Source organism: Caballeronia calidae (assembly GCF_900044055.2).
Classification (GTDB): domain Bacteria; phylum Pseudomonadota; class Gammaproteobacteria; order Burkholderiales; family Burkholderiaceae; genus Caballeronia; species Caballeronia calidae.
Genome location: NZ_FCOX02000008.1, coordinates 1 through 56,204, shown reverse-complemented (window position 1 = coordinate 56,204; position 56,204 = coordinate 1). Strand labels below are relative to the sequence as shown.

The following is a 56,204-nucleotide window of genomic DNA, read 5'->3' as shown; positions in this document are numbered from 1 at the left end:
CGTTTTCCACAAGGCTTCAGCGTGTGGCGGGCGAGCGGGCAGTGGCGCGCCGCCGACGGCTCGGTCGTGCGCGAGGCATCGTATGTGCTGCAAGTCGCGCATCCCGATGACGAAGCCAGCGACCGCGCCATCGGGGACATTCGCGAGCGCTATCGGACGCGCTTCGAGCAGGAATCGACGATGCGGCTCAGGCAGCGCGCGTGCGCATCGTTCTAGGGAACGGGTCCTGCGCCCGCCTGCTTACGCGCCGTGGCTCGCGAGCCGTCGCAGCATCCGCACGCGCGGCGCAACCGCCGCCTGCAGCGCCGGCTCGGGCTCGGGCGCGAGCTGCCACGCAAGGCCGCGCGCGCGGACCCGGCGCGTCGGCTTGACGTTCTGACGGCGACGCACCAGCGTGCGCACGGCGCGGGCGAGCGCGAGGTCGATGGCGCCGCGCCAGTCGCGCGCGATCGAGGTCGCCACGACCTTGTTCTCCCGGTTCACCTGCACCTCGACCTGACAGCGCTTGTCGACGCCGCCACGCGGCCCGTTGATGTCGGACAGGCTCACGGTCGCCTTCGAGATGAGCCACGCGAGGCGGCGAAAGACGAATTCGCTGCGCACCTGCGCCAGCTCGTGCATCGCAATGGCTTCGGGGTCGCGGGACTTGAACAGGACTTTCATTGACGCCTCCTCGTTGAACATGGAGTCAGCGTAAGGCGTCCGCCCACTGCGAAAAAGCAGAACCAACGAGACACGAACTTCGTAAAAACCGAAGCTATGGCGCGGCACTCGCGAGTACGTGTTGCGTCAACGGATGATGCCGACCGCGCCGCGACACGATGGCGTGCACTTCCTCTTTCACATCCGGTGAACGGCCGAGCCGGCGCAGGCCGCGCAACAGCGGCGCATCGCCGGCGCCGAATTCCGCGAGCGGAAACACGCCGAGCCCGCGCGCACCGAACACGGCCATCAGCGCGCTGTCCTCGAATTCGCCGACGATGCGCGCCGCGATGCCCTGCGCCTCCAGCCAGCGGTCGAGCCGGGCGCGCAGCGACGAATGGCCGGTCGGCAGCAGAATCGGCAGCGCGGCGAGACACTGCGGGAACTGATCGACGGCGCTCTTGCGCACGAGCGAAGCGGGCCCGTACCAGTCGACGGGCGATGCGACCAGCCGCTCGCTCGTCAGGCGCAGATTCTGGTTGTGCGGCGCCGCATGGCTCGCGAGCACGAGATCGAGCCGATGCAGCGCGAGCTCGCCGAGCAGTTCGTCGGTCTCGCCTTCATGGCAGAGCAGACGCAGCGACGGATTGCCGAGCACCGGCGCGAGCAGCGCATGCGCCGCGAGCTTGGAGATGCCATCCGAGAGACCGACGGCGAGACGCGCGAGCGTGCCGCTCGCCGCTTCGCGCACTTCGTCCTGGATCAGCTGGCCGATCTGAAAGATTTCCTCGGCGCGCGCAAAGGCGGCCTGTCCCGCTTCGGTCATCGTGATGCCGCGTCCAGCGGGCTTGAGCAACTGATGGCCGAGCGATTTCTCCAGCTCGCGCACCTGTGCGCTGATGGTCTGCACGGCCATGTCGAGCCGTTCCGCCGCGCGCGCGAAACCGCCTTCCTTCACGACGACCCAGAAGTAGTGCAGATGACGATAGTTCAGCATGCGCGCCTGTCCTCGCTGTTTCGCCGGTTCGGCTGATCCTTCGAAAAAACCGAAGTTTGCTTTCGATTATCGCTGATTTTTACGAGTGCCCGATGCGCCGATCATGACGCGATACTCACGGCCAATCGAACGCGTCCCCCATGGAATATCTACTTTCGCTTGCAGCCGATCCCGCCGTCTGGGCGGCGCTCGTCACGCTGATCGTGATGGAAGTCGTGCTCGGCATCGACAATCTCGTCTTCATCTCGATTCTCAGCAACAAGCTGCCCGCCGCGCAACGCGCGCGCACGCAGCGCATCGGCATCATGCTCGCGCTCGTGATGCGGCTCGCGCTGCTCGGCACCGTCGCGTGGATCGCGCGTCTGACCGAGCCGGTGTTCGCCGTGTTCGATCACGTGTTCTCGTGGCGCGACATCATTCTGCTGGCGGGCGGCCTGTTTCTCGTCTGGAAGGCGACCAAGGAGATGCACCATCACGTCAGAAGGGATGCCGACGAGACGCCGGGCGTCGCATCGAGCGTGGGCAGCATCACGGCGTCGTCCGCGATCGGCCAGATCCTGCTGCTCGATCTCGTGTTTTCCGTCGACAGCATCATCACCGCGGTCGGCATGACCGAGCATCTGCCGATCATGTTCATTGCGGTCATCTTCGCGGTCGCGACGATGCTGTTCGCCGCGCAACCGCTGTCGCGCTTCATCGAACGCAATCCGACGGTCGTGACGCTCGCGCTTTCGTTCCTGCTCGTCATCGCGATGACGCTGATCGCGGAAGGTTTCGGCACGCACGTTCCGAAGGGTTATATCTATGCGGCGATGGCCTTTGCGGGGTTCGTCGAAGGGTTGAATTTGCTTGCGCGGCGCAGGAAGAGTAGCGGGGAGGCGCGGGACCGCGCGCGGTTCGATGGCGTGTCGGGTGAGGGAACATGAATCGAGGCAGCGGATGAAAACGACGCGATTCGAACGCAAGGCCCGCGAGACACGCGATCAGCGCGGTGAACCGAATGTAGTCGCAGGCAATAGATGACGTCGGGTTATTGCCTTGAAAGCATTTGAGCGTTTTCGTCGGTCGATCGTCGACCGCACACCTCTGCCGCGCGCGCTATCGACGCACAGCGCATGAAGAATCCCGCCCCGTCCTCATACGAAATGACCATTCGTCCGTCTGGTCCTCCCCGCGCTCCACGCCCGTGCGAGAGCGGGAATTCGCCTTGCTTCTCCTCCGGCAAGTCGCTACGTTATGCAATATCCATCGCCTCATTCGTTTCGGTTCCCGAAATATTACGATGAAGGAAGGCGCATGCCGTAGTCGCTCCGATCAATCATCGTCGGAAATAGCGTGATCGGTCAGGCGCAAAGGCCGCGGTCCCCGCTCCCTCGGAACGCAGGCAACAGGAGGGAAAATGAGCCCGCACTGGGAGATCCGCACGGCGAGCGACGGCTTCGGACCCATCGCGCCGCAAGCGCTCGCTTCCGTCACACGGGTCGATCCGTATAGCGTGTGGGCCAACGCGACGCACTATCGCGATCTGGGCGGCATGCCGCGCGGCCGCATTCCGATCGCGATCGAGATGAAGCCGGGCGGCGAGACCGCCAGACAATTCGCGCAGACGATCGAGCGCAACGGATGGCACGACTGGATCCGGATGCCCGCGCTGTATCGCAATCCGCCGCCCGCGCTCGATGCGACGCGCTTCTGCACCGCCCAGATCACGTGCGAGTTCTACGCGCGCCTCGGCACCGATCTCGCGGGCCGGTTCGAGCGCTTCACGGAAACCCTGGCGGTCGCGCCGCATGCCGATGCTCCCGTGAACCCGCTGCCGCTCGCGCCCGCGCCGATGCGCGCGGAGCCCGGCAACGCGATCGTCGGCGTGATCGACGAGGATCTCGCGTTCGCGCATCCGCGATTTTCCGAAGTCGAATCCGCGGCGCGCACACGCTTTGAATGCTTCTGGAACCAGAACGATGCAACCGATTCCGCTGCCGGTCTCGGCTATGGAAGCGAGCTGTTCAAACATCAGATGGACGCGCTTGTGCACGACGCGCGTCGGTCGGCCGAAGCGTCGCAGGCGGCCGGCGGCGCGCGCGTGTATCCCTTTGACTATCCGTCTCCCACGCCGCAACATGGCGACGACCTGGACGCGCCCTTGCCGATGATCGGCGTGCAGATCAAAAAGCGCAGCCGCACGATGCGCGACGTGTTCGGCCCTTCGCCCGACGCCACCATGCTCGATGCCGTGCGCTATATCGTGCAACGCGCGCAGGACATCGGCGGTGCGGCGTGCCATGCGCTCGTCAGCATGAGTGCGGGCAATGCGGCATGGCAGCCAGACGGCAGCTCGCTCATCGAAGGCGCGCTCGATGAACTGATGGACACCGGTGCCTGCTCCGTCGTGCTGCCGTCCGGCAACGCGGAACTGTCGCGCTGCCGCAGCGTGCTGACGCTCGCGGAGCACGCGCTGGCCGAATTGCGGTGGCCGGTGCGTGCGCATGCTTCATCGCCGAGTGTCGCGGAAATCTGGCTCGCCAGCGACGGCGGCGCACCCGGCATCGACGTGCAGATCGTGCCGCCCGGCGGGATCGCGAGCCCGTGGCTCACGCTCGGCGAAATCGGCACGTACACGCGCGGCATCGACGCGATCTGCACCGTCGTGCATCTGGGCCGAGGCGCGCGCGGCAACGGGCACATGATCCTGATCGCGCTCGCGCCGACATCGACGCGCAGCGGCATGCGCCGCGCGACGGCGGGCGAGTGGCTCGTTCGCCTGCGGAACAACGGACGCGCGAGCGCGACCGCCAGCGCGTGGATGCAGTACGACGCCGACGCCGACGCTGATAGCTGAGGCGCGACCGGCCTGGTTCAGCCGCGCGAATGCAGCGCGATGATCTCCTGAAGATCGAGATCGTGCTCCAGCGAATGCAACAGCTCGTCGTGGATCTCGCCGGCGCGATGCATGCGCAGCAACTCCGCGCGTCCGGCCGCGATCGCGGCCAGCACGACGTCGTAATGCGCGTGCCGCGCGTCCGTCGGAAATTCCTCCATGTCCTCGAAGCGCTTCGTCAACCCCGCGCGATACGAGTACTGCTCGAGCAGGCGCGGATGGATCACCTTGCCTTCGGCGTCGTGCACGAGCGGCTGAATCGCGGCCAGTTGCGCGGCTTCCATGCGCGCCCACGCCTGCGGCTCGGCGAGATGCCGCGACGAGCGCTCGTGGCCGCGCGTCAGCGAAAGCCATGCGATCAGCGGGCCGATCGTCGCGCCCTGCAGCAGCACCGTGACGAGAATCACCGCGAAACCCGCGAACACGATGAGATCGCGGCCGGGCATCGCCTCGGGGATGGACAGCGCGACCGCGAGCGTCACCACGCCGCGCATGCCGGCCCAGCTGACGACGGTCGCCGCGCGCCAGTCGGGGACGGCGGCTTCATCGCCGCGTTCGCGCTTGCGGCCGGTGACGCTCCACGCGACCGATTTCACGGCTTCGACGCCGAACACCCACACGAAGCGCGACAGGATCACGACGACGATCACCGCGGCCGTCGCGGGGCCGAGCAGCGAGAACGCGTCGCCGACGCCGCCGAGCCGCACCGCGATGCCGCGCAGCGACAGCCCGATCAGCACGAACACGAGCGCCTCCAGCACGAATACGACGACCTGCCAGAACGCCGTGCCGCGCATGCGCTGCGCGGCGGTGAAGACTTCGTGCTGATGCCAGCCGACCACCATGCCGCACGTGACGGTCGCGATGACGCTCGACACGCCGAGCTCCTCGCCCGCGACGTAACTGACCCAGGAGGCGAGCATCGACGTGGTGATGACGAGGTAATCGTCCTCCAGCGCGCGCAGCAGCTTCACCGTGATGAAGCCCGCGACGATCCCGACGACGATGCCGCCGATCGCGAGGCCCGCGAAGCTCGCGACGGCGCGCGGCGCGCTGAACACGCCGCTCATCGCGGCCACGAGCGCGAAGCGAAAGAGCACGAGGCCCGCCGCATCGTTGAGCAGGCTTTCGCCTTCGAGCAGCACCATGAGACGGCGCGGCAGCGCGACGCGCTCGAGCACCGCTTTCGCGGCGACGGCGTCGGGCGGCGAGACGACCGCGCCGAGCGCGAAGCACGCGGCCCACGGCAACGCGGGCACGACGAGATGCACCGCGACGCCGACGACGAGCGTCGTGAACGCCACCGCGCCGATCGCGAGCAGCAGGATGCCGCTCAGGTTGCGCTTGAAATCGTCCCAGACGAAGAAGTACGCGCCGTACATCAGGAGCGGCGGCAGGAACACGACGAGCACGAGCTCCGGGTTCAGTTCGAATGGCGGCAGTCCCGGCACGAAGGCCATCGCGACACCGCCGACGAGCAGCGCGGCGGCGGGCGGCAGCCGCAGGCGCTTGGCGAGCACTTCGAGCGCGATGATGGCGATCAGCGAGACGAGCACCAGATTGAATGCCGTTGCGGCGTGCATGAATTGTCCTCGGGTTGGGTGATTTCTTGTGATGCAATGCGCGGCGCGACACGCAGGCGGGCTCCGTCGTGCTGCTACCATCGACGCGGGGCCGGGCCGCGAGCCGGGGTCATCGTATCCGAAAGGGAGGGAAGATGAGACGAAAGTCGTCGGGCGTGGCGGTGGCGGCGGTGCTGGTGGGCGTCGCCGTCGCGGCCGTGGTGTACATCGCGAGCTTCGGCAGTTCGCGTCACGCGGATGCGCCGGTGCCGACGCCATCCGCGCTTGCCTCACAGGACGGCGCCGCGAGCGCGGCGGCTTTCGGCATCGCGCCGAAAGTGCCCGAAGCGGCGCAGGGCGAGCAGACAGCCGCGCGATAAAACGCGGCCAGCGGCGACGCGGTATCCTTTCCGTTCACTCTGCAAGCGAACGGAGGATCGGCGCATGAACGGCAAGACGGTCATGGCGTGCATCGACGCGGCGCGCGCATCGCTCGAAGCGCATGCCGACGAAATCGCCTCGCTCGATCAGGCGATCGGCGACGGCGATCACATCATCAATCTGTTGCGCGGCATGGATGCGCTCGCCGCCCTGCGCGCACAGATCGAAGCCGAAGCCTTCGCGCCCGCGCTCAAGCTCGCGGCGGCGAAGGTGCTCTCTACAGTCGGCGGCTCGTCCGGCCCGCTCTTCTTTTCGATGCTGACCGGCATCGCGAAAGCCTCGTCCGGCGATGCGGACGATGCCGGCGTGGCGGCGTTCGCCCGCGCGTTCGCGGCGGGCGTCGAGGCCGTCGGCCAGCGTGGCAAGACGGGCACCGGCAGCAAGACGATGATGGACGTGCTCATTCCCGTCGCGGGACGCTTCACCGCGATGGCCGATGCGGGCGCGTCGAAGAAGGAAGTCCTGGACGAACTGCCGCGCGTCGCCGAAGAGAACATGCTCGCGACGCGCGACATGCTCGCGACGAAAGGGCGCGCATCGTTTCTCGGCGAGCGCTCGCGCGGTCATATCGATCCGGGCGCGCGGTCGAGCCAGCTCATGATCGCGGCCGTCTGCGCGCAGATCGCCCGCGACGATGCCTGAACACAACGAGGAGCAGGGGACATGAAGAAGTTCATCAATCGCGTGGATGACTATCTGAGCGAGAGCCTCGCGGGCTTCGCCGCCGCGCATGCGGATCTCGTCACAGTCAGCGTCGATCCGCTCTACATCGTGCGCAAGACGCTCAAGCCGGGCAAGGTCGCGATCATCTCGGGCGGCGGTTCGGGCCACGAGCCTTTGCACGGCGGCTTCGTCGGTCACGGCATGCTCGATGCCGCGTGTCCCGGCCAGGTCTTCACGTCGCCGACACCCGATCAGATGGTGGCCGCGGCGCAGGCGGCGGACACCGGCGCGGGCGTGCTGTTCATCGTGAAGAACTATTCGGGCGATCTGATGAACTTCGAGATGGCCTCGGAGCTTTGCGAGATGCCGAACGCATCGGTGCTCGTCAACGACGATGTCGCCGTCGAGAACTCCAGCTTCACCACGGGCCGGCGTGGCGTCGCGGGCACGGTCATCGTCGAGAAGCTCGTGGGCAGCTTCGCGGAAACCGGCGCCGATCTGCAGGCGTGCAGGGCGTTCGGTGAACGCGTGGCGGCGCGCATCGCGTCGATGGGCGTCGCGTTTTCGAGCTGCACGGTGCCCGCCGCGGGCAAGCCGACCTTCACGCTCGCCGACGATGAAATCGAAATCGGCGTGGGCATTCACGGCGAGCCGGGGCGCAGGCGCGCGAAGTTCGAGACGGCGAACGCCATCGCGGACGAGCTGCTTGCGGCCATCGTCGAGGACTTGAAGCCCGCGGCCGATGCGCGCCTGCTTCTCTTCGTCAACGGGCTGGGCGGCACGCCGCTGTCGGAGCTCTATCTGCTCTATCACGCGGCGCGCACATGGCTCGACGGACGCGGCCTGAGCGTCGCGCGCTCGCAAGTGGGCGCGCTGACGACATCGCTCGAAATGGCGGGCGCGTCGATCACGCTCTGCGCGCTCGACGACGAAATGGCGCGCCACTGGGATAGTCCCGTGCATACGGCGGGATTGCGCCGGGGGATGTGAAGACCGCGGTGAAGAACGCGGTGAAGCCCGCGCATCACCGGCGGCTCTCGTGCTTCGAGGATTCGAGGTATTGCTCCGCCGTGCTCAAGAGCCAGTCTTCGAATGTCTTGAGCAGCGGCGAGTTCTGCTTGCGCTCCGGATAGACGAGGTAATAGCCCTTGTCGCTCGGCAGGGAGAGATCGAAAGGTCTCACCAGTTCGCCCGAGCGAAGCTCGTGCGCGACCAGGAATCTCGGCACCAGCGCGAGTCCGAGCCCGGCCTTCGCGGCCTCGACCAGCATCGAAAACAGTTCGTATCGCTGGCCCTTCATGCTGTCGACGTCATGCACGGCCGCCTGCGCGAGCCACTGGCGCCATGCGTCCGGCCGCGCCGACTGATGCAGCAGGGTGAAGCCGGCGACGTCGCGCGGCGCGAGCTTCGCTTTCCTGCCAAGCAATCGCGGACTGCAGACGGCGGTGATTTCCTCGCCGAACAGATACCTGGCCACCGAGCCGGGCCAGACCGGATCGCCGAAGTGAATCGCGGCATCGAAGGGCGTGTCCTTGAACAGGAACGGCGCGGCGCGCGTCGTCAGATTGACGACGATGTCGCCGTGGGCCGCGTAGAACGCCGGCAGCCTCGGGATCAGCCAGCGCGTGGCGAACGTCGGGATGACCGCGAGCTCCAGGATGCCGCCCGCGTTGCGATGCGCCATCGCGGCGAGCGTGTCGCGCTCCAGCCGCTCCAGGTTCTCGCGCACCCGCTTCGCGTAGATTTCGCCGGCTTCCGTGAGGCTGATGCGCCGCTTGAAGCGGTTGAAGAGCGGCGTCCCGAGATACTCCTCCAGGCTCGCGACCTGACGGCCCACCGCGCTCTGGGTGAGCGACAGCTCTTCGGCCGTGCGGGTGAAGCTCAGATGCCGGGCGGCGGCCTCGAACGCGACGAGCGCGTCGATGCTGGGTATTTTGCGTCTCACACATCCTTCCTGTTACGCACAACGTTGATTGTTTATATCGTTTGCCGACGTTTATCGGCGCCATGAGAATGATCCGGACATTTCGTTATCCCGGTGGCGATGCCATCGGATCCTCAATCGACCGCTCCGGACCAGAACATGAACTACTTCACCGACGACGACACATTGTCATTCCAGGCCATCGTTCAAGGCAACCTTTCGACGACGAAGCGCGTCGCCGGCAAGCCGGGCAGCTCGTCGTACTCGAAGCTGCTGGAAGGGCCCGTTTCCGTCATGGCCTGCAACGTGCCCGAGCGTTCGGACGCGAATTCGGCCGCCATCCTGGGCTACAACTGAACCGGAGGGCTGCGGATGCATCGCATCGTCATTGTGGGGGGCGGGGCCGGCGGACTGGAACTGGCCACCCGTCTGGGAAACCGCCTGGGCAAGAGCGGGCGGGCGCGCGTGACGCTCGTCGATCGCTGCGCGGTGCACGTGTGGAAGCCGCTTCTGCATGAAGTCGCGACGGGCAGCCTCGATACCCACGCGCATGAAATTGCCTACGCGGCGCACTCGCACTGGAATCACTTCACGTTCGTTCATGGAGAGATGACGGGCCTCGACCGCGAACGCCGCTGCGTCAGGCTCGGCCCGATGCTCGAAGCGGAAGACGGCGGCGACGAAGTGCTTCCGTCGCGCGACCTCGAATACGACACGCTGGTGCTCGCTCTCGGCAGCCGCACGCATTTCTTCGGCGTGCCGGGCGCGCAGGAGCACGCGATCGCGCTCGACACCTTGCAGCAGGCCGAGCGGCTGCGCAAACGGCTGCTGCAGGTCTGCCAGAGAAAGCGCGCGCTGGGCGCGACCGAAGCGCATGAGGCCGTCGATGTGGCGATCATCGGCGGCGGCGCGACGGGCGTCGAACTCGCGGCGGAACTGCGCCGGATGGAGAGCACGTTGAGGCAGTTCAGGCTGCTTTCGGAAAGCCCGCGCGCCGCAATGCGCATCACGCTTCTGGAACGAGGCGACCGTGTGCTGCCGGCGCTGCCGCAAAGGGTGTCCGACACCACGCAGACGACGCTCGAAAAAATGGGCATCGCCGTGAAGGTGCAGACTTCCGTCACGCGTGTGGGACCCGAGCACGTCGAAGTGGACGGCGGGGCGTCGATCGCGGCGGACATCACGATCTGGGCGGCGGGCATCAAGGCGCCGGGCGTGCTGGCATCGCTCGATGGCGTTGCCGTGAATCACATCAACCAGGTGAAGGTGACGAGCTCGCTGCAAAGCGAAACCGATGCGAACATCTTCGCGCTGGGCGATTGCGCGAGCTGTTCATGGACGGCCGGCGTCATGGTGCCGCCACGGGCGCAGGCCGCGCATCAACAGGCGATGTTCCTGTTCAAGGCGCTGAGCGCGCGCGTGAAGGGCGGACGGGTCGGTGAATTCAGGTACGTCGATCACGGCTCGCTCGTGTCATTGGGCTCGCCGACGGCAGTGGGCAGCGTCGCGGGCATCAACAGCTCAGGCCGGTTCTTCGTGGAAGGATTCGTCGCGAAGCTGATGTACGCGGCGTTGTATCGAAAGCATCTGGTGGCTGTGTCGGGATTGCGCCGGACTGTTTTCGCGATCGCGGCGCAAGGGCTCGGGCGTTTGCTTGCGCCGAGGGTCAAGCTGCATTGATGCGGCTGCGGGGCGCGCTCCGCTGCCGTGGACGCGCTCCCGATCCCTGCCGGCGCAGGGCCGCGTCAAGGCACATTGGTCCGCACGGTCGCCGGGTTCGCGATGGTGATCACGCCGCCCCACATGCACATGCATTGCGAGAGATTGTCGAGCGCCGGCATGTTGCCGATCGGCACCGTCACCGCGCCGGGCACCCACGGCGAGACGGTCGCGGGAATGCACGGCATTGGCGTGAGCACGCCCAACGCGGCCGCGGTCGCGCTCGCCACGGCGGGATTCGCGATCGACATGCACGCGCCGAACGAGCCGATGTTCACGAGCGGCACATGATCCTGGATGTTCGCGGCGGGCGCGCCCTCCGCATTCACGCGATTGACGGGCAGCACGCTGAGCGTGGCGGGCGCCATGCCGAAGGTGCACTGGAGCATGGCTCCCATTTTGACTTGCTGTGCCATGGCCGGACTCCTTCGGGGTTCGTCATTGCGTGACCCAGCCGAGCGGCCCGCAATGCGCGAGCATCGAGTCGCGCGTGGGCAGCTCGCCGTGGGCGGCGAAGCGGTTGTAATCGGCCTGCAGCACGGGACGCACGGCGGCCGTGCTCGGCTCGGGATCGGTCTGTTTCAGCACGCGCGCGAGCGTCCACGCGTTGAACTTCGTCATGTGCCGGATCACGCTGCGATATTCCGTCACGCTCGCATCCATCGTGGCGACGCTCGCGCCGATACGCTTCGCGAACAGATCGGACGTGCCGGACAGCCCCTCGGCGTCCGCGATGCGCTTGAACCGCGTGTTGTTGACGACGTTCTGCTGCTCCCGGCAAAAAAGATTGAAGTCGTGCGAAGTCGTCCGCACGGCGTCGTTGATGAGCGGAATGTCGCGGATCATCGACAGGCCGGCGTAGATGCCCGCGGCCACCAGTACGCTCGCCGCCACCATGTAGTACTTCCAGATGCCTCTGCGCTGATACGCCTCGATCGCCCGGATGAACTGCCTGCAGCCCTGATAGCGGTCCACCGGGCTTTTCTGCAGCGCGCGCTTCACCATGTCCGCGACACGGCGCCGGATCTTCGGATTGGCGGCGCGCGGATCGGGCACGGGGCTCGTCAACTGCTGCGCCTGCACCGTCTGGAACGACTCGCCCTGAAACGGCAGCTTGCCTGCGAGCATCTCGAAGAGGATCACGCCCGCCGAATAGACATCCGAGCGATGGTCGATCGCGCCGCTGTCGCGCAATTGCTCCGGGCTCATGTATTCCGGCGTGCCGATGACGCGGCCTTCCGGCGTGCGGGCGAGACCCGCCGCCCGCATCGCGATGCCGAAGTCGGTCAGGCGCGCGCGGCCTTCCTGGTCCACGAGCACGTTCGACGACTTGACATCGCGATGCACGATCGCGCGCTGATGCGCGAAGTCGAGCCCGGCCAGCACGCCGACGATGATCGACAGCGCCTGCTTCTCGGGCAACCCGCGCCCGCCCTTGCTGTCGACGAGATCGGAGAGCGCCTGGCCGTCGACGTATTCGAGGATCAGGAAATAGTCGTCGTCGATATGAAAATAGTCGAGCATCCGCACGATGTTCGGATGATCGAGCTCGGCCTGATGGCACGCTTCCTCGTAGAACCGCTGGGTGAAGCTCGGATCGCGCGTGAGTTCGGGCCTGAGCACCTTGACGGCGTACTTGCGGTCCGGAATCTCGATGTTGTGCGCGAGGTAGACGCACCCCATGCCGCCTTCGCCGAGCTTCTTCTCGATGAAGAGGTTCGAGCGAATGGTTCTGCCGATCAAACTGTCGTCGTCGTCTCGCATGAATCACTCCGTCGAAGGGGTGGCGTTCGCAAACGCGGCCGTGCCCGCGCCGGGCGCGAGCGCTTTCATCGGCGTGAGACCGCGGCCGTTGAACGCGAGGCCCCGGGGCGCGGTGAGATAGCCCGTGGTCAGGATCAGCGCGGAGCCGTCGGCGAGCTCGAAGATGTCCTGCCGGCTGCCTTTGCCGGCGCTCGGCATGCCGATCGAGACGCCGCGCCCGTTGCCGGTGAGCGCGGCGATGAACACTTCCGCCGCGCTCGCGGTGGCTTCGTCCTGCCACAGGTACGGCGTGCGTGCGGGCGGCGTCCTGTCGAGCGTGCTCGCATAGAGGCGCGCGCCTTCGCGGCCGGTCACCGTCACGATCGGCGCGCCCTTGTCGAGAAAGAGCATCGCGGTATCGACGGCGGCGTAGAAGTCGCCGCCGCCGCAGCCGCGCAGGTCGAACACGACCGGGCGCCTGGCATCCCAGCCCGCCAGCAAGGCGGCGACCTCCGAACGCGTATTCGGCGCGAACCGCGCGATCCGGATGACCTGGAGCGAGCCTGCCGTGTCGCGCGTGAGCGTGGGTGCGTCGATGTGCGCGCGCGTGACGCTCACGGGCCGCGTCGCGCCCTTCGCGTCGGCGATCTGCAGCACCACCTGCGTGCCCGCCGCGCCGGTCGCGAGCGCGGCGAGCACCGGCAGCGGCTTGCCCGCGACCGGCGTGCCGTCGATCGATACGAGCCGTTCGCCCGCCGCGATGCCCGCGCGTTCGGCGGGGCCGTGCGCGTACGGATAGCAGATCGTCTCGCCGGAGTGGCGCCGTTCGAGGTCCATGGCGATGCCGCCGTAAGAACCTTTCGCGAGCGCACGATATGCCGCGTATTCGTCGCGGGTCATGAAACCCGAGTACGGATCTTCGGCGCCGAGGTAATCGCTCAGCATCCGCGCGACGATCTGCCTGCTGTCGGCGGGCGCGAACGCCGCCTTCCGCGCGATCACCGCGAGCGCGTCGGCAAGCAGGCGCGCTGCGGCGGCGGCGTGGTCCGCCTGGCGCGCGCCGCTGTCGCCGGCACGCTGGCCGCACGCGCAGGCGAGAAGCGCCGCCGCGAGCGCCGCCAGCGCACGGCGCGCCGTGGTCGACGTGATCCTGAGCGGGCGCGAGGAACGGTTCACCGTGCTACTTCATCTGCGCGAGCAGTTCCAGCCGCTTCTTGATGTCGGCCTTCAATTGATCGATCTTCCGCTGCTGCTCGAAGGGGTCCATCGTCGTGTTCTGCGAGAGCGCCGCGAGCGCCGCGCGGTCCTGCGTCAGTTCCGCATCGAGCTTGCGCTTGCGCGCGCGCTGCGCGTCGTTGTCGGTGGCCGCCTGCTGGTTGGCGGCCTGCAGCTTCGCGAGACGCCGTTCGAGATCCTTGTTGCTCATCTGCTTCTGGTGCAGATCGGTGCTGATCGACTGCATCTGCTGCTGGAGCGCGGCCTGTTCCTGCTCGGCCTGCGTGAGTTGCACGGTCTTCGTGTCGATGCGCCCCTGCGTGGCATCGATTTGCCGGTTCTGCTCGACGAGCGTGCAGCCCGCGAGCGCCGCGATCAGCAAGGACGCGAATATCATCGATCTGCATGGTGCGGGCATGGCGGTTTCCATCCGTGGTTCGTCGCGCTAGATGCGCTGCCGCTGCGCGGCGAGGGCGCTGGTCTCGCGCTCGGTCTCGGCAAGCAGCATCTGCTGACGCTGGATTTCCGAAGTCAGTTCCTGCGACTTCACGCTCTGCTGCGCCTGGAACGTGCGCATCGAGGTGATCTGCTTGCGCTGCAGCGCGATGTTGTCGTTGGCGAGCCTGATCTGCGTATCGAGCGCCTTGCGCTGATCCGCGAGCTGCTGCTGGTCCACCGCCTTTTGCCGCATCTGCGCGACGAGATCATCGGTCTTCTGCTTCGCCGTTCCGACGTCCTTCGTGAGCTGCGCGTTGTACGCGGCGGTATCGCTGTTCACATCCTTGACGTACTTGAGGCGCGCATCGAGATCGTTCTCATGGCCTTCGAGTTCCTTCTGACGCCTGGCCATCTTGTCGGAATAGGCATAGCAGCCGGCGCCGCCCAGCACGCCCACGCCGGCGCCGATCGCCGCGCATTTTCCCGTGTCGCCGCCCGCGACCTTGCACAGGAGCATGGCCGCGATGGCGCCGCCCGCGCCGCATTCGAGCGCCGCATTCTGCTGAGGCGTGGCGCAGGCCGCGGTCAGCGCGGCGAGCAAGCTGATAAGAACGATCCGAAACATTGCGTGCTCCTGAGTTTTTCAAACACATCCGTCCTGCGTCGCAGGAAGGTTCATCCGCTCATGACGATCACCACGCCCGCGACGATGACCGCCAACACGAACGCGGTCATCGCGATGCGCATCGGCGAGCGGAGCAGGCCCGCGCGCACCTCGTCGTTGTCGCCGTCGCCGGCGGCGAGGCGCTTCGCGAATTCGGCGCAGCCGGGAATGCGCCGCGCCGGGTCCTTCTCCAGCGCGCGCATGACGAGCGCGTTCACGTGCGCCGGGATGCCCGGCACGCGCTGCTTCGGCGGCAGCGGCGCGGCGCTCAGGTGCATCGAGAGCACGGCGGCGAAGGCCGCGTCGTCGTTCTCGTCGTCCGCGCCTTCGGCCACGAAGGGCGGCCGGCCGGTCAGCGCTTCGTACAGCACGCAGCCCATGCTGTACACATCGGACCGGTAATCGATCGTGCCGGTCGCGCGAATCTGCTCGGGGCTCATGTACGCGCTCGTGCCGACCGAGCTGCCGAATTGCGTGAGCCGCTTCTCGCCGACCGCGAGCGCGATGCCGAAATCGGACAGGTACGCATGCTGATGCGATCGATCCAGCAGCACGTTCGACGGCTTGACATCGCGATGCACCATGCTCTGCCGATGCGCGTAGTCGAGCGCCCCGAGGATTTCGGTGACGAGCGGCAGCGCGGTCTCGACCGGCAGGCGGTGCTGCGGGCTCTTCTCCAGCAGTCCCGCGAGCGAGCCGCCCGATACCAGATCCATCACCATGCAAGGCTGGCCCGCGACGCTGAACACCTCGCGCACCCGGACGATGTTCGGATGACGCAGGCTCGCGTGATGCCGGATTTCGCCGATGAAGCGATCGGCGAACTGCCCGCCGCCGCACGAATCCGCGATGATCTTGATCGCCACCTGATCGCCGTGCCGCTTGTCCCACGCGCGCCAGACGCTCGCCATGCCGCCGCGGCCGAGCAGGCTGTCGATCACGTAGGCGCCGACGTGTTGTCCGCTGCGAAAACCCATGATCGGCTCTTCACAGCACCCTGGAGCGATCGCGCGGCGGCGGGTCGTCCGGTTCATCGGGATCGTCCGGATCGTCGCGGCGCGCGTGCTTCACGGCGGCTCCGGCATCGTCGCCGACGATCCTGCGGAACACCCAGACCGTGTCGCCCGTCTTGATCTTCGCGCCATCCTTGAGATCGACGCCGGTGGTCTCGACGAACGCGTCATCGACGAACGTGCCGTTCGTGCTGCGCAGATCGAACAGTTCGTAGCGGCCGTGGCGGCAGAGGATCATGGCGTGCTCGCTCGACATCGTCGGATCGGATTGCAGCAGCACGTCGCACGGCCGGCCGCCTTCGCTCGCGACTTCCCCCTTGCCGATCACGTTGCGTCCTTCATAGAGGACGAACAGCTCGCCCTGGCGCTCCCAGGTGAAGGTGACGACGACGCCGGTGATCTTGCGGCGCACGGCGGACTGGTACGCGCGCGGCTGCCCGATGCGCTCGTCGCCCGGATCGATGCGCGTGGCGCCGGAATCGCGGTTCGGCGTGCTGCCGGGCGTGACGGTCGGATTGCGTGACATGGCTGCGCTCCTGGTTGCGTGCGGCGACACGGTGTCGGCCGAAGTCTTGTCTTTCGACTGGCTCTCCGCCCGGCACACGGGACATTCGGTCCAGCTCGGGTCCATCGGATGTCCCTTCGGACACGTGGTTCCGGTCTTGCCATAGCCGGTGGCGGACGGTGCGCCGCCCCACAGCCGGCCGATGAAGGACTTGATGGTTCTATCGCTCATGAGGCACCGCCTTCGTGGGATGCGCGCAGGGCGCGGTTGAAAATGCGCCACGTCCCCGGCACGCGCGCGATGCATGCGCGCGCGCTTGCCCGAACCGCTGCGTGGTGGATCGACTGGATGTTCATGGAACGGCTCCGTTCGTGGGGCAGTGCTTTCATGGAGAACCTTCGGCCGCGTCCGTCGCGCTCGCCGGCGCGGCGGACACCGCCTGATGTTGCGATGACGGTGCCGCCGCTCTCGCGCCTGTCGTGCGCGCGGCCTTCCTCGCGCTCTCGGCGCGCGGCGCGACATGCGCGCCCGCGTGACTGCCGGCATCGAGCCGCTTCTCCATCCGGTCGATGCGTCCACGCAGCTCATCGAGTTTGCGATCGAGATCGGCATCGGCCGCGCGCTGATTCGCTGCGTTCTCCTGAACGCGCGCTTCGAGCGTGACGAGACGCGCATCGGGTGCAGCGGCCGATGCTGGCGTCGTCGATGCGGCCTTCGACGCAGCGTCATTGACGCGGCGCGCATCATCATCGGCGCTGAAGCGCTTCGATTGCATGCCGAGCCATCCCAATCCCAATCCCAGTCCCGGCGCCAGCGCCAGCGCCAGTGCCGCGAGCGCCCCGGCGATGACGCCGGGCAGAACCCAGCGCCGCCACCGCGCCTGCCGCGCGCCATAACGCAACACCTGCACGGTCACGTTGTCCTCGCCGCCGCGTTCGAGCGCGAGCCGCACGAGCGCGTCCGCCGTTTGCTGGGGCGCATGGCCGCTGCGCATCACGCTCGCGATGGCGTCGTCCTCGACATAGCCGCACAGGCCATCCGAGCACAGCATGCAGGCCTCGCCGGGATGCACGCGCAGCCAGCCGCTCACCTCGACCTCGACGCGCGGCGCCTGTCCCATCGCCCGTTCGAGCACGCTTGCATCGGGATGATTCGCCGCCTCCGCTTCGGACAGCACGTTCGCGTCGACCATCCGCTGCACGAGGCTGTGGTCCTTCGTGAGACGTTGCAGCGTGCCGCGCCGGTCGAGCAGATAGGCGCGGCTGTCGCCGACATGCGCGAGCATGACCTGATTGCCCGACGCGAGCAGCGCGACGGCGGTCGCGCCCATGCGGGCCGTCGCGGGATTGCTGCTCTGGCCGCGCGCGAACACGGCATCGTTGGCGGCCTGGAATGCGCTTTCCAGCGTCGCGGCCGCCCCGTCCAGCGACGCGAAATCCGCCAGCTTCCGCTGCAGCGTCTCCACCGTCAGCTGCGCCGCGAGCGCGCCGCCGGCATGACCGCCCATGCCATCGGAGACGACGAAGATATCGGCGGCCCGCGCGCGGATCCAGCTCATGCGGTCCTGATTCTCGGCGCGCACGAAGCCGGTTTCCGAACGTTGCCCCACCGACCATGTGTTCATAGTGCGTATCGTCCTGCCCGCGCTGTCGCGCTCGTCTCACTCGTCTCGTTCATCGCTTCGCGGCGCGTCACGGAACGCGGCGTTCATAGCGGTTCTCGCGGCGGCCCGCTTCGTCATACGGCGCCTGACGCTCGACGCCGCGCACTTCGTAGGTCGTGCGCGCGAAGCGCAGCACGTCGCCCGGCGCGAGGCTCACGGGTGCGTTGCCGAGGCGCACATCGTTGCGCCAGGTGCCGTTGCTCGAATTGAGATCGGTGAGATAGAGCGTGCCGCCATCGAAGCGGATAGCCGCATGCCGGCGCGACACGTAGCCGTCGTCGGGAACGACGAGATCGTTGTCATCGTCCGCGCCGATGCGCACCGCCGTCTTCTCGATCGGATAAGGCTTGCCCGGATGACGCTGGCTCGTGTTGACCAGAATGGCCGCGGGCCGACCCGGCGCGGGCAGACCGAACACGGCGCCGACGCGCGTGCCCTGATGCTCGCGCACCGTCTCGGCGCGCACACGGTTCTGCGCCGGCGCTTGCGTCTCGCGCTCCGGCTCCGGCGCGCGCTTGCGGCGCAGCGCGAAGAACATCGCGAGCGATCCGGCGATGAGCGCGAGCAGTCCGGCGAACAACCCCTTCGTATCGATGGTGAGGCTCAGGAACGTGAACTTCATGTCGAGCCACGAATGCGATTGCGGCGGCGTCACGACGGGAGGCTTCGGCTCCGGCTCCGGGTCCGGCGGCGGCACGGGCGCCGGTTCATTCGTGGCGGGCGCGGCGATGGCCACGTTGATCGGAATCAGCGCGACCGGCCGTCCGGGCGGCGCGTAGGCGAGGGCGGCCGTGCTTGCCGTCGCGGTGCCGGCTTCGGACCGATAACCGAACCTGACGTCGTAGGCGGACGCCTGCGTGGTGCCGAGCTCGTTGCGGATCGCGTCGGCCAGCTTCGGTCCGCTTTCGACGAGCACGAACTTTCCGCCCGTCGCGCTCGACAGCGACGCGAGCGATCCCGACCATCGCGGCGCGAGCGGACCGAACGCGATCGTATCGAGTGGCGCCTGACGCTGATGCGCGATGTCGACGAGCGTCTCGCGCGGCATCCTGCTGCCTTCGTCCTTGCCATCCGAAATCACGATGAGCCGCTTCGGCCCGCGCGCCGGATCGTTGGCGAGCCGCGCGCCGGCGCTCGCGATCGCGTCGAAGAGCTTGGTCTGTCCGTCGTGCCCGACTTCGCCCTGAATGCCGTCGATGACCCGCATCGACGCATTCGCATCGGAGGTGAACGGCGACAGCGGCGTGATGGTCGAACCGAACGCCATGATGCCGATGCGCAGATCGGGACGCGGCGTCGCGAGCACGTCGCGCAGCGCGTTCCTGATCTCGCGGACCGCGCCCTGCATGGAGCCGCTGCGATCGATGCAGATGATCACCGTCGTCGCCAGATCGGCACCGGGATTCGACGCGGGCGTGACCGCGCTCGCCGGCACGTGCATGTCGATGCCGCCGCTTTGCAGATTCAGATTGAAGGCGGAAGCCGGAGGCGCTTCGTCAGGCGATCGCACCGTGACGATGACCGTCCCGCGTTCGGGTTGCGCGACGGTGACCGCCTGCAGTTCGGCCGCGCTCACGGACACGTTCGCGGCGAGAAGGGCTGTCAGCATCCACGCTGCACGAATTGAACACAGGCTCACGTTGCCTCCCACTGACTGACCCTGCGAATCGCGCGGCGTGCGGGCGTGACGGAAGAAGCGTTCGATGGAATGAACGCGCTTTGCGGTACGCCTGCGATCCCCAGTTATGTCTATGCTGAATATCCAATGCGTGACGGCAGGCTGAACTCGTCGTGGTCTGCGACGAACCTTGCCGACTTAACGCGCCCTCGTTGAAGAATCCATAACAACGGTTTGTCGCCCGTGAAAGCCCATTCATCGTTCACTGCATTTTCTGGGGCTGCTTATCCGGGCTTGCCGCTTGCAACGTATTAAAGGTGAAAAAAGGATCTTCCCGAAGACAAGGAACTGGCGCATTCAGCCAGCTTTAGTAGCAATCCTTGACATTGCTAGGGGCGTCGCCTATCCCTCTAATCGTCGTTCGGCGGCGAAGGGAAAGCGAATCGCGGAACCTCGCCCGAGCGACAGGTTTTTGAGTCATCCAGCAGGCGCATCTACGGTCATCCGCGTTGCCCCGGTCATCCGGCCGGCGCCGCCGGGACGCAGTAGTGACCCGGCTTCACGCAGAACGGAATCAGTCATGATCGATGACCTCGACGAGACGCTCGCAGCGCTGTTGCGACGCGAGCTTGCGCCGGGCCTGTCCGAACAGATCCAGGTCAGCTTTGAAGCGCCTGACGATCAGTTCCCGCCGCAATCCGTCACGACACCGGCCGTCGATCTGTTTCTCTACGACGTTCGCGAGAACCTCGAATTGCGCAGCAACGAGGTCCACTTCGAACGCCGCAGCGATGGCGTGACGGAGCGCATGGCGGCGCCCGTTCGGATCGACGCTTCCTATCTGATCACCGCCTGGCCCCGCGAAGGACTCGCGAGTCCCGCCGAGGACGAGCATCGTCTGCTCGGCGAAGTGATGCGCGCGTTGCTCAGGCATCGCACGCTGCCGAGGGAGCTGCTGCGCGGCCGGCTCGCCGGAAGCGATCTGCCGCTGCCGGTGAGCGCGCTGCAGCCTGGCCGGTTGCAGAGCCTCGGCGAATTCTGGCAAGCGATGGGCGGAAAACCGAAGGCGGCGATCAATTACACGGTCACGTTGTCCGTAGACGTGAGTATTCCGAAAGAGGTGAGGCTCGTCACGGAAAGAGTTTTCCGCTACGACGCCTGGATGAGCAGCGCCGTCGTGCGCGCTCGCGTGGGAAGTCAATCTTGATGGCGGGTATCGACTGTAAGGGGACGTTTCTATGTCAAGCGCTACTTATCTTGCCCCTGGCGTCTACGTGGAAGAAGTGCCTTCCGCGCAGCAACCGATCGCGGGCGTGGGAACCAACGTGGTCGGTCTGATCGGCATCGTGCCGCCGACGATCTATCTTCCTGTGCCCAATCCCGACTACGATCCCGTCGCGGCGCGCGCCGCGCTCGAGCTCGAAGCCATCAGCGCGAGGCGGGCGGCGCTCGATCCGGGCAAGCCGGAGCATGCGGGCGAGATAGCGACACTCGACGAAGAGCGCGAGCGGCGCATCGCGAGCCTGCGCGGCACCGCGCAGGAATTGAAGACCAAGCTCGGACTCGCGCAGACGCGGCTGGCGTCCGCGAAAGCCGACCTGGACAAGGCCACGTCCGAACGCGACGACGCGCAGAAGGCGCTGCAGCCGCTCGAAACCGATTTCGAGTCCGCGTCCGCCGAAGACAAGCCGGCGAAGCAGACGGCGCTCGAAGCGGCGCGCACGACGCTCGCGAACAAGGAAACGGCGCTGCGCAAGATCACGTCGAGGCACGGTGCGGCGGACAACGACATCGCGCGGCTGCAGCGCGAACTCGATGAGACGTCCGCGCTCCTGCCGGCCGAGGCGGGCGCCGAAGGCGCGGCGGCGAAACCGGCCGAGGCCGCTGCCGCTGCGTCGGCGCCCGCGGGCGGCACGGAAACGGCCGCCGTGTCCACCCCATCCGCCGACAACGATCCGCTCGCGAGGGAGCTGGGCTATTTCGACGCCGATGCGAAGCCCGACGACAGCGCGCTCGCGCCGTCGATCCTGCGCCCGTACATCCTGCAGGCGTTCACGCTGAAAGCCGACGCCTGCGACACCAAGCTCTGCACCAACTTCACCGAGTACACGGAGCGCTTCGGCACGTTCTCCGCCTATCGCGACGATCCCGTGCGCCCGCCCGCCGACCCGGATCATCCCGACGCGCCGGACAACCCCGACAAGTGGATCTTCCGTCCATGCCATCCGGGCCATCATGCGCTGACGCATGCGGTCAACGGCTTCTTCAAGAACGGCGGGACCAAGGCATTCGTCGCGCGCATCGAGCGCATGGACCAGCTCGATCGCGTGCTGCAGAACTTCAGATCGATCGACGACATCGCCATCATCGCCGCGCCCGGTCTGCCGAGAACGCCCGGCACGTGGGAAGCGCTGATGTCGCATGCCGAGAACCGCGAGAACTGCTTCGCCATCCTCGACACGCCCGAGGAAGTGGCCGACGCCCGCGGCGATCTCGATATCGGCCAGCTCGAATACTCGGGCACCAACTCGATCCTGCCTCGCGTGTGCAAGAGCGCAGCGCTGTATTTCCCGCACATCGAAGTGAGCGATCCGGCGAAGGAACTGCAGGACACCGATCCGGGCCGCCGGGTCGCGGCGAAGTATCGCGGACGCACCTATGTGCCGCCGAGCGGGCATCTGGCCGGCATCTACGCGCTCACCGACACGCAGCGCGGCGTGCACAAGGCGCCGGCGAACGTGGCGGTGCGCGGTGCGCTCGAGGTGAAGTACTACATCAGCAAGCCCTTGCAGGAAATGTTGAATCCGCACGGCGTCAACGCGATCCGCATCATGAGCAACACGGTCACCGTGTGGGGCGCGCGCACCATGGGCGGCGACAAGAACGGCGAGTGGAAGTACATCAACGTGCGGCGTCTGTTCCTGTTCCTGCAGAAGTCGATCGAGGAGGGGACGCAGTGGATCGTCTTCGAGCCGAACGACGAGGCGCTGTGGGGCAAGATCAGGCTCAACATCACGGCGTTCCTGACCAACGTCTGGAGAACCGGCGCATTGTTCGGCACGACGCCGGAGCAGTCGTTCTATGTCAAGTGCGATGCGGAGCTCAACCCGCCCGCCGTGCGCGATGTCGGTCAGGTGGTGACGGAGATCGGCGTGGCGATCGTGCGGCCCGCGGAGTTCGTGATCTTCCGCATCACGCAGTCGACCGGCATGATCAACGCGTGAGCCGCGCCATGAGAGCCGCCCCGATATCCGCCGCCCTGGGTCGCCACGACGCATATGGCGCGCCCGGCCTGTATCTCGACTGGGTCCCGCAAGGGCTCGTGGGATCGCGGCGGCTCGCCTCGGGCGTGCCGGTGTTCGCCGGGTTCGTGAAGGCCGGATCGTTCGGCCCCGGCGAGCGGCACGCGCGGCAGTTCGACCGCTGGGAGCGCTTCGCGGCGGCCTATCGCGACGCCGCGCCGGGCGATCTTCTCGCCTGTGCCGTGCGCGGCTTCTTCGAGAATGGCGGCGAGCGCTGCGTCGTGCAGCCGGTGCAGACCCGCCTCGATGCCTACGCGGACAAGCCCGATCGTGCTCAAGCGCGCGAGCTCGCCGATCTGCTCATCTCGCCGTTCTCGGAGTCGGGCGTGCTGCGCGATCTCGAATATGTGGATCTCGTCTGCATGCCCGATGCGCTCGCGCCGCAACTGCGCGCCTTTCCCGAGTATGTGTTCGATGTGCAGAGCCGGATCGTCGAGTACTGCGCGCGGCTGCGCGACCGCTTCGCGATTCTCGACACGATGCCGTCGCCGGGCCAGCCGAATGCCGCGATGCGCGACGCGATCACGCAATGGCAGGCTCTGCCCGCCGATCACGGCGCGCTCTATTTTCCGTGGGTGCGCGTGCGCTCGCCGCGCCCGAACGCCGATGCGCGCGAGACGGTGCTGGTGCCGCCGTGCGGCCATATCGCGGGCGTATATGCGAGAAGCGACCGGCGCGTCGGCGTTCACAAGGCGCCGGCCAACGAACTGCTCGAAGGCGTGCTCGACCTCGACGTGCAGGTCGACGACCGCGACCAGGCCGATCTCAACGACGCGGGCGTCAACTGCCTGCGCGAATGGCCGGGGCGCGGATTGCGCATCTGGGGCGCGCGCACCCTGAGCGATCGGACCGCCGCGCGTTACGTGAACGTGACGCGGCTCGTGCTCGCGGTCACGCGCGAGCTGGAGCGCAACCTGCGCGATCTCGTCTTCGAGCCGCACAACACGGCGCTGTGGGGCGCCGTCGAGGACCGGGTGCGCGGCTATCTGCGCGATCTGCACGCGAGCGGCGCGCTGAAGGGCCGCGATGCGTCGGAAGCGTACTTCGTCGAGTGCAATGCCGAAACCAATTCAGTGGAAGGGCGCGACGCCGGCATGCTGGTCGCGCAAATAGGCCTGGCGGCAACCGCCCCGGCCGAATTCGTCATCGTTCGAATCACGCAGAGTGCAAACGGCGTGACCTTGGGCGGACCCGCGATGCACGCGTAAGGAGAGACACACCATGGCAACCGGAGATCGCAGAGACCCTTTTCGAGGCTTCAAGTTCAGGGTTCAGCTGGACGGCATTCAGCGGGCGGGCTTTCGTGAAGCGTCGGGGCTCGATGCCGCCACCGATGCGATCGACTATCGCGAAGGCGACGACAAGACCGTGACGATACACAAGCTGCCGGGCCTCAAGAAGTTCTCGAACATCACGTTGAAGCGCGGCATCACCGACGATCTCGATCTCTGGAAGTGGCGCAAGCAGGTCATGGACGGGAAGATCAAGGACGCGCGCAAGAACGGCTCGATCGTGCTGATGGACGACGAAGGCAACGATGTCGCGCAGTGGGATTTCGTCGCCGCGTGGCCGACCAAGTGGACCGGACCCGGCTTCAACGCGACGGCGAACGAAGTCGCGATCGATACGCTCGAGCTCGTGCATGAAGGCCTGGATCGCACGAAATGAAGATCCAGACGGAGTTTCCCTTCACGCTGCCGCGCGGCTATATCGACGGCGAGGGCAGCGTGCATCGCGAAGGCGTGATGCGTCTCGCGACCGCGAGCGACGAGATCGCGCCGATGAAGGACCCGCGCGTGCAGGTGAACCCCGGCTATCTCGCGGTGATCCTGCTCTCGCGCGTGGTGACCCGTCTCGGGAATCTGCCGCAGGTCAATCCGCGCGTGATCGAGGAATTGTTCGCCGCCGACTTCGCGCATCTGGAGGATCTGTACCGGCGCATCAACACGCAGGGACACAGCCGTCTTCATGTGGTGTGTCCCGGCTGCGAGAAGAAGTTCGAGGTGGAGGTCGAGACTTCGGGGGAGCAATAGGCTACCGCCCGGAGCAGATCTTCGAGGAGGTAGCCTATCTTGCCTATCACTTCCATTGGCCTTATACGCACCTGATGACGCTCGATCATCTCGAGCGCCGCCGCTGGATCGAAGAGGCAGCAAGGATCGTGAACCGGATCAACGACGCGCAGACCAACAGCCTGGAGTGAACCGACATGTCTCTCGACGTCCGTGGCGCGGATAGCCTGTATTCCGGCTTCCTTTATTCGGTCACGCTCAAGAATGCCCCCGAACCGGTGGCCGGCTTCAACGAAGTGTCCGGGCTCACCATCGAGACGGAAGTGGAGACGCTGCGCGAAGGCGGCGTGAACGACCGCGAGCATCAGCTCGCCGGCGCGACGAAGTACCCGTCGCGGCTGGTGCTCAAACGGGGCATCGGCGATCTCGCGCATCTGTGGCACTGGTACGCGGGCATCCTCGGCGCGAGGATCGAGCGGCGGGACGTCACCATCACGATGCTGACGCGCGAGGGCAAGCCCGGCATCAAATGGGTCTTTCTGGAGGCGTGTCCGGTCAAATGGACGGGGCCGGAGTTGCGCGCGAATACGTCGGCGGTTGCGTTCGAGTCCATCGAACTGGTGCATCGCGGCGTAGATCTGGGAGCCGGACGGTGAACGACGCGGACACGGCCTCCCGGCTTGCGCTCGGCGATGCGATCTGGCAGCGCCATGCGGGCACGCCGCTCATTTCGGGCGCGCGCGAGGAACATCGCGATGGGCTCGGCGCGACGGTTTTCGGCAGGCACAGCGATTTCGCCGAATCGATGATCGGGCGGCGCGGCGCGGGGCGCGGGATGAACTCGGGTCGCGGGAGCGGGCCGTTCGTGATCGCGAGAAGAAGTGTCGATGACGCGGCGCCGGCCAGCGATGGTCATGTGAGCGACGGCGCGGTGGCTAGCGGTTCGCATGGCTCGGGCGCGCAGACGGCACAGACGGCGAGACAGCGGAAGGCAGAGACCGGTCAGACTGCGAGCGCAAGCCGGGATGTCGCGGCTTTGCCGTTGCACGCGATGCAAGCGGACGAGCAACGGTCTGTCGCGGCTTTGCCGTTGCACGCGACGCAAGCGGACGAGCAACGGTCTGTCGCCGCTTCGCCGTTGCAGGCGACGCAAGCGGACGAGCATCGGTCTGTCGCGGCTGCGCCGTTGCACGCGACGCAAGCGAACGAGCATCGGTCGGTCGAGGCTTCGCCGTTGCACGCGATGCAAGCGAACGAGCATCGGTCTGTCGCAGCTGCGCCGTTGCACGCGAGGCAAGCGGACGAGCACCGGTCGCCGCATGACGGAACTGCCCGGTCTGCGTCGCAGGGCGCGGCGCATGGTGTGTCGGGGCAGGCTCCCGCTGTTTCCGCGACGCCGCTGGTCGTCGGTGCTTCGCCAACGCGGTCTCGGGGCGATGCCGTCATGCGTGCGCCGATGCCATCTCACGCCGATGTGCTTCGCGCGAATCCTTCCGCCGCCAGCGAACGTCATTCGCCGATGTCCGCGCCAACGCACACGCAGTCCGCTCCCGTGCCGCGTCCGCGTGAGACAACGGCGGCGCTGCCGGCGCTCGCGCCTGTCGCCCGCGCGCTGAACGCCGTGCATCGGCAGCGCGATGCGGTTGTGGCTCGCGATCCGGTACGCCGGGCAGCATCGACGGCTGATGAGGTTCGAGGCTTCGTATCGCCTGCCGCGATGGTTCCTGCCGTCACGCCAGCCGTCTTTAGCAATCCGGATCATATGTCGCGGGAGCGTGCGGCGGTTAGCAGGCCCATCGCGACGGACACGGTGCAGGCGAGCGCTTCGGATGAGGCGACGCCGGCTATCGGGGCGAGCCGCCCGGCGGATGCGCCGCTCGCTGCTTCAATGCCGGCGATATCCGCAGCGCAGTCGCTCGCACCCGCGCGCTCTGTCGAGGCATCGACGGGAATCGCGGCGGCAGGCAATGATGCACAGAATGCGCCGACGCCCGACCAAGCGCGCGTCGCGGATGCACGAACGCCAGTCCGCGCGACGGCAGGCCTTCAGGAACGGCTGCGTGTGGCGCTGAGTCAGGTGCGGGTCAGCCGGTTTCCCGAACCGACAGCGCCCGCGCGCGCGATCGACGCAACGGCATCATCGGACGATCGGACGCATGGGAGCGCATCGGCAGAGGCTTCGGGACGGATGCCTGTCAGCGAGACGGGTCGGTCCGCTGCGAGTACTTCATCGCCGACGGTCGGGACAGTGGCTCCCGTCGCCGCGCGGGATGTCGTGCGACAGCCGCTATCGATGGTTCCTTCAAGCGTAGCCATCAGCGCCGATAGGCCGCGTGCGCAGTTTCGCGACTCGTTGCCATCGATGCGGACGGACGGCATCGCGAGCGCGAGTGCAAGCGGCCCCATCGCCCGAAGCGCTGATGCGCCGCGCATCGATGCCATCGGGGATGCGGTTTCGGCTTCACTGTTGCCTTCATCCACGACTTCGCCACCGCTCCCCGGACCACTGATGGCACGACGCCCGCTTGCCGCCGCGATGCGCTCGATCGCGTCCGGTGCAACGGTTGCCGTACCGCAAGGCGCGCGGCCGTCCGTCCCGACGATGCAATCCGCACCTGTCCCGACGGCTACCGTGCGCGATACGTCTACGAGCGCATCGGGTTTCACGAAACCGTTGGTCGCGAGCCGGGCGCGCTCGACCGCTGCGCGGCCCGACGCGCCGCGCTTGCCCGGCTTCGGCGAACCGCACGACGCGCCACACGAACCCGCGCCGACGCCGCAACGCGATGTCGCGCGCATGACGGAGCAGGTTCACGAGACGCCGTGGGACGCATCGCCACCCGCGATGCCGACACTGCTGCACGCAGCGGGCGATACCGTGATCGCGCGGCAGTCCGCGGACCACGCCGTCCCGCCTCGGACCACGACACCCGGCACAGCTGCATCGCCGGATGCGGCGCGAACCTCGAGCGAGCTTCCCGTCGTGACGCAAGGAACCGACGACATCACGCGCATGACGCCTTCGCGCGCGACAACCCGAGGCAGAAGCGTGATCCAACCCGCCGCCGACCATACGGTTGCGCAGCGCTTCGCCATGAACCATCCGACGACCTCGAACCAAGCAGCAGATCGCGCGGTGGCGCATCCTCGGATGCTGCAAACATCGTCCGTAGCGGGCGCGGACCTCGACGACAAACCATCACGTTCGTTCGTCAGGAAGACGGTGTCGCAACCCGCGCCCGGCGCATCGTCATTCGCGACGACGTCGACGGCGCGTTCCATCGGCACGTCACCGTGGCAATCGACGCAAAGCGGCGCTGCCGACATCCCGGCAACGCCGCTTCGACATAGCCCGCAAGCCGACACCCATTCGGTGCCCGCGCGCGGCATGTCGCGCGCACCGGCGGTTCTGCCGCTTCAGCGCGCCGTCCAGCCGGCCCACGCGACGTCCACCGCCCCGGCGGCGCCCGCATCGACCGACACCGTCGCCGAATCCTACGGCGTCGTGCCGCTGTCCTTGCAGGCCGAGCCGAACTCGGCGGAAGCACCGCCCAAGCCCGCCAACGGCAACGCCGCGGCATCGCCGGATGCAAAGAACGCCGATGCCACCGCACCCGGCGCCGCCGAGCTCGCCGATCAGGCGTGGCAGATCATCATGGACAGGCTCGCCATCGAACGCGAGCGTCGCGGGGGAGCACCATGGCCCTAGACAAACTCACGATCGTGGTCGAAGCCGACGCGGGCAAGCTGCAATTCAACCAGCGCGACGACGCTCACTACATCGCGGCGATGTTCAACCCGAAGAGCCTCGGCGTGAACCGCTCGGTGCAATGGGAGAGCGCGAAGGCAGCCAAGCGCGACAGTCCCGAGCTGCAATACACGACCGCCAGTCCCGCCACGCTGACCATCGACCTGTTCTTCGATACCTACGACCGCGCTGACGCGAACAAGCCGAGCGTGTACGTCCATACGAAGAAGCTCGCCGATCTCACGCTCGTGCGCGGCGACAAGCATCGGCCGCCGGTCTGCCAGCTCTTCTGGGGCAAGCAGGGCATGATCTTTCAGGGCGTGCTGCAGCAGATCGACCAGAGCTACACGATGTTTCTGGAGAACGGCGTGCCGGTCCGGGCCACGGCCAAATGCACGTTCCTGCAATGGCGCGCGAACGCGACCGACATGAAAAAGCAGAACCTGATGTCCGCCGACGTGGCCAAGCTCTGGACCGTGCGGCGCGGCCAGACGCTCGCCAGCATCGCGGCCGACGAGTATCTCGATCCGGCGAACTGGCGTGACATCGCGTCGGCGAACGGCATCGACGATCCGCTCGCGCTCGGCCCCGGCACGACCTTGCTGCTGCCGGCGCTGCCCGCAGGAAGGCCCGCGTCCGGCGGCCATCGCAAGAAGGAGGCGCCGTGAACGCGCGCAGCGACTTCGATACCCTCGCGCCCGAGTTCTCGCTGCGCGTCAACGGCTCGCCCTTGCCGACCGAGGCGGCGGCGGATCTCATCGATGTCGTCGTCCTCGAGGATGTCGATGCGATGAGCATGTTCACGTTCTCGCTCACCTGCTACGACTCGGCGGAGATGAAAGTGAAATGGATCGACGACGCGCTCTTTCGCGAAGGCAATCCGGTCGAGATCGAGATCGGCTATCGCGACAACAAGCGCACCGTCTTCAGCGGCGAAATCACCGGGCTCGAGCCGACTTTTCTCGAAAGCAGCCCGCCGACGCTCACCGTGCGCGGCTACGACCGCCGTCACCGGCTCGCGCGCGAGCGCAAAACGCGCTCCTACACCAACGTGAAGGACAGCGACATCGCGAGCCGGCTCGCGGCGACGGCGGGCCTCACGCCCCAGGCCGACGACACGAAGGTCACGCTGCCGTACCTGCTGCAGCACAACCAGACGGACCTGGAGTTCCTGCTTTCGCGTGCGCGGCGGATCGATCATGAAATCGTCGTCGATGACCGTACGCTGATCTTCCGGCCGCGCAGGATCGATCGCGATGCGGCCCTCACGCTGCGCCGCGAGATCGAGCTGCTGGACTTCCGTCCGCGCATGACGACGATGGGCCAGGTCGAGGAACTGCTCGTGAAGGGCTGGAACGCGAAGGACAAGAAGGAGATCGTCGGCCGCGCGGGCACATCGGACGTGAAGAGCCTGATGGCGGGCAAGGCGTCGGGCGCGTCGAGCGTGAGTGGTCTCTTCGGCAAGTCGGGCAGCGCGAGCGTGGTGTCCGCGGTCCAGAGCCAGGACGACGCCGACGCGGTCGCGCGGCAACGCTTCGGCGAAATGGCGCTCGGCTACATCCGCTGCGACGGCCAGTGCATCGGCGAACCGACGCTGCGTGCCGGCGTCGTCGTGAAGATCGAAGGCGTGGGCGAGCGCTTCAGCGGCCTCTATTACGTCACGTCGGCCGAGCAGCGCTTTTCCCCGAAAAAAGGCTACCGCACGCGCTTCGCCGCGAGGAGGAACGCGACATGATGCACGACGAACTGCTGCGCAGCCTGCTCGCGCGCACCGACGGCGACGGCCGCTACTTCGGCGTCGTGGTCGGGATCGTGACGAACAATCACGATCCCGAGAACATGCATCGCGTCAAGGTGCGCTTTCCGTGGCTCAACCTCGACGACGAAAGCAACTGGGCGCGCGTCGCCAGCGCGATGGCGGGCAACGGACGCGGCGCCTACTTCCTGCCGGAAGTGGACGACGAAGTGCTGGTCGCGTTCGAGCATGGCAGCGTCGAGCATCCGTATGTCATCGGCGCGCTGTGGAACGGCAAGGACGCGGCGCCGGAATCCAACGCCGACGGCAACAACGACAACCGCGCATTCCATTCGCGCAGCGGCCACGTGATCCGCATGTCCGACAAGGCCGGCAGCGAGAAGATCGAAATCATCGACAAGACGGGGCACAACCGCGTCGTCATCAGCGCGTCGGACAACTCGATCTCGATCGAAGCGCAGGGCGACATCGCGATCCGCTCGCAGACCGGCAAGGTGACGATCGAAGGCGTCGGCGTGGAGATCGATTCGAAGGCCGGCGTCAAGGTGAGCGCGAACACGACCATCGACGCGACCGCCACCGCGACGATGAATCTCAAGGGCGCGCTGATCAACCTGAACTAGCGCGCCGCGAACAAGGGAGCCGAAGATGCCTCTGGAAGTGCTCGGAGTCGGATGGGACTTTCCGGTCGGGCTCGCCGCCGACGCGGAGGGCGCGTCGCGCATCTCGATCGCGCGCTACGAAGCGTGCGTGAAGCATTCGATCCTGATCATTCTCTCGACGGCGAAGGGCGAGCGCGTGATGCGCCCGGATTTCGGCTGCGGGCTGCACGATCTCGTCTTCGCCGTGAACGGCAGCGCGACGCAGGGCATGGCGGCGTTTCACGTGCGCGAGGCGCTGGAGCAGTGGGAGCCGCGTATCGACGTGCTGAACACGGAAGCCTACGCAGCGGGCGATCTCGACGAGCAGTTGCTGATCGAGATCGACTACCGCGTGCGTCTCACCGACAGCCGGTTCAACCTCGTCTATCCGTTCTATCTCGACAGGCCGCTCGCGTGACACCGTACAACGCCCCCCTCGTTCGGATGCAGCGCCTGAGCGCCTCGCGAATCGGCGCGGCGCTGGCGCGGGCGCTCGAAGCGGAGGCGGATCGCGCCGCTGGCGAGCGGGCGCGCGATCCGTTGCGCGAAGCGCTCGGACAGGTCTTCGCGCATTACTGCGACATCCTGACCGACCGGCTCAACCGCGCGCCCGATGCGCATCTGTCCGCTTTCGCGCAACTGCTCGGCGCGGCGTCCGAGCCCGCCGTGCCGGCCCGCGCGCCGCTCGTCTTCAAGGCGGCGCGCGCGGCCGCGAACGCGCCGGTGCCCGTCGTGCCGCGCTACACCGAAGTCGCGGCGCCGCCCGCGCCGGGCGAAACCGACGCGGTCGTGTATCAGACCGAGGCGGATCTCGACGTGTTGCGCGCCGATCTCACGCGCGTCGTCGCGGTCGATACGGGGCGTTGCGTCGTCGCGGAGGCGGGCGGCACGATCGCCGAAGCGGGGCTGCCGCCCGGCGTCACGCCTTTCACGCACGCGGTGCCGCTCGTGCGGGCGATGCATATCGGCCATCCGTCGCTGTGGGCGCAGAGCGATCTCATCGGCTTCTCATTGCAGGCGGAGATCGCGCATGCGGGTGCGCGCGAGCCGGGCACGCAGCTCGGCTGGGGCCTCACCACGGATGGCGGATTCGTCGCGCTCACGCCCTTGCTCGACACGACCGACGGCCTCGCGCAAAGCGGCGAGGTCCGCTTCGGCGCGCTGCCCGAAGGCGTGAAGATCGAGCCGGCCGCGCTGCGCGGCGTGATGAACTGCTGGCTGACGTGCCGCATCGTGCCCGCCGCCGCAGCCTCCGGGCCGCAAGCGCCGGTTCCGCGCGACGCGACGGCCGGCACGAGCGCGCCCGTCACCATCACGGCGCTGCGTCTGTTCGCGGACCGCGCGCTCGAGGCCACGCCCGTCGACGCGGCGCTGTCCGGCCGCATGCCGCTCGATGTGACCCGCGACTTCTATCCGTTCGGCGAGCGTCCGCGCTTCGGCGACGTGTTCTATCTCGCGTCCGGCGGATTCGCGATCGCCAACGCGCACGCCTTGCTCGCGATCGAGCTGACCAATCCCGCCTGCGCCGCGCCCGATGCCTCGCCGATCCCGCCGGTGAGCCGCGCGGGCGATCCGCGCGTGCAATGGGAGATGCACACCCGCACCGGCTGGCGTCCGCTGCCGGCCGACGACAAGACGCACGCGCTGACCCGCGACGGCGCCGTCAGCTTCGCGATTCCCTCCGACGTCGCGCCGGCCACGATCGGCGGCGTGACGGGCAACTGGCTGCGCGTGCGGCTGGTGTCGGGCAGCTACGTTCCGCAACCCCGCGCGACGGATGCCGCCATCGCCCCGGCCGATGCGCCGCCGTCGATCGCGCGCATCCGCGTGTCGGTGTCGCTGCATATCGGACCGGTGCTGCCGGAGCGCATCGTGATCGAGGACGGGCTGGAAGCGCGTCATGTCGTCGTCCCCGCGCTGCCGCCGTTCCCCGCGTTCAGCCTGTTCGATCCCTACGACACGGCAGGGCGCGCGCTCTATCTGGGACTCGCCGCCGATCCGGCACAGCTCGCCGGGCACACGCTGAACGTCTATGTCGCGCTCGCGGCCAGCGATGCCCGGCCGGTCTGCCGCGCCGACGATCCCGCGTCCGTGCAGCGCTGGCAGGTGCGCGGCGCGGCCGGCTGGCGCGATTGCACGGCGCTCGATCGCACGGGCGGGCTGAAACATGCGGGCATCGTGAGCGTGACGATCGGCGACGATGTGGCGCGCTGGAGCAGCACCGCGCTGGAGGCGAGCCCCGCGCTCGTCTGGCTGCGCTTCATGCTGGCGGCATCGGCGGACATGCGGCGCGAGGCCGGCGCGCTCGCGCCTCTGCCGGACCCGGACGCGCTGGCGGCGGCGAGGACATCGATACGACGGGCGGCGTCCGCGCCATGCGACGACAGCGCGATGCTCGCCGTGCGGCTCCTCGCGCCGAACGCGGTGAGCGCCGTTCAGGCGATCCGGCTCGAACATGAGCTGCTCGGATCGAGCAACGGCCGGCCGGCGCAGTCGTTCCGGCTCGCGCGCAGCCCGGTGCTGGGCGGGTTGCTGCTCGACGTGCGCGAAGGGCAGGCGGGCGACGCGCGCGACTGGGTGCGCTGGACGTGCATCCACGACTTCGCGGACGCGGGCCACGACGCGCGGGTGTTCACGCTCGACCGCGCAAGCGGCACGGTGCGTTTCGGCGACGGCCGGAAAGGGCGCATCCCGCCCGCGGGCGGCAACGGCCTGCGCGCGAGTTACAGCGCGGGCGGCGGGGCGCGCGGCAACCGGCCGGCGGCGGCCATCGCGCAGTTGCGCACGACGATTCCGTATATCCAGTCGGCCGCCAACTGCGACGCCGCGACGGGCGGCCAGGATGCCGTCGACGACACCTGGCTGCGCGGCGCGGCGCTCGCCCGCATCCGTCATCGCGACCGCGCCGTGTGCGCCGAGGATTACGCCGATCTCGCGCGCCGCGCATCGCCGCAGGTGGCAAGCGCCTTGTGCCGGGGCGTGCGGGATCTGTCCAGGGCCGGCGACGCGGCTCAGCCCGCACAGGGCATCGTGAGCGTGCTGATCGTGCCGGACAGCGCCGAGCCGCAACCGCAGCCCGCGCGCGCACTGCTCGAACGCGTGCGGACGTATCTGCTCGCGCGCTGCGCGGCCGGCGTCGAGGTGGTCGTGCTCGGTCCGGCGTATCTGCGCGCGAGTGTCGAAGCGCAGATCGCGGTGGCAGCCGACGCATCGCCGGTACGCGTCGCCGCGGCGTGCGAGGCGCGCGTGAACGCGTTCCTGCATCCGGTCTCGGGCAATGCACGCGGCGAGGGCTGGGCGTTCGGCGAAGTCCCGCACGCGTCCGACCTGCTCGCGGCGCTGCGCACGGTGCAGGGCATCGATCACGTGCGCGGACTGCGGATCTTCTTCGACGCGGGCGAGCCGGGCCTGCGCGAGCGCGGCGACTTTCTCGTCTGCGCGGGCGTTCACACGATTCGAGCGAGCGGACGATGATGCAGACCCCTCATCTCGACGATCGCGACTTCGACGACCTGGTTCGCGAAGGCCTAGCGCTGCTGCCGATCTACGCGCCGGAGTGGACCGATCACAATCCGTCCGACCCGGGCGTCACGCTGATCGAGCTGCTCGCGTATTTCGCGGACATCCTGCTCTATCGCATCGGACGCGTCACGCCTGCCGCGAAGCTGCAGTTCCTGCGCCTGCTCAAGGGCTCGCGCGACTACGACTTCAGCCGGCGCTTTGCCGATGCCCATGGCCAGCCGTCGCGCATCGTCGATCCGATGGATGAGCTCGCGCGCGAGATCCGCGAGGCGGTGAGCGAGCTTTCCCATCTGCAATGCGCGGTGACGCCGGGCGATTTCGAGCAGCATGCGCTCGCGGTGATCGGACGGGAGCTGCCGGGCCGGCGCGCTTGCGCGCACTGCATCGCGAACGCCGATCTGAGCGCTGGTCACATGCGCGCGTCACGTACCGACGCGCGCGGCCACGTGAGCCTGCTGATCGCGCTGCCCGAGGACGTGCCGCCGCACGAGGCCGCGCGCGTGCGCGACGCCGTGCGCGCCGACCTGCTGCCGCGCTGCCTTCTCACGACGCGCCTGCACGTGCTCGCGCCGCCGCCGCTGCGGGCGCGCATCGGCTTTGCGCTCGCGCTGCTGCCGGGGGCGTCGCGCGAGCGCGTCCTCGATGAGATCCGCGCGGCCTTGCGGCGCCGCTATGCGCTCTTCGCCGCGGACGATGACACCGGCATCAACGCCGATGCCGATGCGAGCCGGATCTTCGGCCAGCCCTTGAACCTGTCGGAAGTCGCCGCGCTGATCGACGACGTGGACGGCGTCGACTACGTGGAAGACGTGACCGTGCGCGCGATCGGCGGCGAGCCCGACGGCGCGGGCGCGGAGCTCGGCGTGCAGATCGGCGCGACATCGACCGTGGGCATCGACGCGCGTCTCGGCGGCCCGCACGACGCAGGCGAGGAGCGGCTCGAACGCGACAGCGCGGGGGCGCTTTCGTCGGTGATGCTGCGGCCCTGGGAAGTGCTGATGCTCGACGTCATGCCGGACGCGGTGCGCGTGATCGACAGGCCGGCGCCGCTCGTGCTGCGCGGCGATCCGGGCGAGGGCGCGGTGAGCGCGGACAGCGGCGCGGACAACGGCGGAGACAGCGATCGTGACTGAGCCCGCCGACCGCATGATGGCGGCGTTGCCCGCCATTTACCGCGCCACCGACGAGAAGGGGCAGCTGCGCGCGCTGCTGCGCGCCTTCGAGTCGATGCTGCTGTACAGCGGCGATGCCGCGGCGCCGGCCATCGCCGATGACATCGACATCATTCCGGAGACGTTCGCGCCGCTCGGCGTCGCGCAGTCGGGCGAGCTCGCCACGCCGAACGGTCTGTACCGCATCCAGCCGGGCGAGCGCGGCGCGGCGCCCGAGCGCTTCCTCGCTTGGCTCGCGCAATGGGTCGCGTTCAGTCCGTACGCGCTGTTTCCGCCGCAACGGCTGCGCGAGATCATCGCCGGCATCGTGCCGCTCTACGGCAGCCGGGGCACGCGCCGCTATCTCGCGAAGCTGCTCGCGCTCTGCTTCGACGAAGTGATCGAGTCCGAGATCGAGATCGAGGAAGAACCGCTGCACGGGTTCCTGATCGGCCGCGCGCGGCTCGGAACGGACACCGTGCTGGCCGCCGACGAGCCGTTCCGCTTCCGCGTGGCACTGGTCGTGCGCGAGCGCGGGGAGACGCTGTCGGGCGAATCGTGGGAAGCATTCGAGAAGCGCGTGCGCGTGATCGTCGATTTTGCCCGGCCGGCGCATACCGAGTACGAGTTGGTGCTACGAAGAGGCACGAGTCATGCACAAGAAACTGCTCATCAATAAGAAGCCGGCGTATTACCGCGGCCAGTTGCTGCTCGAGGACGATTTCATCGCGGAGCAGCGTTATCACGCGAACGCGCGTTACCGGCACTCGCTGAACCTGCACGGCTGGGGCGTCGTGCGCGGGCTCGAAGTGCGGCACGCTGGCACGAACGAGATCGTCGTGAGCCCGGGCTTCGCGATCGACGGACGTGGTCACGAAATCGAGCTCGTGCAGGAAGAGAAGCTCGAAGTGCCGTCGAACTCGGCGAACTCGACGCTCATGGCGAGCCTCGTCTACGACGAGGACGATGCGCCCGCCGCCGACAGCGAGCGCCGCACGCGCAAGTGCTATGCGGTGCTGTCGCTCGCGGCGGGCGTGCCGGAGGCAGCGGTCGTGCTCGCGAGCGTCGAGCTGGACGAGCACAGCCACGTCACGGCGCACGGCATCGGAACGACCAACCGCCGCACTCTGAAAACGCCGCTGTCGCCGGGCTGCGTCACGGCGCGCGCGCTCGATCCGCACTTGCGCACCGGCTGGCTCAGGATGCCGTTCCGGCCGACCGTCTGGCCTTCCGACGAGCAGGATGCGCCGCCGCCGTTTCGCGTCGGCCCGACCGAAGCGCGCTCGCATCGCGAGATCAAGAACGAGCCGAACACGCAAGGCGCGGGCGGGACGATGGCCATCTCGCTCGCGCCCGGCGTCACGCGCGTGCTGAAGTTGCGCATCGCCGGCGCGGAGAACGACGGGCGGCTCAAGGTCGAGCTGTATATCGGCGGCTGGGACGCGGCGAACAAGCGGCATGTCGCGGACGTCGTGCTCGCCGAGGAAGTGAAGGGCGGACCCTACGACCACACCTGGGACGTGTCCAGGGGCGACATCCATCTGGAGTCGTCGACGCTCTCCATCGCGATTCGCGCGGACGGCTACGCGCGGGTATCGCTCGTCGCCGTCGAAGTGACCTGCGATCCGGCGCTGCTGCAGATTGCGCCGGCGCTCGGCTGAAGCGGGGGATGCGATGCCGAGGGCACATCGTCCGGCCATCGAGCCTTTCGCCGGTTCGCTCGATCATCTGCTCGCGGAGCTGGAGCGGATCGATCTGCTGATCCGTTCGCGGGTCGCCGCCTTCCGCGCGTGCCAGTCCGGCGACGAGCAGTTTCGCGGGCTGTATGTGTCCGAGCAGCAGGTCGATCCGCCGATGGCATGGCGGGGCGTCTGGCGGAACTCGCGCGACGCAATTCGGAGCGCAAGCGACTGGCGCTGGAAGCGGGTACGGATCTGCGGCTCGAACGGCTCGCGCGCCTCTTCGGACTCGACGAGACCGATACCGATATCCTGCTCGTGAGTCTCGCCGTCGAACTGGACACGCGTTACGAGAAGCTCTACGCCTATCTTCAGGACGACGTGACCCGCACGCGCCCGAGCATCGATCTCGTTCTCGCGCTGCTCGTGCAAGAGCCGCTGCAGCGTATCGCGGCGCGCGAGCGCTTCGCCGCCGATGCACCGCTGCGCGCGGCCCGCATGCTCGACCTGTTCGACGATCCCGCGCGCGTCGCGCCGCCGTTCATCGGCAAGACGCTCAGGACGGACGCGCGGATCGCCGCTTTCTTGCTCGGCGCCGACCGGCCGGATGCGCGGGTCGCGCCGTATGTGGAACGGCACGACGACGGACCGGGCATCGATGCGCTCCTGCTCGACGACGACACGCGGCGCGGTCTCGCCGGCCTCGCGCGCGCCGGCGACGCCGCGAACGGCCCGCCGCTCGTCATGCATCTGCAGGGTCCGCGCGGCTCGGGCCGGCGCGCCGTCGCGCGCGGACTGTGCCACGAACGGCGGCAGGCGCTTTTCATCGTCGATCTCGAACGCCTCGTCGCCGATGCCGGACCGGAACTGGCGAGCGCACCGCACTTCGAACTCATCGATCGCGAAGCGCGGCTCGCGGGCGCGGCGCTCTGCTGGCGCGGCTTCGACACGCTGCTCGCCGCCGGGCGCGAGAGCGAACTCCGCGCGTGCCTGCGCATCGTGAAGCGCGCGCGCGGAATGTCGTTTCTCGCCGGCGAATCGCCGTGGTTCGAGAGCGGCGCGCTCGGCGACGCCCGCTTCGTCAACGTGCGGCTGCAACGGCCTGCGGTGCCGGCGCGCATCGACCTGTGGCAGAAGGCGGCGGCGAAGCACGAGGCGGAGGCCGCGCAACTGGATATCGTCGGCGTCGCGACGAAGTTCAGGTTCACGCCGGGCCAGATCGAAGCGTCGATGCATACGGCCGCGAGCCTCGCTGCCTGGCGCGATCCGGAGCACGCGCGGATCGCGTCGCAGGACCTCTACGACGCCTGCCGCGCGCATTCGAACCGCACGCTCTCGACGCTCGCCCAGAAGGTCACGCCGCGCTTCGGCTGGAACGATATCGTGCTGCCCGCGGATCGCATCCGGCAGTTGCGCGAGATCTGCAATCACATCAAGTATCGCAACCGGGTGTTCAACGAGTGGGGCTTCGATGCGAAGCTCGCATCGAGCAAGGGGCTCTCGTTCCTGTTCGCGGGGCCTTCGGGCACCGGCAAGACGATGGCGGCGGCGATCATCGCGGCGGAGCTGGGCCTCGACCTGTACAAGATCGACTTGTCGCTCGTGATCAGCAAGTTCATCGGCGAGACCGAGAAGAATCTCGCGAAGATTTTCGACGAAGCGGAGACCGCGAATTCCATTCTCTTCTTCGACGAAGCCGATTCGCTGTTCGGCAAGCGCAGCGAGGTCAAGGACTCGCACGACCGCTACGCGAACATCGAGGTGGGCTATCTGCTTCAGCGCATCGAGGAATACGAGGGCATCGCGATCCTCGCGACCAACTTTCGCCGCAACATGGACGAAGCGTTCGTCAGACGCCTGCAGTTCACCGTCGATTTTCCGCTGCCCGGCGAAGCCGACCGCTATCGCATGTGGACCGGCATCCTGCCCGAGAGCACGCCGCGCGATCCCGCGCTCGACCTCGCGATGATGGCGAAGCGCTACACGCTCACGGGCGGCAACATCCGCAATGTGGCGCTCGCCGCGGCCTTTCTCGCCGCCGACGACAGCGACATGATCCGCATGACGCATCTGATCGCGGCGACGCAGCGCGAGTATCAGAAGATGGGCAAGCTCGTGGGCGAACGCGACTTCGAAGCGGATGCATCGTCGTGAGCGCCGCCGCGACGGCGCTCGCGAAACACGATATCAGGTGATCGCGCTGCCGCCCGCGACGTCCGCGCCGAGCGCGTTGCTCGCCAGTTCGTACGCGTTGTCGCGGCCTTGCTCGCCCGCGTGCGCCGGATTGATCTTCGCGGTGATCTCGTGGAATTTGCCCTGATCCGCGAGCTCGTTGCAGCCGCGCGACTGCCAGAACCAGGCGGCGGCGAGGGCGGCCGTGTCGGGGTCGTTGCGCACGCTGTCCGGGTTCGACACCAGATCCATGCCGATTCCCCGGCCAACCGCGGCGAAGTTGTCCTTGAAGGTCAGCTGGATCAGGCCCGAGCCGCGATAACGCCAGCCGTCGCCGCTCGAAGCCGGCCCGTTGCCGCCCTTGTTCTGATAGACGAGGTTGGCGATCTGCTGCTGCCGGTCGGGCGGCACGCAGTTCTCGCCGGGCTGACGGCCCAGCGCATTGCATTGCGCCTGCGACAGCGACGAGAACACGGCGTCGAGCCGGGCGGCCGCATAGTTGAACTTCTCCGAGACGGGCGGCAGCGGGAAGCCGCCGCTCTCATAGCCGATCTGCGCGAGAAAGGCCGCCTGCCGCGCGGGCGTGTTGATCTGAAACCGGTCCATCGCGGCGGTGACCGGTCCGAGCCAGAACGCGGCGCTCGCCTGCGGCGCACCGGTTGCAGCCATGAAGGTTGCTTGATCCATCTAATCTCTCCGCATCGAATCTCGTCGGGAACAGGTGGCCTCGCGCATGGCGCGAGCCGTGCCCGAAAATGGAATGCCGCCGGGAATGTTGTTCGAAGGGAGCGCTGTTTTGCGGGGCGGGTGTGAAGGCTGGCATGGCGCTTCCGGATTGCTGCGAACGCCGGCCTGAATACTGTTGTAGCACGCAATCGTCGAAGATTTTAGTTCGGATAACGATGTATGAGCGCTACGTCACACTGCACGTCGAAGCATCGTCGGATTGCCGGTGCAGTGTCCGGTCACTCGTCGGTGTTGCCGCGTTCGCCCGGCTTCGTTTGCAAGACCGGACTGCCGCCTTGCTGAACCGTGTGCGCGAGTTCATGAGCCAGGAGATGCTGGCCCGCCGCGCTGTGCGGATCGTACTGGCCTTGATTGAAGTGGATGTTGCCGCCCGTGGTGTAGGCGCGCGCGTTGATCGCCCTGGCTGCCTCGACCGACTGCGATCCGGTATGAATGCGCACGCCGCCGAGATCCGCGTTGAGCGCGTCGCCGAATTTTCTTTGCAGCTTCGCGGGCAACGGTTCGCCCGCCGAGTTCGACGCGGCATGCACCGCGTGCTCCGCATCGGGATGGAGGTTCGCCTCGGGCTCGCCTGACGACGCGCGATCGATACGCCGCTGATGCTCATCGCCCGCCACGGAGGGCGATGCCATCGCCGGCTCGGGCGCGGCCATCACGCGATCGGCGAAGTGTTCCGCCTCCCGCTCGTGCACGTCCCCCGGCTGGCTCACTTCGAGCCGGGTCTGGATGACGTCCTGGACACGGCGGTTGCCCACCGTGCGCTGCATCTGCAGCAGCGTGCTCGCAGGATCGCGCATGGGTTTCGACGGCGATCGCGCGACCGCATCGCAGAGCGCGGAGCGTTGCGCGACCGCGGGCGCCATCGCTGCCGCGTTTTCCTTGTCCTTGTCTTCTTCCGTCATTTCCGGCTGGCGCGACAAGCGTGTGCCCGAACTGCCGTTGTCCGATGTGTATTCGCGTTGATACGTCACGATGAACTCCCGTCGATCGCCGGACTCGGGCCAGCCAGTCCGGCCTGCCGAAGGCCTTCGCGGTCCCCGACGATTCCAGAAAAGGTCACGGCGTCTCCCTTGTCAAGCTTCGTGGCGCCGTTTGACGGAATAGGCAGGACGTATGGCGAACGTGCTCGGCACGCGTGACCGATCACGTTGAACTCGAAAGCATTCCTGACGGTCTGCAAGCGCGAACGCATTCGATTCACGTTGGCGTGCGAGGTCGATGACCTGGCGGATTCATCGCAATCACGCGCCCGAGCATGCGCTTCATGGGCAGCGTCGTCGCCGTGCTGCGGGAAGCGCTTACATGCACTAAAGCGCGCGCCGAGGTTCGCGATCTGGCGCAGCGCTTCCCGATCATCGGCTCGTTCCGACCTCGGCGTGATGAGGCGCGGCGTCGTCACGCCTCACACTTCACTGCGCTTCAACAGATAGTCGAGACCGCCGACGCGATACCATCGATAGCCATACGGCTCCAGCACCACCGCATGCTGTCCCGCCTCGTTGCCCTGGCTGTGGTCGTCGGAAAGCAGGTTGACGAGCATGTCATGCTCGCCGTCTTCAATGCCGACACGGAACGTCACCGTGCATGCCGCCGCGCCGAAGTTGTGCAGGCAGACGACCGAGTTGTTGCGCCAGTCGTAGCGCAGCGCGAGCACATCGTCGCGCGATGTCTTCAGTATCGCGAAATCGCCCCAGCTGATTTCCGGCACTTCCTTGCGCATGCGAATCATGCGCTCGATCCAGTTCAGCAGCGAGTTCGGATCGCGGCGCTGGCTCGCGACATTCACGCGCTCATAGCCGTACGGCCCGCCCGTGATCACCGGACGCACAGGGCGCGGATGCTTCGTGAAGCCGGCATGCGGCTCGGTGGACCATTGCATCGGCGTGCGCACGCTTTCGCGCTCGGGCAGGCGCAGATCGTCGCCCATGCCGATTTCATCGCCGTAACGCACGACCGGCGTTCCCGGCAGCGTCAGCATCAGGCTGTAGGCGAGTTCGAGCCGGCGACGGTCGCCGTCGAGCATGGGAGCGAGGCGCCGGCGGATGCCGCGTCCGTACAACTGCATTTCCGGCTCGGGACCGAAGGCCGCGAACACGGTATCGCGCTGTTGCGGCGACAGCCCGCCGAGGTCGAGCTCGTCGTGATTGCGCAGGAACACGCCCCATTGCGCGGTCGCCGCGCGTGGCTCCGTCGCCTTGAGCGCTTTCTTCAGCGGTTTCGTGTCCGCGCTCGCGAGCGTATAGAACGCGTTCTGATTGACCTGAAAGTTAAACAACATCTGCAGGCGCTCGCCCGCATCGCCGAAATACTGCATGTCGGTGTCGGGCAGCACGTTCGCCTCGGCTAGGATGATCGCGTCGCCTTCGCGCCACTGCAGGAACTCCCGGAACATGCGCAGCATGTTGTACTGCTCGACCGGCTTCTTCACCTGCGCACCCTTGGTCGCGATGACGAACGGCACCGCGTCCATGCGGAACCCCGACACGCCGAGCTGGATCCAGAAGCCCATGATCTTGAGCAGCTCGGCCTGCACATAGGGGTTGGCGGTGTTCAGGTCGGGCTGGAAGTCGTAGAAGCGGTGGAAGTACCACATGGCCGCCTGCTTGTCGTAGGTCCAGGTGGACTTCTGCACGCCGGGGAATACCACGCCGTCGTTCGCATTGGCCGGGCGCTTCTTCGACCAGACGTACCAGTCGCGATACTTCGACTGCGGATCGCGCCGCGCCTCCCTGAACCACGGATGCTCGTCCGACGTGTGATTCACGACGAGATCGATCATCACGCGCAGGCCGCGCTGACGGCACGCATGCGTGAACTCCGTGAAGTCGCCGAGCGTGCCGTAGCGCGGATCGACGTTGTAGTAGTCGGAGATGTCGTAGCCGTTATCGCGGCCCGGCGACGGCTGAAACGGCATCAGCCAGATGGTGGTGATGCCGAGTCCCTGGAGATAGTCGAGCCGCCGCAGCAGCCCCTGAAAGTCGCCGATGCCGTCGCCGTTCGCATCCATGAACGCGCCGACGGACAAGCAGTAGATGACGGCGTTCTTGTACCAGAGGTCGTTGACCATGCGCTGGGATCGAAGCCCGGTTCGCGGGCGGATGGGGGAACGCCGGCGGCAGCGCCGGCGCGGCACGCGTCCAGTGTAATCGTCGCGCGCCGGCGCCGACAGCCGGCGACCGCACACACCTTGCGACGTCAGATCTGCGCCTGTCCGCCGTCGACGAACAACTCCGCGCCGTTCACGAAGCTCGCATCGTCCGACGCGAGGAAGAGGGCGGCCCCGGCGATCTCCTCCGGTTCCCCGACGCGGCCCATCGGGATGCGCGACGCCAGATAGTCGAGCAATCCCTGCTGTTGCGCCTTGTCCGGTCCGGCGAGATCGACCAGACCGGGGGTTCTCGTCGCGCCCGGGCTGATCGTATTGACGCGGATGCCGCGGTCTTTCAGATCGAGGATCCAGCTCCGGGCGAAGGCCCGGATCGCGGCTTTCGAGGCCGAATAGACGCTGAACGCCGCGGTCCCTTCGATGGTCGTGGTCGAGCCCGCGAGAATCACCGATGCGCCTTTGGACAGCAGCGGCAACGCCTTCTGCACCGTGAAGAGCGTGCCCTTCACGTTGCGATCGAACGTGTCGTGATAGTGCGCTTCGGTGATCTCGCCGAGCGGCAGCATCGTTCCGCCGCCCGCGTTGGCGAAAAGCACATCGAGACGGCCTTTTTCGCCGCGAATCTGTTCATACAGCGCTTCGAGCTGTTCAGCCTTCGACGAGTCGACGCGGACACCCGTCGCGTTGCCCACGGCGGCCACTGCCGCGTCGAGTTCGGCCTGACGGCGGCCGGTGATATACACATGCGCGCCTTCCGCCGCGAAGCGTTTGGCGGTGGCGAGGCCGATGCCGCTGGTTGCGCCTGTGACGAGTGCGATCTTGCCTTCGAGCTTGCGAGCCATGATGTTTCTCCTTCGTTCGGGTGGCCTTGCGTTCGTTGAGTGATGAAGCGATGTGAGGAGAATATCGACGGCCCGATCTTTTCGAAATAGAATCGGCTGCAAACCATCATTGCAAAAATGAAATGACGAAGCTGCCCGATTTCGAGGGCCTGGCGATGTTCGCCAAGGTGTCCGAGGAGGGATCGTTCGCGGCGGCCGCGCGCGCCATGGGCGTCTCGGTGCCCACGGTGTCGAGAGGCGTCGCGCGCCTGGAGGAGCGGCTCGGCGCGCGGCTCTTCAACCGCACGTCGCGCCAGCTCGCCTTGACGGAGTTCGGCCGCACGATTGCCGAAAAGGCCGGCGATATCTACCGGCAGGCCGAAGAAGCCGAAAGCGCCGCCCGCGAGATGTCGGTGCAGCCGCGCGGCCTCATTCGTCTCGCCGTGCCGATGTCCTTCGGCCTGCGCTGGGTGGCGCCGCTGCTGCCGCGCTTCCTGCAGACGTATCCGGAAGTATCGGTCGATCTGCATCTGTCCGATGCGACCGTCGATATCGTCGCCGAGGGCTTCGACGCCGCGTTGCGCATCGCCGCCTTGCCGGATTCGTCGCTGGTCGCCAAACGGCTGTGCCCGGTGTCGCAGCTCCTCGTGGCATCGCCGGATTATCTGAAGCGCTGCGGCCGTCCGATGCATCCGCGGGAACTGGCCGGCAGACCGTGCCTCTCCTATGCTTACCGTGCGCGCAGCGATGTCTGGCGGTTCGTCAACGATGCCGGGGAGGAAGAGGCGATCACGCCGGTCGGCCCGTTGCGCGTGACGAACGCCGATGCGCTGCTGCCGGCGCTGCTCGCAGGGCTCGCGGTTGCGGAACTGCCCGAGTTCATCGCGTGCGAATATCTGGCCGATGGGCGGCTCGAGGCGATCCTCACCGACTGGCATCTGACGCGAGGCGGGCTGTACTTCGTCACGCCGTCGGCGCGCTCGCGGCCGGCCAGAATCCAGGCGCTGGCGGATTTCTTCGCCGCAACCCTGTCCGAGCCCGCATGGTCGCAGCCGTCACGGCCGTGACAGCCTGATCGCGCAAAATCGCACCATTGCCCCCGGCGCAACAAAGCGTTGCCGGAGAAACTAATTTTTTCCGGCGGCGAGTATCCGTATTCTTCTCACATCGTTTTCGCAGTTCGAAGCACCCGCCGCCGCACGATGGCGGTTGTCATACAGGCGCCGGAAGATGCCGGCTATCGCTCCAGACTCGACAATCCCAAACAGGAGAAAGTCCATGCCGTACGTCACGACCAAAGACAACGTCGAAATCTTCTACAAGGACTGGGGCCCGAAAGACGCGCAGCCCATCGTTTTCCATCACGGCTGGCCGCTGTCGTCCGACGACTGGGATGCGCAGATGCTGTTCTTCGTGCAGAAAGGGTATCGCGTGATTGCCCACGATCGGCGCGGCCACGGCCGTTCGTCGCAGGTCTCCGACGGGCATGACATGGACCATTACGCCGCCGATGCCTTCGCGGTCGCGGAAGCGCTCGACCTGCGCAATGCGGTGCACATCGGCCACTCGACGGGCGGCGGGGAAGTGGCGCGTTACGTGGCGAAGCATGGCGAGCCGGCGGGCCGCGTCGCCAAGGCGGTGCTGGTGAGCGCGGTGCCGCCGCTGATGCTCAAGACGGAGGCGAATCCCGAGGGTCTGCCGCAAGAAGTCTTCGACGGTTTCAGGAAGGCGCTCGCCGACAACCGGGCGCAGTTCTTCGTCGATGTGCCGGCCGGCCCGTTCTACGGCTTCAATCGTGCCGGTGCGACGGTCCATCAGGGTGTCATTCAGAACTGGTGGCGTCAGGGGATGATGGGCAGCGCCAAGGCGCACTACGAGGGAATCAAGGCCTTCTCGGAAACCGATCAGACCGAAGATCTGCAGTCGATCACGGTGCCGACGCTCGTCCTGCATGGCGAAGACGACCAGATCGTGCCGATCGCCGATGCGGCGCTGAAGTCGATCAAGCTGCTGAAGAACGGGACATTGAAGACGTATCCGGGCTTCTCGCACGGCATGCTGACGATCAACGCGGACGTCCTCAACGCCGACCTGCTTGCGTTCGTGCAGGGGTAACGATGTACGGCCAGCCCGCTTCGGCGGGCTGGCTCGTCTGCTTCGCCGCGATGCTGCGTCAGTCGCGGGCCGCCAGCATCATCGCTTCGACGAGCGCGCCGGGCGCGTGCGCGCCGGACAGCGTGTAGCGGGCGTCGAACACGAAGTGCGGAACGCCGCTGATGTCCGCGTTGACGTGCGGCATCGCGCGTCCGGTCGAATCGGACAGGCGTCTCGATTCCGACAGATGGTTCACGAGGCCGTCCTGTTCGAGGCCGCATTCGACGCCGAGCCTCCCCAGAACATCCCGATCGCCGATGTTCTTGCCTTCGATGAAGTAAGCGACGAACAGGCCTTCGATCAGCCGCGCGCGCAGCGCTTCGTCGCCTCGTCCGGCCGCATAGGCCACGAGGTCATGCGCGGCAGCCGTGTTGGGCAGCACTTCGATCTGCTCGAACGCGAAGTCGATGCCGGCCTCGGTTCCGGCGCGGCGAACCTGTGCACGCCTCGCCGCCACCGCCTCGTGACTCCCCAGACGATCGAGATAGAACGCCTGATAAGGCATGCCATCGCGCGGCGTGTTGGGAAGAAGTTGGTGAGAACGCCACAGCACCTTCACGAGCACGTCCGGCCGCAAGACGGTGAAGCGGTTGATGGCCGCTTCCAGATTGCGCTTGCCGATCAGGCACCACGGGCAGATGAAATCGAAGAAGACCTCGACCGTCATCGTGCGACGATGACCGGCCGCGACCGCACCGCGCAGCTCAGACAAGTTCATGGATCAGCTTCTCCGCCATCGGCCATTCGCCAAAGCCCGCGGCGGGGTTCAGATGACCCACCTCGCCGAGATCGACGAGGCGGCTGCCCCAGTCCCTGGCCATCTGCTCGACGCGCTCGAAGCGCGCGAGCGGATCGTTGCGGCTCGCGCCGACGATGCTCGGGAACGGCAGCGGCGTGCGCGGGATCGGATGCCAGCCGTTCTCCGCGAGCGCATCGAAGGTCGGATAGCCTTCCGGCAGCGGCGTTTCGAGATCGACGGGCGCGGCCAGCAGCGCGCCGTGGATCTTGCGATCGTGCTGGCGGGCCCAATGCACGGTGATCATCACGCCCGCGCTGTGCGCGACCAGGATCACGGGGCCGTCGATTTTCGCGAGCGCCGCATCGAGCGCCGCGACGCGCGCCGCGCAACTGAGCTTGTCGTGCTCGAGCGGCGCCACCGAGACGGCGTTGGGCAGTTTCTGCTGCAACAGCGTCTGCCAATGCTCGGCGACGTGGTCGCGCAAACCCGGCACGATGAGAACGGTAGGTGTCTTATCGATAGTCATTGAATGTGCCTTCATTGTGTCGGAACGATGCGTCGCGTCGCGGGCTTACAGCGTGCCTCGTCAGTGCGAAGCCTCTTCGCGCAGCGCGGCGACCCGGTCCAGATCGCTTGAATAGTTGCGCTTGCCGATGGCGAACACGATCGCGGCGAGCAGCGGCGCGAACGGAACCAGTTGCAGCGCGCCCAGCAGCCCGATCTTGTCGGCAACGATGCCCGTGAGGATCGCGGCGGGCGCGAGACCGAGCAGGTTGTTGGCAAGCGTGAGCGTGGCGAACGCGGAAGCGTGGATCGAGGGCGGCGTGAGGTTCGCGACCATCGCGCCCGACGGGCCGGTTGCACCCGCGCTGAAGAACATGCCGGCGCCGATCAACGCGAGCTGCATGGGTCCCGCTTCCATCCGGAAACCGATCGCGAGCAGCGTGAAGCACGCGAGGCAGAACGCGATGGCGGTGAGCCACTTCCTGTCGCGCGCGTTCCGGCTGATGCGGTCGGTCAGGCTACCGCAGACGACCATGCCGAGGCCCGTCGCCATCACCAGCACTGCCGCGCCCAGCGCGGCCTTGCCCGGCGCCATGCCGTAGTAGCGGTTCAGGAAGCTCGGCATCCAGGCCCACAGCGCGGCCGGCACCAGCAGATGAAAGCCGCTGCCCACATAGGCGCACACGATCGATTTCGTCGAGAAGAGTCCCTTCATCAGCGCGCGGAAGCTCATGCGCATGCCGAGGCCCGGCTTCGCCGCGCCTTCGCCGGCGGTTTGCAGCGGCGCGAGCCGCTTTTCGGTGACGATCATCCGGTAGGCCACGACCAGCACGAGCCCGAGCACGGCCATCACGCCGAACGCCTCACGCCAGCCGAGGTGCGCCGCGACCGCGCCGCCGATCGCCATGCCCATCACCGAGCCGAACGCGCCGCCTGCCATGAAGGCAGCGGTCAGCGTTGCGCGCAGCCGTGCCGGGAAGATGCTGAGCACCACGGCGATGCCGACACTGCCGTAAGCCGCTTCGCCGATGCCGACGAATGCCCGCGCAATCAGCATCTCGCCGAAGTTGGTCGAAATGGCGCAGCCGAGCGTCGCGATACTCCACATGGCGGCCATGAGGATGATGCTCTTCACGCGGCCCCAGCGGTCGGCCAGCACCGACAGCGGGAACGTGAGCACGCCGACCATCAGCGCGACCACGCTGCTGAGCGAGCCCAGTTGCGTGTCGGACAGGCCCCATGTCGCCTTGAGCATCGGAAACACGGCATTCAACACCTGCCGCGACATGTAGTCGGACAGCAGCAAGCCGACCGTTAGCGCGAACACCACCCAGGCGTAGGCGCGTACGTCACCGCGTACTTTTGAAATTTCGCCCGTCGTGGGCTCCGCGTGCTGCATAAGCATGAACTGTCTCCTTCATGTGTCCCGTCAGCGGCCTGCGCGCGCAGGCGCAGGGCCGCTTGACGATGATTGTGATTCCCGCGATGCGAACCGCTCCGGTCTATGGATGCCGGTTACGCGGCGCGCAAGGGAAGATTCCGCACGCCCGCCTTGCGGTTCGGCGACATGCCGTTCGCGGCGAGCGTCTCGTCGACGGTCTCGTACTGCACGCCGATGCGATAGATCTCGCGCGCTTCCTTGCCGTTCGCGACCTCGCGGCCCAGTTCGCGCGCCACGCGCACGCACTGCTGAATCTGCTGCACCGACGTGAAACGCTGGCCGCTCTGGTCGATGATCGTGTCCTCGATGCCGCAGCGCGGATGCAGGCCCATCGACATCGCCATCATGTTGAACGGCAGCACGTTCTTCAGCAGCGACTCGGCCGTGAGCGTGCAGCCATCCGGCGCGCGGTGTACGAAGTTGAAGAAGTTGAACGGGTTCGGGCCGTCGAAGCCGCCGCCGATGCCGATCCACGTAAGGTTGAGCGGCCCCTTGTACACGCCCTTGCGCACGAGGCGATCGAGCGTCTCGAGCGCATGAATGCCGGTCAGCTGGAAGTGCGGCTGGATGCCCGAGGCCTGCAGACGGCGCAGATGCTCCTCGACCCATGCGGGGCCGGCCGGCACCGTCATTTCGCTGTAGGCGGCCATGAATGCCGGGTTGGAGAGCGACGTGCCTTCCAGATATTCCGGATACAGCAGCTCCATGATGTTCATCTGCGTGGTGTTGATCGCCACGGTCACCTGATCCGGCTTCGGATCGAGATCGGCGAGCATGTGGCGCGTATCGTCCGACAGCCACTTCGCGGCCTGACCGTCGTCTTCCGGCGCGAACGAGATCGAGCCGCCCACCTGGATGATCATGTCCGGCACCGCCGCGCGCACGCCGGCGATCAGCTCGTTGAACTTCGACAGGCGCTTGGAACCCTTGCCGTCCAGTTCGCGTACGTGCAGATGCAGCACCGTGGCGCCCGCTTCATAGCAGTCGACGGCTTTCTGAATCTGTTGCTCCATGGTCACCGGAATGTCTTCGGGGAAATCTTCCGGCATCCATTCGGGGCCGTACGGCGCGACCGTGATGACGACCTTGTCCTGGTTCTCGGGGTGCAGCGAATCATCGAGGAATTGCATGAGGAGGCTCCGGTAAGAAATGGGATCCGACCAGTTCGCGATGTGGACGCGCGTCGCGGTCGTCAAAGGGCGCTTTCGATAATCTGTCGCTTGCCCTTGCTTGATACGTATCCTATTGCGTGGGGGCCGCGCGCGCCCCTCTCTCGATGAGAGGGGAAGGGAGGGCGGCTCGCGATTCCCTCAGACGATTTCAGCTTGCGAACGCCAGTCGCGGCGCGCGGGGCGGAAGAGGAGTGATCAGATGAACGGGCTTTTCAGAAGGATGACTGCCGCCGGAGCCGCACGCACGCTGGCGCTGATCTTGACTGTGTTCGCGCTGGCCGGAGCCTGTCCGGACCTGTTCGGTGAAGAAGCCGGCAATGCGGGAGGGAGCAATGCGGCGCGTCTGCGCGCCAGGTACGAAAGCCTGACGCAGCAACTCAGCCATAACCCGTTTCATCGCCAGTTGTACCTGGAGTCGGCGGAAACCGGCTCATCGCTCAAAGGCGACATTTATGCCGTGGTGGACTATCCGTTCGCCACGGTCAACGGCGCGCTCAACGATCCGTCGCAAGGCCCCGCCAACTGGTGCGACGTGCTGATCCTGCATCTGAACGTGAAGTATTGCCGCCCGTCGGCGAGCGCCGGCGGCGGCACCCAGCTCATCGTGAATCTGGGCAGGAAGATCGAAGAGAAGCTCTCGTCGACCTACCGCGTGCAGTTCGACTACCGATCGGTCGCCACGAGCACGACGTATTTTCAGGTCGATCTCGACGCCGACACCGGGCCGATGAGCACCCGCGACTACCACATCGTGCTGGAAGCCGCGCCGGTCGCGGCCGGCCGCACTTTTCTGCACCTGACGTATTCGTATGGATATGGCATGGCGGGGCGCCTCGCGATGAAAAGCTATCTCGCCACCATCGGCAGCGACAAGGTCGGCTTCACCACCGCGCCGGATTCGACGTCCGGACAGCCGGAGTACATCGGCGGTGTCAGGGGGCTCGTGGAGCGCAACACGATGCGTTACTACCTGGCGATCGACGCGTATCTGCAGGCGTTATCGAGTCCCGCCGACAAGCGGCTCGACAAGCGGCTCTCGAACTGGTTCGACGCGACCGAGCAGTATCCGCGCCAGTTGCACGAGGTCGACAGGAGCGAGTACATGACGATGAAACACAACGAATACCGCAGGCAGCAGACGCCGCAATGAATGAAGCGTTTCCATCGATGGCGGATGCTCGCGCGTCACGCTGACGCGCCTCTCGCGGATCGTTTGCGCGCCTTCGCACCATGCCAGAACCTGTAGCGCGCCCGCACTTCGGGTAGTCAGACTGCTCGTTTTCCCTATTCCCTCCCGCCGCGAGAGGGGTTCGGCCCGCACGCTTTCGATAGTCTTGCATAAGTGCCAGCCGCGTGCTCCCGGCACGGGGTGTCCGAAGCAGACACCGGACGCGCAAAGAGGGCCGTGAAGTGTAAGCGTGCGCTTGCCAGATTGCAAAAGAATTCCTGGACGGCACGCGTGAATGATTTTTAGACAATAGGGATCTCTAATGAAAGCAAGAATGACTGGCGTTGCGGCTCTGATCGGTATTTCGTCCGCGGCCGCGCACGCTCAATCGGCGGTGACGCTTTATGGCGTCGTCGATTCGGGGCTGCTCTATCAAAGCACGGCGGCGGCGTCGTTCGCGCCCAATGCGCCGAATCTCGGCAAGGTGTATCGCTTCAAGGATGGCGGCATCTATTCGAGCGGCTGGGGCATCAAGGGCAGCGAGGATATCGGCGGCGGCTACAAGATCAACTTCAAGCTGCAGAGCTCGTTCGACAGCGGCACGGGCCGCTTCGGCCTGAGCGACACCGCGGGTGTCACCGCGCAGTTCAACCAGTACGCGACGCTCGGCGTCTCGGGTCCGTTCGGCAAGTTCGATGCAGGCCGCCAGATCGTCCCGATGATCTGGGCGATGTACGACACGGACGTGCGCGGCGCGCAGTACTTCGGCAGTATCCTGACCGCGTGGCTCGGCATGAACCAGGCCGCGGGCTGGCCCGGCACGAGCACGAACGGCGCGATCGGCGCACTGTACGACAGCAACGCGCTCGTCTACGAATCGCCGAAGTTCTACGGCGCGTCCTTCGCGCTGGAATACGCGCCGGGCGGCGTGCCGGGACACTTCCAGGGCGGCACGCGCGAATCGGCCGTCGTCAAGTATTCGAACTACGGCCTGAACCTCGCGGTGGCGTACTACAACGGCCACGACGCCAATCCGTTTCCGCCGACGTATCCCGCCAGCCCGGCCATTCCGGCGACAGGACAGAACAACAACCGATTTTTCTACGCCGGAGCGCAGTACACGTTTTATGGTTTCTCAGTGTCCGGCTCATACGGCCACGGCAAGAATCCGGCAAACAGCGGCCGTGCCGATATCGATATGTATTCAGCTGGTCTCGGCTATCGATTCACCCCCGCACTGAAAGTGACGTCCGGCTTTTATTACCTGAAGGACAACAACAACTCGAACAACCATTCGAGCGAGTTCGCGGTGGGCGCGGAGTACGGCCTGTCCAAGCGCACCACGGCCTACGCGCAGGTCGGTTACGTCGACAACGACGGCACGATGAACCAGACGATCGTGTATGGACAGCCTGTCGCACCGGGCAAGTCGACGACCGCGGCGATGGTCGGCGTGCGGCATAACTTCTGACGAGGCGGGCGCGTATCGCGCTCGCGCACATCGCGCACATCGCGCCGACGGCGCAGACAACAACGAACGGAGCAACGAATGAACGCAGCGAAGATTTTGAAACTGGCCGGGGTGCTGATCGTCCTGGCATCCGGATATGCATGGTCCCAGCCGGGCTCGGCCAGCGGCGCCCAGGCCGCTTCGACGACGCCCGCCTCGGGCGGAGCGGGTGCGCCGAAGCAGTCGAACCGCGCGCTGCGCAGGGCCGTGTATGCCGCGTTCGGGAAAGACAAGTCGATCGATGCGGGCAGCATCGGCGTGAGCGCGAAGAACGGCGCAGTGACGCTGACCGGCACCGTCGACGAAGCCTCGCAGATCGACAAGGCGGCGACGCTCGCGAAGGGCGTGCCCGGCGTCGTGTCGGTGCAGAACAAGCTGACCGTGAAGCGGGGCTTCAGCCAGTAAGCGCACACGCGCGACCCTACGAGCGACGCGCACGAACCGCGAAATCATCCGGCGACCAAAGGGCCGGGCCAAGGAGATTGAGATGCAGCACGCAGTATCCGAATCAACGCAGTCGGCATATGCCTATCCGCTTCTGGTGAAGCATCTTCTGCACACGCCGTTCACGCAGGCGCTCGACCAGGAGATCGTGTACCGCGGCGATTTGCGCATGACGTATCGTGACTTGCGCGAGCGCATCGCGCGTCTCGCCGATGGCCTCTCGAAGCTCGGCGTGCGTCAGGGCACGACCGTCGCGATGATGGACTGGGACAGCCACCGCTACCTCGAATCCTATTTCGCGGTGCCGATGATGGGCGCCGTGCTGCAAACCGTGAACGTGCGCCTCTCGCAGGCCGAGATTCTTTACACGCTCAACCATGCGGGCGCCGAGGTTCTGGTCGTGCATACCGACTTCCTGCCGGTGGTCGAGGCGATGAAGGATCAGCTCGAAACCGTGCGCACCTTCATCTGGATCGACGAGAAGGGCAGCGTCGCACCGGCGCACACGATTCCGTTCGCCGCCGAATACGAGCAGATGCTGGCCGCCAGCGCCACGCATTATGAGTTTCCCGATTTCGACGAGAACACGCGCGCGACGACCTTCTACACCACCGGCACGACCGGTTTGCCGAAGGGCGTGTACTTCTCGCATCGGCAGCTCGTGCTGCATACCATCACCGGCATGGCCGCCTTCGCGAGCCCGGTCTCGGGCCAGCGCTTTCATCGCGGCGATGTGTACATGCCCATCACGCCGATGTTCCATGTGCACGCCTGGGGCATTCCCTTCATCGCCACGGTGCTCGGCGTCAAGCAGGTCTATCCGGGCCGCTATGTGCCCGATCGCCTCGTGAAGCTGATCCGCGATGAAGGCGTCACGTTCTCGCACTGCGTGGGCACCATCCTGCACATGCTGCTCGTGTGCCCGGATGCAGCCGGCATCGATCTGTCGAAGTGGAAGGTCGTGATCGGCGGCGGCGCGCTGCCGCAGGGACTGGCGCGCTCGGCGCTCGAGCGCGGCATCGACGTGTTCGCGGGTTATGGCATGTCGGAGACCTGTCCGCTCCTGAGTCTCGCGCAACTGAGCCCGACCGAAGCGCCCAAGGATCTCGACGACGAAGTGCGCCTGCGCTGCAAGACGGGGCGGCCCCTGCCGCTCGTCGATCTGCGCATCGTGGATGAAGAGATGCGCGACCAGCCGAGCGATGGCCGTGCGAGCGGCGAGATCGTCGTGCGTACGCCGTGGCTCACGCAAGGCTATCTGAAGAACCCGGAGGCGTCCGCCGAACTGTGGCAGGGCGGCTATCTGCACACGCAGGACATCGCGAGCATCGATACGCAGGGCTATCTGCAGATCACGGACCGCATCAAGGACGTGATCAAGTCGGGCGGCGAGTGGGTGTCGTCGCTCGAAATCGAGAGCCTGATTTCGCAGCACCCCGGCGTGTCGGAGGTCGCGGTGATCGGCGTCAAGGACGAGAAGTGGGGCGAGCGTCCTGTTGCGCTGGTCGTCCTCAAGCCCGGCTACGAGTTGCCCGTTTCAGGCGATGACATCAGAAAGCACGTCCTCGATTTCAGCGAAACCGGGCGGATCTCGAAGTATGCGGTGCCGCAGGTCGTGAAGTTCGTCGACGAGCTGGAGAAGACGAGCGTCGGCAAGCTGAACAAGAAGCGGCTGCGCGAGCGGTTCGCTGCGTGAGGGAAGGGCGCCTTTGGCGCCGCTCTTTGAATCGAGGTCGAAATGAACATTTTGTTTCCACACATTGACAGCATTTACGTGGGCGAGGGCCCCATCTATTTCGATGCGATCGTCGACGGCGTCGCGGTCAACTGCGTCCTGACGGAGCATGCGCTGGCCGCAGCCGCCGGTATCGACCACGTCGTTTCCCGGCGCGAAGCCTTTGCCTTCGGGCAGCCCGCGATCAGGGAAGTCGTGGCGCGACAAGCCAGGGATACGACCGTCGGGCCGATCGTCATTACGCGGGCCGAATTCCGCATGTGAAGGCGGCGGGCCATCATCGAGACTCATGGAAATCATCACGAACATGAAGCAGTCCACTATCAAGGCGACACTCACTTTCAGCGACAACACGCCGAGCGTCGATATGCCGATCTACACGGGCACGATGGGCCCGGACGTGATCGACATCCGCAAGCTGTACGGCCAGACCGGCAAGTTCACGTATGACCCGGGCTTCATGTCGACGGCGGCGTGCAATTCGGCGATCACCTACATCGACGGCGACAAGGGCGAGCTGCTGTATCGCGGCTATCCGATCGAAGACCTGGCTGTGAACGCCGACTTTCTGCAGACCTGCTATCTGCTTCTGAAGGGCGAGTTGCCCGACGCCGCGCAGAACAAGGAATTCGTCGACACGGTCACGCGTCACACGATGGTGCACGAGCAGATGCACTTCTTCTTCCGTGGCTTTCGTCGCGACGCGCACCCGATGGCCGTGTTGACGGCTGCGGTCGGCGCGCTGTCGGCGTTCTATCACGATTCACTCGATATCAACGACCCGCAGCATCGTGAAGTGTCCGCGATCCGCATGATCGCGAAGCTGCCGACCCTCGTCGCGATGGCCTATAAGTACAGCATCGGCCAGCCGTTCGTGTATCCGAAGAACGAGCTGTCGTACAGCGCGAACTTCATGCGCATGATGTTCTCGAACCCGTGCGAAGAGTACAAGGTCAACGACGTGCTCGTGCGCGCGCTCGACCGTATCCTGATCC

General features: G+C 66.7%; 56 protein-coding genes and 1 pseudogene (1 of these 57 running past the window's edge). 34 read left to right on the top strand and 23 right to left on the bottom strand.

The features are described 5' to 3' along the window. Positions 1 to 216, top strand: the 3' portion of a protein-coding gene (locus AWB78_RS10465) for a DUF3574 domain-containing protein (RefSeq protein ID WP_232477666.1). 171 nt of this gene lie to the left of the window's left edge; only the last 216 of its 387 coding nucleotides appear in the window; its start codon lies off the left edge, out of view; it ends in the stop codon at positions 214 to 216. Positions 217 to 240: 24 nt separating this feature from the next. On the opposite strand, the gene AWB78_RS10460 is transcribed toward AWB78_RS10465, so the two are convergent. Both AWB78_RS10460 and AWB78_RS10455 read right to left on the bottom strand, forming a co-directional pair. Beyond that, positions 241 to 684 (bottom strand): HPF/RaiA family ribosome-associated protein, encoded by a 444-nt coding sequence (locus AWB78_RS10460; protein WP_232477665.1) that lies wholly within the window; start codon positions 682 to 684, stop codon positions 241 to 243. 73 nt (positions 685 to 757) lie between these two features. Beyond that, a complete protein-coding gene (locus AWB78_RS10455) occupies positions 758 to 1,639 on the bottom strand; it encodes a LysR family transcriptional regulator (protein WP_062604500.1) in 882 nt (293 codons plus the stop codon). A gap of 140 nt (positions 1,640 to 1,779) precedes the next feature. Between AWB78_RS10455 and AWB78_RS10450 the strand changes: the two genes are divergently transcribed. Both AWB78_RS10450 and AWB78_RS10445 read left to right on the top strand, forming a co-directional pair. Then, entirely contained in the window at positions 1,780 to 2,565 is a 786-nt protein-coding gene (locus AWB78_RS10450) for a TerC family protein (RefSeq protein ID WP_062604499.1), read from the top strand. Positions 2,566 to 3,038: 473 nt separating this feature from the next. Then, positions 3,039 to 4,478: a S8/S53 family peptidase gene (locus AWB78_RS10445; protein WP_062604498.1), complete on the top strand. Its 1,440-nt coding sequence runs from the start codon at positions 3,039 to 3,041 to the stop codon at positions 4,476 to 4,478. A gap of 17 nt (positions 4,479 to 4,495) precedes the next feature. On the opposite strand, the gene AWB78_RS10440 is transcribed toward AWB78_RS10445, so the two are convergent. Continuing rightward, entirely contained in the window at positions 4,496 to 6,100 is a 1,605-nt protein-coding gene (locus AWB78_RS10440) for a Na+/H+ antiporter (RefSeq protein ID WP_062604497.1), read from the bottom strand. 134 nt (positions 6,101 to 6,234) lie between these two features. Here AWB78_RS10440 and AWB78_RS10435 point away from each other — a divergent pair, with 134 nt between their 5' ends. The 3 genes from AWB78_RS10435 (at position 6,235) to dhaK (ending at position 8,173) form a co-directional block, all read left to right on the top strand. Continuing rightward, positions 6,235 to 6,459, top strand: a complete 225-nt coding sequence (locus AWB78_RS10435) for a hypothetical protein (protein WP_062604496.1) — start codon at positions 6,235 to 6,237, stop codon at positions 6,457 to 6,459. A gap of 64 nt (positions 6,460 to 6,523) precedes the next feature. Then, on the top strand, positions 6,524 to 7,162 hold the full coding sequence (gene dhaL, locus AWB78_RS10430; protein ID WP_062604495.1) for a dihydroxyacetone kinase subunit DhaL: 639 nt from the start codon (positions 6,524 to 6,526) through the stop codon (positions 7,160 to 7,162). Between the two features lie 21 nt (positions 7,163 to 7,183). After that, a complete protein-coding gene (dhaK, locus tag AWB78_RS10425) occupies positions 7,184 to 8,173 on the top strand; it encodes a dihydroxyacetone kinase subunit DhaK (RefSeq protein ID WP_062604494.1) in 990 nt (329 codons plus the stop codon). 34 nt (positions 8,174 to 8,207) lie between these two features. On the opposite strand, the gene gcvA is transcribed toward dhaK, so the two are convergent. Further along, complete coding sequence (gene gcvA, locus AWB78_RS10420) at positions 8,208 to 9,128, bottom strand: transcriptional regulator GcvA (RefSeq protein ID WP_062604493.1); 921 nt, start codon at positions 9,126 to 9,128, stop codon at positions 8,208 to 8,210. A gap of 138 nt (positions 9,129 to 9,266) precedes the next feature. Between gcvA and AWB78_RS10415 the strand changes: the two genes are divergently transcribed. Together AWB78_RS10415 and AWB78_RS10410 are read left to right on the top strand one after the other, a co-directional pair. Continuing rightward, positions 9,267 to 9,464: a hypothetical protein gene (locus AWB78_RS10415; protein WP_157697452.1), complete on the top strand. Its 198-nt coding sequence runs from the start codon at positions 9,267 to 9,269 to the stop codon at positions 9,462 to 9,464. A 15-nt stretch (positions 9,465 to 9,479) separates the two neighbouring features. Continuing rightward, positions 9,480 to 10,787, top strand: a complete 1,308-nt coding sequence (locus AWB78_RS10410; protein ID WP_062604491.1) for an NAD(P)/FAD-dependent oxidoreductase — start codon at positions 9,480 to 9,482, stop codon at positions 10,785 to 10,787. Between the two features lie 65 nt (positions 10,788 to 10,852). Here AWB78_RS10410 and AWB78_RS10405 read toward each other — a convergent pair whose 3' ends face one another. From AWB78_RS10405 to AWB78_RS10365, 10 genes are all read right to left on the bottom strand, one after another. Continuing rightward, positions 10,853 to 11,242 carry a DUF4280 domain-containing protein gene (locus AWB78_RS10405; protein ID WP_062604490.1) on the bottom strand — a complete coding sequence of 130 codons (390 nt, stop codon included), beginning with the start codon at positions 11,240 to 11,242 and terminating at the stop codon, positions 10,853 to 10,855. A 22-nt stretch (positions 11,243 to 11,264) separates the two neighbouring features. After that, on the bottom strand, positions 11,265 to 12,590 hold the full coding sequence (locus AWB78_RS10400; RefSeq protein ID WP_062604489.1) for a serine/threonine protein kinase: 1,326 nt from the start codon (positions 12,588 to 12,590) through the stop codon (positions 11,265 to 11,267). Between the two features lie 3 nt (positions 12,591 to 12,593). Continuing rightward, on the bottom strand, positions 12,594 to 13,745 hold the full coding sequence (locus AWB78_RS10395) for a S41 family peptidase (protein WP_062604488.1): 1,152 nt from the start codon (positions 13,743 to 13,745) through the stop codon (positions 12,594 to 12,596). Positions 13,746 to 13,749: 4 nt separating this feature from the next. Next, positions 13,750 to 14,181, bottom strand: coding sequence for a hypothetical protein (locus AWB78_RS10390; protein ID WP_062604487.1), 432 nt, complete (start codon positions 14,179 to 14,181; stop codon positions 13,750 to 13,752). 48 nt (positions 14,182 to 14,229) lie between these two features. Then, complete coding sequence (locus AWB78_RS10385; RefSeq protein WP_062604486.1) at positions 14,230 to 14,847, bottom strand: hypothetical protein; 618 nt, start codon at positions 14,845 to 14,847, stop codon at positions 14,230 to 14,232. Between the two features lie 50 nt (positions 14,848 to 14,897). Beyond that, the gene (locus tag AWB78_RS10380; protein WP_062604485.1) at positions 14,898 to 15,863 is read right to left on the bottom strand and encodes a serine/threonine-protein kinase; all 966 of its coding nucleotides are present in this window, start codon (positions 15,861 to 15,863) and stop codon (positions 14,898 to 14,900) included. A gap of 10 nt (positions 15,864 to 15,873) precedes the next feature. Then, positions 15,874 to 16,635, bottom strand: coding sequence for an FHA domain-containing protein (locus AWB78_RS46415; RefSeq protein ID WP_062604484.1), 762 nt, complete (start codon positions 16,633 to 16,635; stop codon positions 15,874 to 15,876). After that, positions 16,632 to 16,760 (bottom strand): hypothetical protein, encoded by a 129-nt coding sequence (locus AWB78_RS49300; protein WP_269768928.1) that lies wholly within the window; start codon positions 16,758 to 16,760, stop codon positions 16,632 to 16,634. Before AWB78_RS49300 ends, AWB78_RS46415 begins: the two co-directional genes overlap by 4 nt. 29 nt (positions 16,761 to 16,789) lie before the next feature. Beyond that, positions 16,790 to 18,028 carry a PP2C family protein-serine/threonine phosphatase gene (locus AWB78_RS10370; RefSeq protein ID WP_062604483.1) on the bottom strand — a complete coding sequence of 413 codons (1,239 nt, stop codon included), beginning with the start codon at positions 18,026 to 18,028 and terminating at the stop codon, positions 16,790 to 16,792. Positions 18,029 to 18,095: 67 nt separating this feature from the next. Next, entirely contained in the window at positions 18,096 to 19,676 is a 1,581-nt protein-coding gene (locus AWB78_RS10365) for an FHA domain-containing protein (RefSeq protein ID WP_062604482.1), read from the bottom strand. Positions 19,677 to 20,265: 589 nt separating this feature from the next. On the opposite strand from AWB78_RS10365, the gene AWB78_RS10360 reads away from it, so the two are divergent. The 18 genes and pseudogenes from AWB78_RS10360 (at position 20,266) to AWB78_RS10285 (ending at position 39,650) form a co-directional block, all read left to right on the top strand. Next, the gene (locus AWB78_RS10360) at positions 20,266 to 20,892 is read left to right on the top strand and encodes a Pvc16 family protein (RefSeq protein WP_062604481.1); all 627 of its coding nucleotides are present in this window, start codon (positions 20,266 to 20,268) and stop codon (positions 20,890 to 20,892) included. Positions 20,893 to 20,923: 31 nt separating this feature from the next. Next, positions 20,924 to 22,909: a phage tail sheath C-terminal domain-containing protein gene (locus tag AWB78_RS10355; RefSeq protein WP_082883278.1), complete on the top strand. Its 1,986-nt coding sequence runs from the start codon at positions 20,924 to 20,926 to the stop codon at positions 22,907 to 22,909. Positions 22,910 to 22,917: 8 nt separating this feature from the next. Beyond that, the gene (locus tag AWB78_RS10350; protein ID WP_062604479.1) at positions 22,918 to 24,195 is read left to right on the top strand and encodes a phage tail sheath family protein; all 1,278 of its coding nucleotides are present in this window, start codon (positions 22,918 to 22,920) and stop codon (positions 24,193 to 24,195) included. A 13-nt stretch (positions 24,196 to 24,208) separates the two neighbouring features. After that, positions 24,209 to 24,655 (top strand): phage tail protein, encoded by a 447-nt coding sequence (locus AWB78_RS10345; RefSeq protein WP_062604478.1) that lies wholly within the window; start codon positions 24,209 to 24,211, stop codon positions 24,653 to 24,655. Then, positions 24,652 to 25,020: a hypothetical protein gene (locus AWB78_RS10340; protein ID WP_062604477.1), complete on the top strand. Its 369-nt coding sequence runs from the start codon at positions 24,652 to 24,654 to the stop codon at positions 25,018 to 25,020. Before AWB78_RS10345 ends, AWB78_RS10340 begins: the two co-directional genes overlap by 4 nt. Beyond that, positions 24,963 to 25,190, top strand: a complete 228-nt coding sequence (locus AWB78_RS49560; protein WP_074173419.1) for a DUF6760 family protein — start codon at positions 24,963 to 24,965, stop codon at positions 25,188 to 25,190. Before AWB78_RS10340 ends, AWB78_RS49560 begins: the two co-directional genes overlap by 58 nt. A 6-nt stretch (positions 25,191 to 25,196) precedes the next feature. Next, the gene (locus AWB78_RS10335) at positions 25,197 to 25,655 is read left to right on the top strand and encodes a phage tail protein (protein WP_062604476.1); all 459 of its coding nucleotides are present in this window, start codon (positions 25,197 to 25,199) and stop codon (positions 25,653 to 25,655) included. Then, positions 25,652 to 28,708, top strand: coding sequence for a hypothetical protein (locus AWB78_RS10330; RefSeq protein ID WP_062604475.1), 3,057 nt, complete (start codon positions 25,652 to 25,654; stop codon positions 28,706 to 28,708). The genes AWB78_RS10335 and AWB78_RS10330 overlap by 4 nt, the downstream gene beginning before the upstream one ends. After that, entirely contained in the window at positions 28,699 to 29,415 is a 717-nt protein-coding gene (locus AWB78_RS10325; protein ID WP_062604474.1) for a CIS tube protein, read from the top strand. Before AWB78_RS10330 ends, AWB78_RS10325 begins: the two co-directional genes overlap by 10 nt. Further along, entirely contained in the window at positions 29,412 to 30,482 is a 1,071-nt protein-coding gene (locus AWB78_RS10320; RefSeq protein WP_062604473.1) for a phage late control D family protein, read from the top strand. Before AWB78_RS10325 ends, AWB78_RS10320 begins: the two co-directional genes overlap by 4 nt. Beyond that, positions 30,479 to 31,126, top strand: coding sequence for a phage baseplate assembly protein V (locus tag AWB78_RS10315; RefSeq protein WP_062604472.1), 648 nt, complete (start codon positions 30,479 to 30,481; stop codon positions 31,124 to 31,126). Before AWB78_RS10320 ends, AWB78_RS10315 begins: the two co-directional genes overlap by 4 nt. Before the next feature lie 25 nt (positions 31,127 to 31,151). Then, entirely contained in the window at positions 31,152 to 31,562 is a 411-nt protein-coding gene (locus AWB78_RS10310) for a gp25 family contractile injection system sheath assembly initiator (RefSeq protein ID WP_062604471.1), read from the top strand. Then, a complete protein-coding gene (locus AWB78_RS10305) occupies positions 31,559 to 34,618 on the top strand; it encodes a putative baseplate assembly protein (RefSeq protein ID WP_157697451.1) in 3,060 nt (1,019 codons plus the stop codon). The genes AWB78_RS10310 and AWB78_RS10305 overlap by 4 nt, the downstream gene beginning before the upstream one ends. Further along, entirely contained in the window at positions 34,615 to 35,799 is a 1,185-nt protein-coding gene (locus AWB78_RS10300; RefSeq protein WP_062604469.1) for a baseplate J/gp47 family protein, read from the top strand. The genes AWB78_RS10305 and AWB78_RS10300 overlap by 4 nt, the downstream gene beginning before the upstream one ends. Next, complete coding sequence (locus tag AWB78_RS10295) at positions 35,792 to 36,496, top strand: hypothetical protein (protein WP_157697450.1); 705 nt, start codon at positions 35,792 to 35,794, stop codon at positions 36,494 to 36,496. Before AWB78_RS10300 ends, AWB78_RS10295 begins: the two co-directional genes overlap by 8 nt. Continuing rightward, the gene (locus AWB78_RS10290) at positions 36,471 to 37,478 is read left to right on the top strand and encodes a hypothetical protein (protein WP_062604467.1); all 1,008 of its coding nucleotides are present in this window, start codon (positions 36,471 to 36,473) and stop codon (positions 37,476 to 37,478) included. The genes AWB78_RS10295 and AWB78_RS10290 overlap by 26 nt, the downstream gene beginning before the upstream one ends. Before the next feature lie 13 nt (positions 37,479 to 37,491). Then, positions 37,492 to 37,632: pseudogene (locus AWB78_RS50255) on the top strand (hypothetical protein); the annotation flags it as partial. Beyond that, entirely contained in the window at positions 37,608 to 39,650 is a 2,043-nt protein-coding gene (locus AWB78_RS10285) for an ATP-binding protein (RefSeq protein WP_510183594.1), read from the top strand. The pseudogene AWB78_RS50255 and the gene AWB78_RS10285, both read left to right, overlap by 25 nt. A gap of 33 nt (positions 39,651 to 39,683) precedes the next feature. Here AWB78_RS10285 and AWB78_RS10280 read toward each other — a convergent pair whose 3' ends face one another. The 5 genes from AWB78_RS10280 to AWB78_RS10265 all read right to left on the bottom strand — a co-directional run bounded on the left by AWB78_RS10280 (position 39,684) and on the right by AWB78_RS10265 (position 44,363). Continuing rightward, the gene (locus AWB78_RS10280; RefSeq protein ID WP_062604465.1) at positions 39,684 to 40,355 is read right to left on the bottom strand and encodes a glycoside hydrolase family 19 protein; all 672 of its coding nucleotides are present in this window, start codon (positions 40,353 to 40,355) and stop codon (positions 39,684 to 39,686) included. Between the two features lie 278 nt (positions 40,356 to 40,633). Next, positions 40,634 to 41,386 (bottom strand): eCIS core domain-containing protein, encoded by a 753-nt coding sequence (locus AWB78_RS47595; protein ID WP_062604464.1) that lies wholly within the window; start codon positions 41,384 to 41,386, stop codon positions 40,634 to 40,636. Continuing rightward, positions 41,383 to 41,814 carry a hypothetical protein gene (locus AWB78_RS46410; protein ID WP_157697449.1) on the bottom strand — a complete coding sequence of 144 codons (432 nt, stop codon included), beginning with the start codon at positions 41,812 to 41,814 and terminating at the stop codon, positions 41,383 to 41,385. The genes AWB78_RS47595 and AWB78_RS46410 overlap by 4 nt, the downstream gene beginning before the upstream one ends. Positions 41,815 to 41,817: 3 nt before the next feature. Further along, positions 41,818 to 43,482, bottom strand: coding sequence for an alpha-amylase family protein (locus AWB78_RS10270; RefSeq protein ID WP_062604463.1), 1,665 nt, complete (start codon positions 43,480 to 43,482; stop codon positions 41,818 to 41,820). A gap of 128 nt (positions 43,483 to 43,610) precedes the next feature. Then, positions 43,611 to 44,363, bottom strand: a complete 753-nt coding sequence (locus AWB78_RS10265; RefSeq protein ID WP_062604462.1) for an SDR family NAD(P)-dependent oxidoreductase — start codon at positions 44,361 to 44,363, stop codon at positions 43,611 to 43,613. 122 nt (positions 44,364 to 44,485) lie between these two features. Here AWB78_RS10265 and AWB78_RS10260 point away from each other — a divergent pair, with 122 nt between their 5' ends. Then, complete coding sequence (locus tag AWB78_RS10260) at positions 44,486 to 45,409, top strand: LysR family transcriptional regulator (RefSeq protein WP_062604461.1); 924 nt, start codon at positions 44,486 to 44,488, stop codon at positions 45,407 to 45,409. Positions 45,410 to 45,620: 211 nt separating this feature from the next. Then, a complete protein-coding gene (locus tag AWB78_RS10255) occupies positions 45,621 to 46,457 on the top strand; it encodes an alpha/beta fold hydrolase (protein ID WP_062604460.1) in 837 nt (278 codons plus the stop codon). A 58-nt stretch (positions 46,458 to 46,515) separates the two neighbouring features. On the opposite strand, the gene AWB78_RS10250 is transcribed toward AWB78_RS10255, so the two are convergent. The 4 genes from AWB78_RS10250 to AWB78_RS10235 form a co-directional block, all read right to left on the bottom strand. After that, entirely contained in the window at positions 46,516 to 47,214 is a 699-nt protein-coding gene (locus AWB78_RS10250; RefSeq protein ID WP_063958958.1) for a DsbA family oxidoreductase, read from the bottom strand. Continuing rightward, entirely contained in the window at positions 47,201 to 47,761 is a 561-nt protein-coding gene (locus tag AWB78_RS10245; protein ID WP_062604459.1) for an RBBP9/YdeN family alpha/beta hydrolase, read from the bottom strand. Before AWB78_RS10245 ends, AWB78_RS10250 begins: the two co-directional genes overlap by 14 nt. 60 nt (positions 47,762 to 47,821) lie before the next feature. Beyond that, positions 47,822 to 49,144, bottom strand: coding sequence for an MFS transporter (locus tag AWB78_RS10240; protein ID WP_062604458.1), 1,323 nt, complete (start codon positions 49,142 to 49,144; stop codon positions 47,822 to 47,824). Between the two features lie 110 nt (positions 49,145 to 49,254). Then, complete coding sequence (locus AWB78_RS10235) at positions 49,255 to 50,310, bottom strand: beta-keto acid cleavage family enzyme (RefSeq protein ID WP_062604618.1); 1,056 nt, start codon at positions 50,308 to 50,310, stop codon at positions 49,255 to 49,257. 262 nt (positions 50,311 to 50,572) lie between these two features. Between AWB78_RS10235 and AWB78_RS10230 the strand changes: the two genes are divergently transcribed. From AWB78_RS10230 to AWB78_RS10205, 6 genes are all read left to right on the top strand, one after another. Next, the gene (locus AWB78_RS10230; RefSeq protein WP_374729456.1) at positions 50,573 to 51,502 is read left to right on the top strand and encodes a hypothetical protein; all 930 of its coding nucleotides are present in this window, start codon (positions 50,573 to 50,575) and stop codon (positions 51,500 to 51,502) included. 352 nt (positions 51,503 to 51,854) lie between these two features. After that, entirely contained in the window at positions 51,855 to 52,991 is a 1,137-nt protein-coding gene (locus AWB78_RS10225) for a porin (protein ID WP_374729455.1), read from the top strand. Between the two features lie 78 nt (positions 52,992 to 53,069). Continuing rightward, complete coding sequence (locus AWB78_RS10220; RefSeq protein WP_062604456.1) at positions 53,070 to 53,435, top strand: BON domain-containing protein; 366 nt, start codon at positions 53,070 to 53,072, stop codon at positions 53,433 to 53,435. Positions 53,436 to 53,517: 82 nt separating this feature from the next. Then, complete coding sequence (locus AWB78_RS10215; protein ID WP_062604455.1) at positions 53,518 to 55,170, top strand: fatty acid--CoA ligase; 1,653 nt, start codon at positions 53,518 to 53,520, stop codon at positions 55,168 to 55,170. A 42-nt stretch (positions 55,171 to 55,212) separates the two neighbouring features. Beyond that, positions 55,213 to 55,473: a hypothetical protein gene (locus AWB78_RS10210; protein WP_062604454.1), complete on the top strand. Its 261-nt coding sequence runs from the start codon at positions 55,213 to 55,215 to the stop codon at positions 55,471 to 55,473. A 43-nt stretch (positions 55,474 to 55,516) separates the two neighbouring features. Further along, positions 55,517 to 56,204 (top strand): citrate/2-methylcitrate synthase (locus AWB78_RS10205; RefSeq protein WP_332460097.1); only part of this gene is annotated, 688 nt, incomplete at its 3' end.

Bases quoted from the DNA above. Each gene is read 5' to 3' on its own strand.
- AWB78_RS10435 (WP_062604496.1), top strand. From the start codon at position 6,235: ATGAGACGAAAGTCGTCGGGCGTGGCGGTGGCGGCGGTGCTGGTGGGC.
- AWB78_RS10415 (WP_157697452.1), top strand. From the start codon at position 9,267: ATGAACTACTTCACCGACGACGACACATTGTCATTCCAGGCCATCGTT.
- AWB78_RS10235 (WP_062604618.1), bottom strand. From the start codon at position 50,310: ATGCAATTCCTCGATGATTCGCTGCACCCCGAGAACCAGGACAAGGTC.
- AWB78_RS10410 (WP_062604491.1), top strand. From the start codon at position 9,480: ATGCATCGCATCGTCATTGTGGGGGGCGGGGCCGGCGGACTGGAACTG.
- AWB78_RS10210 (WP_062604454.1), top strand. From the start codon at position 55,213: ATGAACATTTTGTTTCCACACATTGACAGCATTTACGTGGGCGAGGGC.
- AWB78_RS10290 (WP_062604467.1), top strand. From the start codon at position 36,471: ATGCACAAGAAACTGCTCATCAATAAGAAGCCGGCGTATTACCGCGGC.
- AWB78_RS10300 (WP_062604469.1), top strand. From the start codon at position 34,615: ATGATGCAGACCCCTCATCTCGACGATCGCGACTTCGACGACCTGGTT.
- AWB78_RS10440 (WP_062604497.1), bottom strand. From the start codon at position 6,100: ATGCACGCCGCAACGGCATTCAATCTGGTGCTCGTCTCGCTGATCGCC.
- AWB78_RS10370 (WP_062604483.1), bottom strand. From the start codon at position 18,028: ATGAACACATGGTCGGTGGGGCAACGTTCGGAAACCGGCTTCGTGCGC.
- AWB78_RS10365 (WP_062604482.1), bottom strand. From the start codon at position 19,676: ATGCTGACAGCCCTTCTCGCCGCGAACGTGTCCGTGAGCGCGGCCGAA.
- AWB78_RS10250 (WP_063958958.1), bottom strand. From the start codon at position 47,214: ATGAACTTGTCTGAGCTGCGCGGTGCGGTCGCGGCCGGTCATCGTCGC.
- AWB78_RS10315 (WP_062604472.1), top strand. From the start codon at position 30,479: ATGATGCACGACGAACTGCTGCGCAGCCTGCTCGCGCGCACCGACGGC.
- AWB78_RS10460 (WP_232477665.1), bottom strand. From the start codon at position 684: ATGTTCAACGAGGAGGCGTCAATGAAAGTCCTGTTCAAGTCCCGCGAC.
- AWB78_RS10220 (WP_062604456.1), top strand. From the start codon at position 53,070: ATGAACGCAGCGAAGATTTTGAAACTGGCCGGGGTGCTGATCGTCCTG.
- AWB78_RS10445 (WP_062604498.1), top strand. From the start codon at position 3,039: ATGAGCCCGCACTGGGAGATCCGCACGGCGAGCGACGGCTTCGGACCC.
- AWB78_RS10385 (WP_062604486.1), bottom strand. From the start codon at position 14,847: ATGTTTCGGATCGTTCTTATCAGCTTGCTCGCCGCGCTGACCGCGGCC.
- AWB78_RS10260 (WP_062604461.1), top strand. From the start codon at position 44,486: ATGACGAAGCTGCCCGATTTCGAGGGCCTGGCGATGTTCGCCAAGGTG.
- AWB78_RS10350 (WP_062604479.1), top strand. From the start codon at position 22,918: ATGAGAGCCGCCCCGATATCCGCCGCCCTGGGTCGCCACGACGCATAT.
- AWB78_RS10325 (WP_062604474.1), top strand. From the start codon at position 28,699: ATGGCCCTAGACAAACTCACGATCGTGGTCGAAGCCGACGCGGGCAAG.
- AWB78_RS10345 (WP_062604478.1), top strand. From the start codon at position 24,209: ATGGCAACCGGAGATCGCAGAGACCCTTTTCGAGGCTTCAAGTTCAGG.
- AWB78_RS10270 (WP_062604463.1), bottom strand. From the start codon at position 43,482: ATGGTCAACGACCTCTGGTACAAGAACGCCGTCATCTACTGCTTGTCC.
- AWB78_RS46415 (WP_062604484.1), bottom strand. From the start codon at position 16,635: ATGAGCGATAGAACCATCAAGTCCTTCATCGGCCGGCTGTGGGGCGGC.
- AWB78_RS10400 (WP_062604489.1), bottom strand. From the start codon at position 12,590: ATGCGAGACGACGACGACAGTTTGATCGGCAGAACCATTCGCTCGAAC.
- AWB78_RS10405 (WP_062604490.1), bottom strand. From the start codon at position 11,242: ATGGCACAGCAAGTCAAAATGGGAGCCATGCTCCAGTGCACCTTCGGC.
- AWB78_RS10455 (WP_062604500.1), bottom strand. From the start codon at position 1,639: ATGCTGAACTATCGTCATCTGCACTACTTCTGGGTCGTCGTGAAGGAA.
- dhaL (WP_062604495.1), top strand. From the start codon at position 6,524: ATGAACGGCAAGACGGTCATGGCGTGCATCGACGCGGCGCGCGCATCG.
- AWB78_RS10240 (WP_062604458.1), bottom strand. From the start codon at position 49,144: ATGCTTATGCAGCACGCGGAGCCCACGACGGGCGAAATTTCAAAAGTA.
- AWB78_RS10390 (WP_062604487.1), bottom strand. From the start codon at position 14,181: ATGATATTCGCGTCCTTGCTGATCGCGGCGCTCGCGGGCTGCACGCTC.
- AWB78_RS10310 (WP_062604471.1), top strand. From the start codon at position 31,152: ATGCCTCTGGAAGTGCTCGGAGTCGGATGGGACTTTCCGGTCGGGCTC.
- AWB78_RS10215 (WP_062604455.1), top strand. From the start codon at position 53,518: ATGCAGCACGCAGTATCCGAATCAACGCAGTCGGCATATGCCTATCCG.
- AWB78_RS10230 (WP_374729456.1), top strand. From the start codon at position 50,573: ATGACTGCCGCCGGAGCCGCACGCACGCTGGCGCTGATCTTGACTGTG.
- AWB78_RS10355 (WP_082883278.1), top strand. From the start codon at position 20,924: ATGTCAAGCGCTACTTATCTTGCCCCTGGCGTCTACGTGGAAGAAGTG.
- AWB78_RS49300 (WP_269768928.1), bottom strand. From the start codon at position 16,760: ATGAACATCCAGTCGATCCACCACGCAGCGGTTCGGGCAAGCGCGCGC.
- AWB78_RS10245 (WP_062604459.1), bottom strand. From the start codon at position 47,761: ATGACTATCGATAAGACACCTACCGTTCTCATCGTGCCGGGTTTGCGC.
- AWB78_RS10255 (WP_062604460.1), top strand. From the start codon at position 45,621: ATGCCGTACGTCACGACCAAAGACAACGTCGAAATCTTCTACAAGGAC.
- AWB78_RS10340 (WP_062604477.1), top strand. From the start codon at position 24,652: ATGAAGATCCAGACGGAGTTTCCCTTCACGCTGCCGCGCGGCTATATC.
- dhaK (WP_062604494.1), top strand. From the start codon at position 7,184: ATGAAGAAGTTCATCAATCGCGTGGATGACTATCTGAGCGAGAGCCTC.
- AWB78_RS10280 (WP_062604465.1), bottom strand. From the start codon at position 40,355: ATGGATCAAGCAACCTTCATGGCTGCAACCGGTGCGCCGCAGGCGAGC.
- AWB78_RS10335 (WP_062604476.1), top strand. From the start codon at position 25,197: ATGTCTCTCGACGTCCGTGGCGCGGATAGCCTGTATTCCGGCTTCCTT.
- AWB78_RS10360 (WP_062604481.1), top strand. From the start codon at position 20,266: ATGATCGATGACCTCGACGAGACGCTCGCAGCGCTGTTGCGACGCGAG.
- AWB78_RS10225 (WP_374729455.1), top strand. From the start codon at position 51,855: ATGACTGGCGTTGCGGCTCTGATCGGTATTTCGTCCGCGGCCGCGCAC.
- AWB78_RS10265 (WP_062604462.1), bottom strand. From the start codon at position 44,363: ATGGCTCGCAAGCTCGAAGGCAAGATCGCACTCGTCACAGGCGCAACC.
- AWB78_RS10380 (WP_062604485.1), bottom strand. From the start codon at position 15,863: ATGGGTTTTCGCAGCGGACAACACGTCGGCGCCTACGTGATCGACAGC.
- AWB78_RS10450 (WP_062604499.1), top strand. From the start codon at position 1,780: ATGGAATATCTACTTTCGCTTGCAGCCGATCCCGCCGTCTGGGCGGCG.